Genomic DNA, 54926 nt, shown 5'->3' on the forward strand with positions numbered 1-54926 from the left:
GGACGATCCTCTTGCTCCTCTGCGGTTGCAGTGCAAGCGTCGCCATCATGTTGGGGCAGTGGACTGATGCTGTTCCGGGGTGTACTCAACGCGTGCAGAGACGCAGGGTGCGGTGGGCCGGTGTTGCGCAATCGGTTATGGCTGAACGCAGCGTGCTGCAGTTGCGGGATCCGCGTCTTTGGCCGAGGCGGTCAGCCGCGCCGACGGCTACAGCCCCAGCTTGCGCCGCCCCTGCCACATGCCCACGCCGTAGCCGATCGCAGGTAGCAGCAGTGCAGGGCGCAAGGGCAACAGCAGCAGCAGGGCGATCCCCACCAGCCAGGGCAGCAGCAGCAGGCTGCCGAAGGCCAGCTGGCTCAGCCGCGAACGGCGAGCCAGGCTGCCCGAGCGCTGAACCAGCCGAGGCACGCCCTTGCCCAGGCCAAAGCCCAGCAGTGCGGTGAGAACGGTGAGCAGGATCGCGCCCATGGCAGGGTGGCAGCCGTTGGGAGTCTGCCGCCCGGGCGTTCCCGGCGATGGGGACCGGCTGGCCACACCTTGCCAGGGGATCGGCAGCCCGAAGGTCCAAGTGAATGGCCGGAAAGGGTTGGGAGGAAGCCCTTGACGAGACTTGAACTCGTGACCTCTCCCTTACCAAGGGAGTGCTCTACCGCTGAGCTACAAGGGCATGTGGAAGGTGGGCCGGGTTGGATTTGAACCAACGTAGGCAGAGCCAGCGGATTTACAGTCCGCCCCCATTAACCACTCGGGCACCGACCCGCTCCACCCGAGAAACTTACCAGTCGACCTTCCCCATGCAGCTGCTCGTGCTTCACGGCCCCAACCTCAACCTGCTGGGGCGCCGTGAGCCTGGGCTTTACGGGGTCAGCACCCTGGAAACCATCAACGCGGCGCTGACGGCCCAGGCAGCGGCGCAGGGGGTGGACCTGGCCTGTTTTCAGAGCAACCACGAGGGTGCCCTCGTGGACCGCATCCACGAGGCAGCCGGCGTCTGCGACGGCATCGTCATTAACGCTGGTGCCTACACCCACACGTCGATCGCCATCCGTGACGCGCTGCTGGGGGTGGCGTTGCCCTTTGTGGAGGTGCACCTCAGCAACGTTCACGCCCGCGAGCCGTTCCGGCACCACTCCACCCTGGCCGACCGGGCGGTGGGCGTGATCTGTGGCTTCGGGCCCGCCAGCTACAGCCTCGGCCTCGACGGCCTGGTGGCCCACCTGCGCGCCCAGGAGCCGGCATGAGCACCACCGCTTCCCTGCCGCTGGCGGCCGGCGTGGCCGTGGCCGCGCCGGCCCGGGTGAGATGGCTGACGGCGCCCAGCAGCGACGCCTGGTTGGAGCAGGCCCTGGCCCACCCCGAGCTGCTGTTGATCGACCATGCCCACTGCGAACGCAAGGCGGCGGGCGTGGCGCTGCAGCTGATGTTCCGCTACCCCTCCGACGGGGAGCTGGCCGCGGTGCTCAGCCCCCTGGCCCGTGAGGAGCTCGAGCACTTCGAGCGCGTGCAGGCCCTGCTGGAGCGGCGAGGCCATGCCCTGCGCGCCCTGGCAGCCCCGCCCTACGGCGCCGCCCTGGCCGGCCAGGTGCGGCGGGGCGAGCCGCAGCGCATGCTCGACAGCTTCCTGGTGGCCGGCCTGATCGAGGCCCGCAGCCACGAACGCATGGCCCTGCTGGCTGCCCACAGCCCTGACCCGGAGCTGGCGGCCCTGTACGGCGATCTGCTGGCCAGCGAGGCGCGCCACTTCGGCCTCTACTGGGTGCTGGCCGAAGCGCGCTTCAGTCGCGAAGCCACGGTGGAGCGGCTGGAGCAGCTGGCGCTGGCGGAGGTTCAGGCCCTCACAGGAGTGTTGGCCGATCCAGGGCTGGTTCGGATGCACTCGGTGGGCGTGGCCTGACCCTGGCGGGCGGCAACGCCAGAGGCGTGGCTTTGCAGAGTTGCCAGGCCGCAGGCGTGGCCACGGCCGATTTGCCTGGTCTCAAACGGCGGTCAGCAGTTCGTCGAGCAGGGGGAACCGTTCGGCGATGGCCTCACCGGTGAAGGTGGCTACCCACCCCTCCGGGTTGTCGAAGAAGCGCAGGGCGGCGAAGTGGGGCTCGGGCCCCATGTCAAACCAGTGGGGCGTGCCGGCCGGCACAGAGATCAGGTCGTTGCGCTCACACACCACCTGCAGCACCTCATCACCGAGGTGAAGGCAGAACAGGCCGCGCCCTTCCACGAAGAAGCGCACCTCGTCCTCGCTGTGGGTGTGCTCCGAGAGGAACTTCTGCCGCAGCGCCACCCGATCCGGATGGTCGGGCGTGAGGCGGATCGCATCGACGGTGGGATAGGCGCCGCTGCTCTGCAGTCGGGCGATCTCCTCGGCGTAGAGCGCCAGCAGCGCGTCGGCAGTGGTGGCCTCGCCAGTGGCGGCCCGGGCCGGCCAGCGCTCGAAGCGGATGCCGCGGGCCTCCAGCTCCTGGCGGATCCGGTCGCCGTCGCTGGTGCGCAACGTGGGCGGGCAGGGGGTGGCGGTAGGGGCGGCGCTGCCATCGCCGGGCAGTTGGTGAATGGCCAGCAGAGTCATCGGGGTGCGGCATGGGCGATGGCTCCAGCCTATGGAAGCCCTGCGGGCCGGAGGTGCGGGTGTGTTGCGGCGCCGCCGCAAGGCCTGAGCACGCCACTGGCGCGTGGCCCATGGGCTGAGCCGCTGGCGCCACGGCGTGATGGGATGAACCCCACGGATCTGGTGGCAGCACCCAATGAGCGAGGCCCCCTCGGTGCCCCCAGGCTCCCCCGGTTTGTCCGGTTTTCCCGGCCTGCCAGGCCTTCAAGGCCTGCCCGACCCCACCGGCGCCGCTGCCTTGCCGGGGCTCACGCTGGTGGGTGTGGGTCCGGGCGATCCGGATCTGCTTACCGTGGCGGCGGTGCGGGCAATCGCCGCTGCCGACCTGGTGGCCTACCCGGTGGCCCAGGCGGGTGGGGAGGGAATGGCCGCGGCGATCGCGGCGCCGTGGCTGAATCCGGAGCAGGCCACCTTGCCGCTGGTGTTTCCGATGGTGGCGGAGCCTGAGCCGCGCCGTCAGGCCTGGCGGGCTGCGGCTGAGGCGCTGGCGGCCGCGGTGGCCGCTGGCCGCCGGGTGGTGCTGCTCTGCGAGGGGGATGTGTCGCTCTATGCCAGCGCCTCGTACGTGCTGCTGGCTCTGCGCGATGCCCACCCCGCCTGCCCAGTGCGGCTCATCCCCGGCATCCCCGCCGTTGCAGCGGCGGCGGCCGCAGGCCACTGGCCTCTGGCCCTGCAGGGGCAGGGGCTGCTGGTGCGCCCCACGCCCGATGCGCCCGGGGTGCTCGATACCCTGCTCGACGCCATCGCCCTGGAGCCCCCGCAGGCGCGCACCGGCCTGGCCCTGCTCAAGCTGGGCCACCGCTGGAGCTGGGTGCGGCCCCTGCTGGAACGGCGCGGGCTCCTTGGGGACGCCCTGTTCGCCCAGCGGGTGGGCTGGCCCGATCAGGTGGTGGTGCCGGCCGATGCGGTGCCCTCCGAGCAGCGGCCCTACTTTTCGCTTCTGCTGATCCGATCCGGCTGGCCGTCGGTACTTCCTTAGCGCCGGCGCCCCTCGGCTGTGACAGCCTTTGGCTGGCTTCCCCACCCCCCACCACCTGCTCCATGACCCCGATCGACTGGTTCTCGCTGCTGCATCCGGTGCTGGTCATCCTGTTTGTGTATCCCGTGGTGGGTGCCACGATCCGCCTCGGCCTGCTGGCCCGTGAGCGCCGGCTCAAGATCCACCCACAGCCGCCCACCGTGGGGGTGGAGCACGCCGACCATGGCCGCTGGCTCACAGCCGGCATCGTGGTGGCGGTGCTGATCGCCCTCCTCTATTCCTTCATCAGCAAGTTCGTGGTGCCGGAACCCCCCTTCACTGGCGGGGCCGGACGTCTGGCGCTGCTGCTGCTGGTGAGTGCCGGCACCTTCGCGAGTCTGCTGGGGCTCTGGCGGGCGAAGAAAGCGCCGCTGCGGGCCAGCTTCGCCCTGCTCACATGGGTGGGCCTGCTGGGCCTCGGCAGCCAGCCGGAGATCTGGCGCCTCAGCGACAACCCGCTCAGCCCTGCCTTCTGGAGCTCCCACTACTGGGCCGGCGTGCTGCTCACGGGCCTGATGCTGTTCTCGCTGGCCTCCAAGGCGGAGATCTTCCGCTCCCTGCGGATGCGTCGCTTGCACATCACCGCCAACGTGCTCGCCTCCGTGCTCTTTGCCGTGATGGCGATCACCGGCACCCGCGACCTGCTGGAAATCCCACTCAGCTGGCAGAAACCGGCGATCTATTCCTGCAACTTCGAGTTGCGCACCTGCCCAGCACCGGCCCAGTCAAGTGTTGACGCTCCTGCCCCGTCAGCCAACACAGCGACGGTGTCAGCCGCTGCCGCTTCCAGCAGTGCCCTGGCCTCCGCAGGGGTGGGCGCGCGCATCAGCTGATGGCGCAGTTGGGCGGCGCCGGCGAAGCCCTGGCAGGTCCAGCCCATGTGCTTGCGGGCGATCTGCAGGCCTTTCGCCCCTCGGTAGGCCACCAGCGCCTGCAGGTGCTCGGCCGCCAGGGCCAGCCGCTCGGCCGGCGAGGGGTCCGGTGGCACCGGCCGGCCGCTCAGGGCCGCGTCGATGCGGCCCACCAGCCAGGGGGCTCCCAGGGTGGCTCGCCCCACCATGACCCCATCGGCGCCGGTGATGGCCAGGCAGCGCAGGGCTTCTTCGGGGGAGGTCACGTCGCCGTTGGCGATCACGGGAATGCGCAGGGCCTGCTTCACCCGGGCGATGGCGGCCCAGTCGGCGCTGCCGGAGAAGCCCTGCTCCCGTGTGCGGCCGTGCAGGGTGAGCGCCTCGGCGCCGGCCTCCTGCAGACCGAGGGCGAAAGCCACCGGATCGGCGCTGCTGCCGCACCAGCCCAGCCGCGTCTTCACTGTGACCGGCACGCGCACCGCAGCCGCCACCGCCGCCACGATCTCCGCCGCCAGCGCGGGCTCGCGCAGCAGGCCGCTGCCGCCGCCTTTGCGCGCCACCTTGCGCACCGGGCAGCCCATGTTGATGTCGATCAGGAAAGCGCCCGCCGCCTCCGCCCGCCGGGCGGCCTCGGCCAGGGCCTGGGGACGGTGGTCGAACAGCTGCACCGCGATCGGCCCGCTCTCGCCGGCCAGAGCCTCGAACTTCTCACTGCCGTGGCCCCGCTCCAGGCAGGTGGCGTGCACCATCTCCGTATAGAGGAGGGCGTCGGGAGCCCAACGGCGCACGAAGCCCCGAAAGATCTGGTCGCTCACCCCCGCCAGGGGCGACTGGAACACCCGGCAGCGCAGCTGGCGCGGCTGGCCGCGGCCCTGAAGCTGAAGTGGAAGCGGTGGCAGGGTCATCAGAGGTTCATCTTCCCGCTGCCCAGCGCCGCGCTGACCCGCCGAACAACTGCCTCGTTGACCCGCCCAACGACCGCCTCGCTGACCTGCTGACCCGCCGCTTCGCCATGACCGCCGCCTCCCCCCATCCGCTCAGTCGGCAGTTGCTGCAGCTGATCCTCGACGACCGCACCAGCGACCGCTTCGTCTGCGAACTGGTCTGGCAGCGGCTGGGCTACGCACCCGCTGACGGGCTGGTGGATGGGCCTGCTGCTGAGGCGGAACCCACGGCAGAGGCCACCACCGCTGCCGTGGGCGCCTCCGGCGCCGCACAGGGGCCAGCGCCGTGGCGCGCCACCACCGCCACACCGGACGACTGGGCCCTGGCCTACCCGCTGGCGCCGCCGCTGATCGCGGAGCGTCCGGCCAGCGTGCGGCTCACCCGCTCGATTGCCGCCGCCCACAAGCAACTGCTCAAACACCAGCTGGGCTTCGCCGGCTACCGCATCGGCGAGCTGTTTCCCCGCCGCACCCGCCGCGCCACGGCGGTGAACTGGCTGCTGGCTCACCTGGCCGAGCGGGGCGAACCGCTGCCGGACACAGGGCCGCTGCCACCGCTGCTGCCGCAGCCGGCCGATCCGGTGGCGGGGCACCCTGGAGATCTGCCGGTGCAGTAGCCGGTGGACCGCCCCCGAGCCACGCAGGCCCCCCCCGTTCAAATCCCCATGGCCACCCCATCGAGCCGGTGATCCACGCCGGCCTCCAGGCTGGTGCAGTGGCCGGAGTCGTCGCGATGGAGGCGCACCATCTGGGCACCCCCCTTGAAACCCACGAAGCCATAGGAATCGCCGAGCTGATGGCCGCGGGCCACCAGCTCGTGGCCCACGTCTGGATTGAACTGCGGATCGATGTGAACCGCACCGCTCTGCATGACCAGCTTGAAGCGCGGGGCATCTACGGCCTGCTGGGGATTCATGCCCAGATCGAGGGCGTTCACCAGGATCTGGGTGAGCCCCTGGGGGTGGGCGTTGCCGCCGATCACCCCCATCACGAATTCAGGCAGCCCATCGCGCAGCACCATCGCCGGCAGGATCGAATGACGCGGCCGGTGGCCGGGTGCCAGGGCATTGGGATGGCCCGGCTGGCTGGAGAACTGGGCCGCCCGGTTGTTGAGCAGCACGCCCGTGTCGCCCGCCACCAGCCCGGAGCCGAACAGTCCGCTGATGCTGGTCATCAACGACACGGCATTGCCGTTGCCGTCCACGGCGCACACGTAGCTGGTGTCGCCCGAATGGCCGCCCTGGGGCCGGGTGGCCGGCCGGGCCAGGGCCGTGATGCGGCTGCGGGCGGCGGCCAGTCCGTCCGGGCTGAGCTGCTGCCGCACCAGTTCGAGCATCGATGGGGTGGGCTCCCCCACCCCATCGATCGCCAGCTCAAAGCCGAGGCGGATCGCTTCGATCTCATGGTGCAGACGCTCCGCCTCGCCCATCGCGGCGAGGGGCAGGCCGTCGAGGATGCCCAGAGCATGCAGAGCCACCACCCCCTGGGAATTGGGTGGCAGGCCCAGCACCTCCCGGCCGCGGTAGCCCACGCTCAGGGGCTCCACCCATGCGGAGCGGTGCTGCTGGGCGGCCACGTCGGCTGTGGTGGTGGGCACACCGCCCGCGCTGATCGTGGTGGCGATCGCCGCGGCCACGGGCCCTTCGTAGAAGCCCTGGCGGCCCTCCCGGGCCACGCGCTCCAGGGTGTCGGCCAGCTGCGGCAGGCGCATCAGCTGGCCCGGCTGCGGGGCGCTGCCATGGGGCAGAAACACCTCGCGAAGCTCTGATGAGGCGCTCTGCCCCAGCAGCGCGGCGCCAACGGCCCAGAACCCCGCGATCGATTCGCCCACCGGGTAGCCCTGGCGCGCATAGGCGATCACCGGTTCCCACAGCTGCTGCAGCGACTGGGTGCCGAACCGCTCCAGCAAGGTGCACCAGCCATCCACGGCGCCTGGAATGGTGACCGAGGCCGCGCCGTGCTCCGGCATCAAGGGGCGCGCTCCGATGCGCTCGAGGCTGGCGCCGCTCGGGGCCATGCCGCTGCCATTGAGACCCAGCACCCGCTGGTCCTGCGCCGACCACACCAGCACCATGGTGTCGCCGCCGAGGCCGCTCATCATCGGCTCGGCCAGCGCCAGCATCCCGGCCATGGCTACCGCGGCATCGGCGGCGTTGCCGCCCTGCTCCAGCACCCGCAGGCCCACGCGGGTCACCAGCGGCGAGCTGGAGGTGACCATCGCATGCCCGGCAAACACGGGCGAGCGGCGATGAAGAAAGGCAGGGTTGGCCATGGCAGCGCGCGGCTCTGGCGGTCAGGCCGCAGTCTGGTGTGGGTGGCGCCTCCGCCACAGCGGCTCAACGGTGTTGAAAGGTTCGAACGTGCAAGGTTCCCGCTTCCAGGGCTCGGAGTTGCGGGGTGACGCCGCCAACACTTCTCCAGGCCGGCCACAGCTGAGCCAGCCTGTAAGGTCGAAAAGAGATCGTTGATCGGGATATTACGTTTTGGCGCTACCAGTCGTCGCCGTCATCGGGCGCCCCAACGTGGGCAAATCCACTCTGGTGAACCGGCTGTGCCGCAGCCGGGAGGCAATCGTCCACGACGAGCCCGGTGTCACGCGTGACCGCACCTACCAGGAAGGGTTCTGGGGCGATCGGACCTTCAAGGTGGTCGACACCGGCGGCCTGGTGTTCGACGACGACAGTGAGTTTCTCCCGGAGATCCGCGAACAGGCCAACCTTGCTTTAGCTGAAGCGGTGGTGGCCGTGGTGATCGTCGATGGCCAGGCGGGGGTCACGGCGGCAGATGAATCGATCGCCGAATGGTTGCGCGGCCAGAACCGGCCGGTGCTGCTGGCGGTGAACAAGTGCGAGTCGCCCGATCAGGGCCTGGCGATGGCCGCCGACTTCTGGGGCCTGGGCCTGGGTGAGCCGTTTCCGATCTCGGCCATCCACGGTGCCGGCACCGGCGATCTGCTCGACAAGGTGATCGAATTCCTGCCTCCCGCTGACGCAGAGCAAACGGAGGAGCCGATCCAGCTGGCGATCATCGGCCGGCCGAATGTGGGCAAATCCAGCCTGCTCAATGCCATCTGCGGTGAGCCTCGGGCGATCGTCAGCCCGATCCGCGGCACCACCCGCGACACGATTGACACCACGATCGAGCGGGAGGGTCGTCTCTGGAAACTGCTCGACACCGCCGGCATCCGCCGCCGCCGCAGTGTCAGCTACGGGCCCGAATACTTCGGCATCACCCGCAGCTTCAAGGCGGTGGAACGCAGCGACGTCTGTGTGCTGGTGATCGACGCGCTTGATGGGGTGACCGAACAGGATCAACGCGTGGCGGGCCGCATCGAGGAAGACGGCCGCGCCTGCGTGATCGTGGTGAACAAGTGGGATGCGATCGAGAAGGATTCGCACACCATGACCGCGATGGAAAAGGATCTGCGGGCCAAGCTCTACTTCCTCGACTGGGCACCGATGCTGTTCACCTCCGCCCTCAGCGGCCAGCGGGTGGAGAGCATCTTCTCGCTGGCGCTGCTGGCGGTCGAGCAGCACCGGCGCCGCGTCACCACCTCGGTGGTGAATGAAGTGCTGCAGGAGGCCGTGAGCTGGCGCTCGCCGCCCACCAGCCGCGGTGGCCGCCAGGGCCGTATCTATTACGGCACCCAGGTGGCGGTGCGGCCGCCGAGTTTCACCCTGTTCGTGAACGATCCCAAGCTGTTCGGCGACACCTACCGCCGCTACGTGGAGCGGCAGATCCGGCAGGGTCTGGGCTTCGATGGCTCGCCGATCAAGCTGTTCTGGCGCGGCAAGCAACAGCGCGACGCCGAGAAGGAACAGGCGCGTCAGCAGGCTCGTTCCGCCACCCCGTGAAGCGGCTCCACTTCCTGCAGCACTGAATGGACTGGCTGAAGCAGCTCCCGATCGGCCAGTACGTCGATGGTGACAGCGGCTGGCTGCGCCGCGTCGATGCGCGCCTCAAGCTCGCCTGGACCCTGGCGTTCCTTATCACACCGATCCTGGCCGGCCCCGTTTGGCGGCTGGCGCTGGTGGGGGCGTTGCTGCTGATCACGGCGCTCTGCGGGCTGCCGTGGCGGCTGTGGCGCCGCAACCTGCCTCTCCTGCTCGCCCTCAGCCTGCTGGTGGGGCTGCTCTCTGCCTTGCTGCCGGCCGGTGGCGCGGGCACTGCTCAGCTCTCGCGCGATCCGGCTGAGCTGCGCCTGGCGCCGGCGCCGCCGGGGGCACCGCCGCTCGAACGCAGCGGTGAGCCCTGGGAGGTGCTGCGCTGGGGGCCCGTGCAGCTGGGGCCGCTGCCGCTGGGCCCACTGGTGATCAACCGCCGCTCGGCGGAACTCGGCCTCAACAGCGCCACCCTTCTGTTCACCCTCATCCACAGCGCCAACCTGCTGCTGCTCACCACGCCGCCGGAAGAGCTGGTATGGGCACTCAGCTGGGGCCTCACCCCTTTGGGCCGGTTGGGGCTGCCGGTGGAGCGGCTCGGCTTCATCCTGCTGCTGGCGTTGCGCTTCCTGCCCCTGGTGCAGGAGGAACTGCAGAACCTGCTGCGCTCGATCGCCACCCGGGCACTCAACCTGCGGCGACTGGGCTGGAAGGGAGTGCTGGGGCTGGGGTTGGCGGTGGCGGAACGGCTGCTGGCCAACGTGTTGCTGCGTGCCGAGCAGGGGGCCGATGCGCTGGTGGCCAGGGGCGGCCGCTGGGTGCCGCCGCAGCAGCTGCGGCTGGGGGTGCCCGTGGCCCGACGTCTGAATCTCATGGCCTGCCTGCTGCTGCTCCTGCTGCTTGGGCTGCGGTGGCAGTACGGTGCGCTGTGATTGGTAGCCGAACAAACCATCAGTGAGCGCTGAGTCGAGTACCGAGCGATATCTCAACCATCCCACCTTCGGGCTCCTTTACTGGGTGGCACCGGCCGGAGAGGGCCGCGATCTGTTCGCCACCCTTTACGCCCAGCGGATGTTCTTCCTGGTCACGGCGCAGCCGCGCGGCGCCCATTTCGAGGTGATTCCGCTGATGGATGCCCGCCACTACGCCGAGCAGAACCTGGCGCGGGCCCGGCGTGACCGCAGCGAAAAACTCGGCCACTGGCGCCAGCTGTTCGACCAGACCTTCATCTGAAATGGGCGCTGACGCTCCAGCGGCCCTGGCGGTGCGGTGGCAGGCCCTGCAGGAGCAGCTGCCGTCCGGTTCCCGCCTGCTGGCGGTGAGCAAGGGGCAGACGGCCGAGCGCATCCGCGACCTGGCCGCGCTCGGGCAGCGCAGCTTCGGCGAAAGCCGCCTGCAGGAGGCCGAGGCCAAGCAGCTGGAGCTGGCGGATCTTCCCCCCCTGGATTGGCACTTCATCGGTCGCCTGCAGGCCAACAAAGCCCGTGGGGTGCTGCGCCACTTCGGCACCATCCACTCGCTCGACAACCTGCCGCTGGCGCTTCGCCTGCAGCGCATCGCCGCCGAGGAGGGCCTGCAGCCGCGGGTGTTCCTGCAGGTGAAGCTGCTGCCCGATCCAACCAAGGCCGGGTTCGAGCCCGAGGAGCTCGACCAGCTCTGGCCCCAGCTGCAGGCGCTGGCGCCGTTGCAGGTGGTCGGCCTGATGACGATCGCGCCGCTTGGCTTGGATGCAGCCGGTAGCCGTGCCCTGTTCAGCTCCTGCGCCGCGCTGGCGGCCCGGCTGGGGTTGCCGGAGCTGTCCATGGGCATGAGCGGCGACTGGCGCGAGGCCGTGGCGGCCGGCAGCACCTGGGTGCGGCTCGGCTCGGTGTTGTTCGGCCCCCGCGGGGCCTGACCGGGGCCCCACGGGGACTTCTGGGCCGCCCCGGGCCTGCGCAACGCGCTTGCCCCGGCCAATCACGGCGGGGGCCTGAGGTCGCCTTCGCTGGGGGGCGGTGGGGGCGTTCGCCACCCGGCGGAAGCATGAATCCAGTGATTTCAAGGGTTGCGACCAGTTGCAACTGGGAGCGTGGGACGCTATTCAGGTACTGACCTCACGAAGGAACCAAAGGTGTCGTTGTTCTCCCGCCTCCGTGCCGTCGTCTCCGGTGACGACTATCTCGATGGCGAGTACGACGAACTCGACTACGACCCCGGTGACGACCAGGCCCAGACCGCCCAGTCGCGCGCCACGCAGGTCGGCAGCGGCAGTGCCCTGGCCCTGTCCTCCCCCTTCGGCTCCGACGACCTCTTCCCCGGCAGCAATGTGATCGGCATGCCGGGCCTGTCGGCAACGGCCGCGGAGGTGACCCTGATGGAGCCCCGCAGCTTCGATGAGATGCCCCGTGCCATCCAGGCCCTGCGTGACCGCAAGACCGTGATCCTCAACCTCACGATGATGGAGCCGGATCAGGCCCAGAGGGCCGTGGATTTCGTGGCAGGCGGCACTTTCGCCATCGACGGCCACCAGGAGCGGGTGGGCGAAAGCATCTTCCTGTTCGCGCCCAGCTGCGTCACGGTCACCACCGCCTCGATGGAGGAGCCCTCCTCTCCCACCATCGTTTCCACCCGCGACACCGGCTCCGATGCCGATGCGGCCCCCAGTCCGGCCTGGGGCCGCTCCGACTTCGCCGTCGGCGGCTGAGCACGTCTTCTGAGCACGTTTCCCGCCACCGCCACCGGTCCATGACCGAGCACGCCGGGGCCTCTGAGCCCCTCCTGTCGGGCCTCGGGATCATTGGCCTGGGGCAGATGGCCCAGGCCTTGCTGCTGCCGCTGCTGGAGCAGGGGGATGTTCGTCCTGCTGCCGTGCGGGCGGTGGTGGCCAGCCCTGCCTCCGCCGAGCGGCTCCAGCAGCAGTTGCAGGTGGCTGTCTGTGCCGCCGCCGATGGGCAGGCGGCTGCGGCCTGGCAGGCGCCGGTGGTGCTGCTGGCCGTCAAGCCGCAACAGCTCGCGGCGGCAGCCACGGCGGCTGCAGATGCGGCGGCTGCAGCTCGAGCGGAACACAGCCGATCAGGGGCGTCCGCCGCAGCATCGGCCACACCCCCAGCTTCTGGTTCAGCAGCCTCCGCCTCACCAGCAGCGCCCGCTGAGCACGGCGACGCCTCCGCAGCCTCCTCCTCAGAGGACAGCTCCACATCCCAAGGGCACCGCTACGAGTGCCCCCTGCTGATTTCCGTGCTGGCGGGGGTCAGCCTGGCTCGCCTGCAGGCGTCATTTCCCGGCTGGCGCGTGGTGCGGGCGGTGCCGAACACTCCCTGCCTGGTGCGGGCCGGGATCACTGGACTGGCCTGGGGAGAGCAGCTCAGCGATGGGCAACGTCACTGCGTGCGCCAGCTGTTCGGCCGGGTGGGGCAGGTGCTGGAGCTGCCGGAGCCTCAGCTCGATGGGCTGCTGGCGGTGGCCTCCTCCGGGCCGGCGCTGATGGCGGTGGTGATCGAAGCCCTCGCCGATGGCGGCGTGGCCGCCGGCCTGCCGCGGGCGCTGGCTCAGCAGCTGGCGCTCGCCATGACCGGCGGCACCGTGGCGCTGCTGCAGCAGAAGGGCCTGCATCCCGGCCAGCTCAAGGACATGGTGAGCAGCCCGGCCGGCACCACGATCACGGCCCTGCGTCAGCTGGAGCGGGGCGCCGTGCGTTCGGCTTTGATCGAGGCGGTGCTGGCGGCTGCTGAACGCAGCCGGGCGCTGGGCTGAAGCGGCGCCCGGTTCTCGGCTCCAGGCTCTCAGCTCCCGCCTCAGGTCGGGGTGTTGGGTTTGTCTGCGCCGATGCGTGGCTCGGTGCCGTCCATGATCCGGGCCAGGTTGCTGCGATGGCGCCACAGCACCAGCACGGTGGTGAGCAGGGCAAGGGCCAGATAGGCGGGCCGCAGCCCGATGCCGGCGCTCTGGAAGGATCCCAGCATCAGCAGCGGCAGGCCCACCGCCGCCACCACGCTGGAGAGCGACACGATGCGGGTGAGGGTGAGGGTGACGAGGAACAGCCCGAAGCTGGCCAGCCCCACCGCGGGCACCAGACCGAGCAGCACGCCCAGCCCGGTGGCCACGGCCTTGCCACCCCGCCAGCCCAGCCACACCGGCCAGATGTGGCCGGCAAGAGCCGCCAGCCCCGCCGCCACCACCCAGGCATCGCCAGCGGCGGAGACGCCGAGTGGCTCCACCACCGCCTTGGCCAGCAGCACGGCGGCCGTTCCCTTCAGCACATCCACCAGGAACACCACCAGCGCCGGGCCCTTCCCCACCTGGCGCAGCACGTTGGTGGCGCCGGTGGAGCCGGAGCCCAGCTGGCGCAGATCGACGCCGGCGCACCATCGCCCCGCCAGCCAGCCGCTGGGGATCGAGCCGAGCAGGTAGCCCGCCAGCAGCACGGACAGGATCAGCAGGGGATTCACAGCAGCTCCTCGTCGATGGCCAGTTCCGCTGGAGTGGCGGCGAAGGCGAGCCAGAGCGGGAACTGCAGCACCGGGACGTCGACCACCTGTTCGGCCGCATCGATCACGATGAACGGCAGCTCACCGCGCTCCTCGAGCCGGTCGGCGCGCTCGATCAGGGCATCAGGCCGCTCGAACAGCACCACGCCGCTGTTAGGCCCGAAATCTTCACGGCTGAGCCCGAGGCAATCCTGCAGGCCGCGGCGCCATTCCCCCAGCCGCTCCGGCTGGCCGGCCAGCACCAGGGTCTGGAAGCGCTCGCCGTAGAGCTCGCCGAGGATCGCCACCGCCGCCGCCACCGTGAGCGCATTGCGGCTGCGGCTGCCAGCGCTGGCGTGGGCGCCACGCCCGCCCTGATAGAGGAACCACTCCTCCAGCAGAGCCGCGGCAGGGGCTTCCAGGCTGCGGCGCAGCTTCCAGGGATCGGCGTAGAAATCGGGCTGGCCCTGGAAGCGCTCCAGCTGGCTGCGGATCAGGTCTTCGTCCTCGCTGAACAGCCCCGCCGCCGCCGGTGCGGCAGGGGCAGCCGCGGCGGCCACTTCCGCCGGCTGATCCAGTGGCGAGGGCTGCACCACCACCGGCTGCACCACCAGCTCCATCTGCTCGGCCTGGCCGGCCAGATCCTGCAGCGCCACCACCAGGTAGTCCTGGAAGCCCTTCAGGCGCCGGGCGATCGCATCGGCCTGACCATCAAAGCTGCTCACCAGGCTCTTCTGCAGCTGGTTGCGGCGGGTTTCCAGCTCCTGGATCTCCGCCTCCAGTGCCGCGCGCCGCTCCTGCAGCTCCTTGAGGGCGAGCGCCTGCCAGGGCTCGAATGGCTTGGCTACAGGGGCCGGGTCGGCCGCAGGCGAGGGCTCGGCCGCAGGCGGTTCAGGCACGCTCAGGGGCGGCGGGGATTGGTCCGGCGGCACGCTGGGATCGGTCATGGCGAGGTGCTGACGTGCAGCTCCAGTTGTTGGCGCAAGGTGGTGGCATCAAACAACACCGGCAGCAGGTGAATGCTGCGCTGTTCACGGAAATAGAACAGCACCGGCACCGGGTTCCAGAACACGGTCCAGGCGATCCATTCGTCGTAGGGGAAGCGGCGCAGCAGCGTCGACTGACGCCACACCAGCAGGGCATCGCCGCTGAACTGCAGGCGCAGCAGCACGGCCTGCAGCAGCAGGAACAGCCCGAACAGCACCACCACGCCGCTGAGCCACAGCGCCCCCGACCACAGCGGCAGCAGGGCCAGGCCGGCCAGCCCCAGCACCACAACCCCCAGCGGCACCCCGTAGCGGGGTGCGAGCACCGTTCCGGCGGCGGGATCGAGCGTGGCGGCGGGGGAGGTCATGGTGGCGGCGGCGAGAGGCGGAGGTTCCATGCTGGGCAGCCGGCGGCCTAAGCGCCGAACAGCAGCTGGGTCAGCAGCACATCCATCAGGCTGACCGTGACCAGAATCATCACCACGGCGCCGGTGGTGCTGGTGCCCACCTCCTTGGGGCCGCCGCGGGTGGTGAGGCCCCAGCCGCAGGCGATCACGGCGATCTGCAGGCCGAACACCACCGCCTTGACCAGCATCGAGGGCAGGTCGCTGGCGGTCATCCAGCTGCGCACGGAATTCCAGAACACGGTGGGCGGGATCGAGAAGAGAAAGGTGCTGCTCACCTGGCCCGACCAGACCCCCACCACGAAGAACACCAGGCACTGCACCGGGGCCATCACCACCATCGCCAGCACCCGGGGCACCACCAGGTACTCCACCGGATCGGTCCGCAGCATGGTGATGGCGTCGATCTGCTCGGTCACCTTCATGGTGCCGATCTGGGCGGCGTAAGAGGTGGCCACCTTCCCGGTAAGCAGGGTGGCGGTGAGCAGCGGTGCGATCTCGCGCGCCAGCCCCACCGAAAGGATGCCTCCCACGGCCACGCTGGCCCCCTGCTTGGTGAGCTCTGCCGCCACCTGGATGTTGAACACGGTGCCTGCCGCCAGCGCCGTGATGAACACGATCAGAAAGCTGCCGGGCCCTGCCTCCAGCAGATGCTCGAACAGGTCGTTGACGTTGATGCGCCCCCTGCCGATCGCCGCCACGGTCTGGCCGCCGATCAGGCAACTGCTGCCGAGGCGGTTGAGCCAGCGCGGTGACTTCATGGCTGGGCCTGAAGCAGGTGGGCGCCACGCTCAGGCCAGCGCCGCATCACGATCAGCCCCAGCACCACCAGCGTGGCGGGGATCAGCCCCATGCACAGGCGGATCGCGATCAGGGCCGTGTCGGGTTGGACGATGCCCCTGGCCGCCACGTAGCCACTCAGGCTCATCAGGTTGCCGAAGAAGAACAACGCCAGGCTGATGCAGATCTTCTGGGTGAACACCATCCAGGCGCTGTAGAGGCCGGCGGGCTTTTCAGGATCGGCGTCGATGGCATCCGGCAGCAGCGCCCAGGGGATCAGGTAGGCGGTGGAGGCGCCCAGACCCACCACCAGGATGGCCACCAGCAGCGCCACCAGCCGCAGCCCGTTCATCCAGGAGCCCACGGGCGAGAGGTCGGGATCGAGGGGGATCAGCAACATGGCGAGCAGGCAGCCGCCGATCCAGAGCGCCGTGCCCCGGTGCAGCGCCTGGATGCGGCCGTAGCGGTGGGAGAAGCGGTTCCAGATCTGCAGCCCCACGAGGGTGCTGATCTGAAAGGGCAGCAGGATCCAGTTGCTCCAGCTCTCCGGCAGCCGCATCACCACCGGCAGGTAGATGAGGGCGGCGGTCTGCATGATCTGCAGCGCGCACCAGAGCATCAGGTAGAGGCCGAGCACCTTGATGAAGCGACCGTTCTCGCGCACCCGGCGCAGCATGCGGCGGGTGGAGCCTTGCTGGCTGTTGGGCCGCTGGCAGTTGCGGGCCGCCGGGGCGATGCCCCAGGCGCAGACCAGGGTGAACACCGCGATGATGCTGCCCGACAGCACGCCCACCTTGAAGTAACTGCCGGGGTCCTGGTGGTTCTGGAGCAGCAGCCCTCCCAGCACGATGCCCACCAGCCCGGCGATGATCGAGCCGGTGAACCGCGCCGTGTTCAGGCGGGTGCGCAGGCCGGTGTCGGTGGTGAGCTCGGCCGCCAGGGCGGAGTAGGGCAGGTTGACGCAGGTGTAAAGGCTGTTGGCCACCACCGAGATGGCCAGGAAGATGCCGAACTTCACCCAGAGGCTTCCGGGCGGAAGCCACCACATCATCGCCATGGCGATCCCGAGCGGAATGGCGCTCCAGAGGATCCAGGGCAGGCGCGGGCCCCAGGGGCTGCGGGTCTTATCGCTGAGCCAGCCCACCACCGGATCGTTGATGGCATCCCAGAGGCGGGCCAGCATCAGCACCAGCCCCGCCATCCAGGCGGGCAGCCCGGCGGCGGCGGTATAGAAGATGAACAGGTAGAAGCCGATCAGCGACGCCGCCATGCCGGTGCCCGCATCGCCAAGGCCATAGGCCACCAACATGCGGCGCTGGAACCCCCTGGGTGCATCGATGGCGTCACTGACGCCGGTGGTGGAGCTCATGGCCGCAGGGTTGGCGGAAGGGACGACCGGATCAGGAACAACGGTCAACGGCCGGTGGCTTCACGCAGGCCATAATGCTTCAGCCGCAAAGGCAGTGGCACCGCGGGCCACACCAGCACGGCAACCGAGTGATACACCTGTATCCCTGCGGGCGTAGTTTAGTGGTAAAACCTCAGCCTTCCAAGCTGATGATGCGGGTTCGATTCCCGCCGCCCGCTTTCTTTTCACCAAGCTTCTTCGCTGTTCAGCAGGCTTCCTGGCTGCTCAGCAGAACGCCGGGCTGTTTTCCCCTTCCTCCGCCAGGCCCGGCGATGGGGAAAGGGACGGCGCGGGCAGGGCGGCCAGGGGCGGCGCGGAATTGTTGTCTTTGAAGGTGGCGGCGATGGTGGCGAAGCGATCGGCTACCTGGCGGAAGGCTTCCACGATCACAGGATCGAATTTTCGGCCGACCTGGCTTTCGATGAAGCGGGTGGCTTCCTCATGGGAGAAGGCCTGCTTGTAGAAGCGTTTGGAGATGAGGGCGTCATACACATCGGCCACGGCCATCAGACGGGCGGACAGGGGGATGGCTTCTCCTTGCAGCCCCTCGGGATAGCCGCTGCCGTCCCAGTTCTCGTGGTGGTAGTGGGCGATCTCGCGGGCAAAGCGCAGAAAGCTGCTGGGGGCATCCAGCAGACCTTCTGCTTGCGCAATGATGTGGGAACCCAGCTCCGAATGCTTCTTCATCACCATGAACTCTTCAGGGGTGAGCTTGCCTGGCTTCAGCAGGATGTGATCAGGAATGCCCACTTTGCCGATGTCATGAAGCGGCGTGGATTTATAGAGCAGCTCGATTGCCTCTGCGTCGAGCTGGCTGGCGTAAGGGGAGTGCCGGTGTAAGTGATCAGCCAGAAGCTTCATGTAGTTCTGGGTGCGGCGCAGGTGCATTCCGGTTTCGTTGTCGCGGGTTTCCGCCAGTGATGCCATCGCCAGGATCGTGACGTCCTGAACCTTCTGGACCTCGCGGGTCTGGCGCTCCACTTCCTCGCGCAGGTAACGGTTGTGATCAGAGAGGAGGTCGCTGGCGCGCTTCAGGGCCACATGGGTGGCCACTCTGGCCAGCACGATGTCGGGGGAGAAGGGCTTGGTGATGTAATCCACGCAGCCATCAAGAAAGCCTCGCTTCTGATCAACTTCCTGGTTCAGCGCTGTGAGGAAGATCACAGGAATGTTCTGAGTGGCGGGGTCGGCCTTGAGCCGTATGCACACCTCATGGCCATCAAGATCCGGCATCATGATGTCCAACAGAATCAGATCCGGCTGGGGCGTCTGCAGGGCCAACTCCAAGGCAAGTCCGCCACTGGTGGCCAGGCGCACTTTGTACAGCCCACGCAGCAGGCCGTTCATCACCTGCAGGTTTTCCGGCGTGTCATCCACCACCAGCACGGTGGGCTTGCTTTGCCCAAGGCTGTCGGCGAGATGGGTCATGGATCAGGCCTGCAGCAAGGGAGGAACGCGTAGCTGCACGGCCCTGCGCGCCTCTGAGAAATCAAAGCGCATCAGCTCAGCGGCCATGCGCTCAAAGCCCGCCGATCCCAGGGTCGTGATCAGGGCCTCGCGGTGCTGGCTGATGAAGTCCAGGGCTTCCCCATCAAAGGCGGCCAGCAGAGTATCGAGCTTCCCCAGCAGGTGCTGCTGCTCCAGGCTCAGCACTGCTGTTCCCGTCCCTTCCTGTGAGGGGGCGGTGCCCTCTGCCGACTCCATCGCGAAGGCCGCGCGGATGCACGCCATGGTGAGCTGCAGCTGAACCTCAAAGGTCTGCCTGGTGTGGCTGTGGCAGAGCTGCTGGTTGAGTTCGAGCTCCAGCCGCGTGGCGGCCTCCGCCAGGGAGGTGGCCCCCAGATTGGCGGACACCCCTCTGAGGGCGTGCACGATCAGTGCCGCCTCCTTCAGATTGTTGCTCTTAAGGGCGGCCTCCAGCCGCTGGGCCGCATCCGCCTGGGTGTGCACCAGGCTCTGCAGCAGCTGACAGTAAAGAGCGCGGTTGCCAGCCACCCGCCTGAGCGCTCCTGGCAGATCAAAGCCTTCCAGGGCCAGACTATTCAGCTCCGAATCTCCCTGCTCCGCACCATTCAGCTCCGAGCTATCCAGTCCCGGATGCTGCGGCGGTGATTCTTCATCGGTTGGCGCGGGCTGGGGGATGGCCGGCTGGGCAGAGGCTGGAGCTGGTTCGCCTGGGCCCTGACAGTGGCGGCCGCTCCAGTGGTGCAGCCGTTCGTAGAGGTGGTCCGGATCGATCGGTTTGGTGATGAGGTCCTGCATGCCGATGCGCATGCAACGGTCGCGCTCCGGCTGCATGGCGTGGGCGGTCATGGCGAGCACGGGCAGCTGCTGCCAGCGGGCATCGGCACGGAGGCGACGGGTGCATTCCCAGCCATCCATTTCGGGCATGTTCAGATCCATCAGCACCAGGTCGCAGGGGGGAAGCGGCTGCTGCTCCAGCCAGGCGAGAGCCTCCACGCCATTGCGGGCCGTGCTCACCTGCACGCCGGCGATGGTGAGCAACTCTGCGGCGATCTGCTGATTGATCGGATTGTCTTCCACCACCAGCATCTTCAGGCCCTGCAGGCCCCACGCCAGCTCCTGGCCCTGTGTGTAGGCGGCCGCCGCCGCCGATCCCGCGCTGTCGCCGCCGCCGAACATGGCAGTGAGATGGTCCATCAGCTCAGAGGAGCGGACCGGCTTGCACAGGATTCCATCCAGCAGCCCCGGAGGGGTGAGCTGGCAGGTGTCTTCGCCGCCGTAGGCCGTGATCAGCAAGATCCTCGGCTGCTGGATCACCGGGTTGGCGCGGATGTCTGCGGCCACCTGCAGGCCATCCAACTGATCGCCGAGTTGCCAATCCAGCAGGACCAGGCCATAGGGCTGCTGGTGGGCGGTGGCTTGGTGCACCATGGCCAGGGCTTCGGCGCCGCTGCCAGTGGCATCGCAGCACAGGGTGAGCGGGTGCAGCAGTTGTGTGATCACCTCGCGGGCTACGGGGTTGTCATCCACCACCAGCACGCGCACCTGGCTCAGGGCCTCCGGCAACGCCCGCGGGGTGGCGCAAGCACCGAGGTGAAAACGGCAGCGGGCAGTGAAACAGGACCCCTCACCAGGCACGCTGCTCACCGTGATGGAGCCGTCCATCAGCTCCAGCAACCGCTGGCAGATGCTCAGGCCCAGGCCGGTGCCGCCGTACCGGCGCGTGGTGGACGGCTCTGCCTGGGTGAAGGCCTGGAACAGGTTGCCCATCTGGGCTTCGGTCATGCCGATGCCGGTGTCCTGCACGCGGAACACCAGCTCCACCTCCACCTGCTGAGGTTGCTGCTCGCCGACGCTCACCTGCAGCTGGATCTGGCCCTGCTCGGTGAACTTGGCGGCATTGGAGAGCAGGTTGAGCAGCACCTGGGTGAGGCGCAGCGGATCGCCGTTGAGGCAGGTGGGCACGTCGTCGTCGACGCGGAAGAGGAGTTCAACGCCCTTGGCGAAGATCCTGTCGGCGATCAGGGTGGCCACATCGGAGAGCACCGCATCGAGCTGGAAATCGACGGCCTCAAGCGTGAGTTTGCCGGCCTCGATCTTGGAGAAATCAAGGATGTCGTTGATGATCCCCAGCAACCCCTGGCCTGCGTTGCTGATTTTCTGCAGGTAGTCGCGCTGGTGCGGGTTGAGCCCCGTTCGCAGCGCCAGATGCGACAAGCCGATGATCGCGTTCATGGGGGTGCGCAACTCATGGCTCATGCGTGAGAGGAACTCGCTCTTGGCCCTGTTCGCTTCCTCCGCCTCCTGGCGCGCCTGCTCCAGCTGGATTTTCTGGGCGCGCAGGCGGGTGATGTCTTCCCCGGAGCCCAGAAGGGCAATCGGTTGGCCGTCGGCGCCATCGAGCAGGCTCAGGTGCCAACGCATGAAGCGGGTGCCGCGTTGGTTGGTGCAGACGCGGTACTCCAACGCTCCCTCGGGGGGCAGCCTGGAGGCGGCCGCCTCGTTGAGCCAGCGGCGCAGCAACGGCTGATCCGCGGGATCCACCACATCGGTGAGCCAGTTGAGGCCGCTCCAGGAATCGGAGGCGATGCCGATCAGCTCACAGCCGCTGCTGTTGAGCAGGGTGACGCGGCCCTCGAAATCAAGCGCCAGCAGGGTGGTTTGCGCCGTCTGGATGTAAGCGTGCAGTTGCTCCTTGGTTTCGCGCAGGTTGCTGGTGCGCTCCTTGATGCGCAGGGCCAACGCATTGATGGTGCTGGCCAGGGAGGCGATCTCATCGTGGCCGCTCACCACCACTGGGGTGAGGCTGGCTTCATCGGCAGGATCGAACCCCTGAATCGCCTGGTGCAGCTTCTGGATCGGGCCCGCCAGGCGCCGGCCGAGCCCCACGCCGGCCATCGTCACCAGGATGGCAGTGGCCGCCAGCACCATCAGCAACTGCTGGGTGAGCAACTGGCTGTCGAGCCGTGGTTCTTCCTCGGGGATGGTGACGAGCACCGCCACATCACTCTGCGGGATCTGCCGCCAGGCACCGAGCTTCAATGTGCCGCTGCCGGTGCGCAGGTAGCCGGCCCCGCCGTTGCCCAGTTGGCGCTCCGAAAACGTCAGACCACCGCTCAAAGTCGGTCGGTAGTTCAGGGCCTCGGAGTCCTCGGTGGCCTGCCCCATCGGCACGGAGAGGAACTGCCACCCGTCGCCCCGGCGTTGTTCGATCACCAGATGCGCCTCAGCGCCGTGACTCAGTCGCTCATAACGCCTGTTGATCACCTCGCGGAAGGACGCCGCCTCCAACCGCCCCAGCAGCAGCAGATTCTGATTGGCGCGGTCCTTCAGCGGCACGGCCATCCAGGTGGCTGTTCCCTCCGTGCAGGGATCGTGCTTGAAGGGCAGCACCGTCAGGTGGCTCCAGGTGCCCATTCCTTCCACCACCTTGTTGAAGCCGCAGTCGCGCAGGAGCCGGTCCGCTGGGGATTCGCCGATCAGGGCGAGATCCACCGCTGCGCCGATGACCTGGCCTGAGCGGCGATCGATCAGCAACAGTTCATCAAAACCGAGCCGTGCAGACTGCTGTGCCAAATTCCGCTGGAGCGTTGCAGGCTGCCTATGGAGTTCCATGGCCAACTCATCAAGCTCGAGGCCCTTGCTGGTGAGCATGGCCTGCAACTGCTCCACCTTGCCGTTGGCCATCTGCTCGGTGGCATCCAGATGCTGGCTGAGGATGCGCTCCCGGTAGGCGTTGAGCGCTACCACCTGGGAGAACACCATCGGGGTGAGCCCCACACCCAGCAGCAGCACGGTGAGCCGGCTGGAGAGCGTAAGAGCGCTCAACCGCTCACGCCAGGTCTGGATGGTGGGCTCCGGGCGTGTCATTTCAGGGCGAGATCGAGCGGCTCCGTGCTCACCCTCGGCAGGGGCACGCGACCACGAATCAAACCCAGCTGCTTCTGCACGGCGAGGACGCCGGCGAGGTTGCGTTCAAGCTTGCCGCCAGGCAACAGCATGGGCCGCTGCTCCAACAGTGAGCGATAGAGCAGGCCTTTTTCCGTTTGCCTGAACATCTCCACGCTCACATTATCCCGACTGGCCATGATGTCCTTCGCTTCTGGATCGCGAGCCGCCAGGTCGTGGGCCTGCTGCCACACCCGCACCAGGCGCCCCAGCACGTGCAGGTTGGTGCGGTAGTACTGCGGATCCACCACCAGCACATCAAAAATCTCGCCGGGAATCTCCGCACTGGAGAAGGCCGTCACCGCCTCACCACTGGCCAGCACCGCATCGCTGAAGGGAGGAAAGAAGGCCGCCCCATCGATCTGCCCGTTCACCAGACGGCGCCCCATGTCGGCCAGGGGCACGGCCACGATGCGCACATCCGCCAGGCTCATGCCATGACGGGCCAACGCCCTGCTCAGCACAAACGGGCCGAGGGTGCTGGGGGTGACGGCCACGCGTTTGCCCCGCAGGGCAGGGATCGTGCCGACTGAGCGGCGCACCGCCACCTTGTCAGCGCCGTTGGATTCATCGAGGATCAGCACCACCACCGGGCAGCGTTTCGGCTGGCGGCTGCAGATGTCCACAGCTTCCACTGTGGTGAGCTGCGCGATGGGGAAGCGGCCCTCTTCAAAGGCCTTGACGATGTCCTGAGGGTCAGGGAAGCCCAGGGTGTTGAGTTCGAGCCCCGCTTTCTGATCCAGCTGCTTCACATGGGCAAGGTGGAAATACTCAAACCCGGGCCAACTGGCGATTGGAATCGTGACCAACTCGGGCTTCTGGCAGCCCATCACAACGAGCGCAAAGGCTGCCGGTGCCGCGAGCGCTCGACGCTGGAACATGAGTGCAGCCAGGGGATGAATTGAACCTATGCGGTCGCGGCCTCAGAGATTGTTCAACCGCCGTGCAAACGGTTCACGGCCGGCAGCCATTCGCCCAGCTCCCATAGGCTCAGCCGCAGTGTGCGCTTCCCCGATGGCTCCCGACTCCTTCCAGTATGAGCCGCTCGAGCGCTTCGGCGAGGGGCTCACCACCCGCCGGCCCTGGAACACAGCGGCCCTGGCCGGGGTGGAACTGCTCAATGGCCGCGTGGCCATGCTCGGCTTCGCGGCGGCCCTGATCGGTGAGGCGATCACCGGCCTGGGGCCCGCCGGCCAGTTGCTGGCGCTGCTGCGCTGGTATCTGCGCTGAGGCGCGTCAGCCGTCCTGGCGCACCCGCTTCACGGCCAAGCCCGCCTCGGTGGCGGTGACCCCAGCCAGCAGCACGAGACCCAGCAGCCCCACCAGCTGGTTCTGGGCTTCTGCGGCCGCTGCGGCGTCCTGCGCCAGTACGGCCCCGGCCACGAACCAGGCGGTGGCCAGCGCCGAGGTGATCCAGTAGGCCTTCCAGCGGCGCTGGTAGAGGTAGCCGGCGCCCAGCCCCGGCACCACGTTCAGCACCACCGCCACCCAGCCGGCGGAGGCGGCCAGGATCTGCTCGCGGGTGGGGGCCATGGGAGGGGAAGTGAATGAACCCACTCTGGCGCTTGTGGAGGGGAGTGGGGATGCGGAGGTGATGCGGAGGTGATGGGAGTGGTGCAGTCGGGCGGGGTTCGGCGAAAAGGATTCCCACACTTTCAGCCTGAAGGATCTCCTGGTGATGCGCACAAGCCCTGCTTTGCGACTTCGCTTTGGATCCTGCTGCTGTGATTTCCAGCTAATAGGGAAAAATGTCTGGTGATCCGTTGCTTTGCTTGAATCGGTTGGCTGGATTGGTGATGCTGGCCAGGGCTTTTGAAGAGCAGTGCAGAAAGCGCCTCGCTGGACCTGGGGCTCCTATTCATGGCAATAGGTACTCGCACGACTAACTCGACGGCTTTCCTTTCTTCGGTTTTGGCTCAGGTATCACCTTCCACCAGACCGATACGCCTACTTTGCGGCGCTCCAGCATGAAGCCAGGGCGAGGGCTATGGCTGGTGCTCCAGCTGGAAACAGTGCTGCGAGATAGGCCGAGCAGGTGAGCCAGTTCATCGCTGGTGATCCAGGCTCCCAGCTTGGCCGCTTCAGCTAAGCCACGGGCGACCGCCAGGGGATTCAACCTGGGCGCCGGCTGTATGGCTGCCACCAAGGCGGCTAGGGCCAGGATGCTTTCGCTGCCAGCTGTTGCTGGCGGCAACGTTAGGGCTTTACGCTGATCATTGGTGCCGGTTGATGGCATCACTGACAGGGCCTCAATGCTCACACTGGTGGTAGCTGCTGGCTGCGCTGAGGCCAAGAAATTGGAGAGGGTGCAGCCCTTCCTCTGCAAGTGCTGGTGCAGCTGATCGCCCAGGGGGATGAGATCACCGGGCCAGACCGTACGTGTGCTCGATTCCCTGATCAGATCCACCCCCAAGGCGGAAGCACGGGATTTGACGGCCTTTCGGCTAATCCCCCAGCGGCTGCAGCAGTCGTCGAGAGGGAGATCAATACTGGCTTCGCTTGTCACTGATGGCACCAGTTGACATTGTTGATCGCTCCATCATGCCGGTCCGCGGGAGGTTCGCCATCGACCGGGGATCTATTCGGCCCTTGCTGCAAAGGACGAGCAGCCAGCTGGACGTCACTGCATGGATTCGATCAGCAAGTAGGAGCAATCGTCCAACCAAGCGGCAGTTGCACAGGCAGAAGAGGAAAGCACTCGATGCGGAGCAGGCAACTGCCTGATTGACGAGAACGGGCATGAGGCGCCATCGCCCAGGCTTGATCTGGGCAGCCATTGTTTGGCACTGCTGCGATCAAGCTGACCTCGGCCAGCCGAAATGAATTCAGCCCGTCAACCGAGATGGGCGTTCGTTCCCGTTCAGCGGGGGACGGGACAGCCCTTGGGCCCTAACTCTTCGGCAAGATGCTGCTTGGCTGATTCCATGGCGGCACTGGGGATATCGGATCTTTGCTTGAAAATCTCGGTTAACCAATCAGTGGTGTCGTTGCGGGAGAGCAAGCCGATATCCAACAGCGCACATACCGTGATGCCGCTTCCGACAAGAAAGCCATACCAGTAACTTTGCTTGTCCCGAATGTCGGCGCGAACATGCAGTGGCAGCAACATGCTCGATGTCGCGACTAGGCTGATTGTTACTCGCTTTAGGTTTCTGGTCAGGTTGGCTGAGTCCAAGGCGACCTAAAATCATCTGCTCTTTGGCTGCCAGAGTAGGCGGCTGGATTCTGCAGTTGCCACCTGCCCCGCCAGCGACCAGGCTGTACCACTGAGGTGCCAAGATTTAGAACTTGTCTGTCGGATGTAGCGCCTCACACCACGCCTGCCATCCTTCTGTGGGTTGCAGCACAAAGGCGCAACTGTCCAGCCTTTTACCGATCTGATGGCAGCGCCGGCAGCGGGCGTTCCAGCCGGTTGGGGATGCCCTTCACGCCACCGGGCAGGGTTTTGCGGGAACGGGGGCCGCTCCAGGAGGCGAGGTAGATCCGCGCCTCGTCGCCCAGTTGGCGCAGGTCGGAGAAGTTGGCATTGATCACCTGGGCCCCCGAGCCTTCGCCCGTCTCCAGGTTCAGGGCCCATTGGCCGTCGGTGGGGGTGGCGCTGGCCGGCTGGCCGAAGAAGAAGCGGGTGCCCTCCACCTTTGCGCCGTCGAGATTGGCGCCGCACAGATTGGTGCCGGCCAGATTCGCCTCGCTCAGATCGCAGTTGCTCAGGTTGGTGCCGCGCAGGTCGGCGCCGTTGAAATCAATGCCGCGCAGGTCGGTGTCGGAAAGGTCCACGCCCCGCAGCACCTGGTGCAGGTTGATCACCGGCACCCCGCTGAGCCGGTCTTCCTCGTAGTTGCCCTCGCCATCGAGGATGGCCCGGCCGAGGCGGTGGTCGCGGCGCAGGGGCGTGAGCAGGCGGGCGTGGGAGAGGAAGCGCAGGATGCGGGCCTTGCCCTGGCTTTCGATGCTGCCAAGCACCGCCGCCAGCCGCCCCTCCGCCAGCATCCGCTCCAACGGCCAGTCCTCCAGGAGTCCGTCTTCATCGCTGATCAGCTCGGAGATGCCCTGGATGAAGCTGTCGATCGTCTGCCCCTGGGTGATCCGGTTCTGCTGGGTGGTGAGCCGTTGATCCACCTGGAACTGGCGCCAGGCGATCACCAGGGCCACGAACGCCACCAGGATCTGCCCGAAGGCGCCGATCACCCCCTCCCCGATGGCGCCGATCGCCTCCCAGTCACCGCTGCGGTAGACCCGCACCAACGGATCCCACCAGCCGAACAGCACCGACAGCACCACCAGCGCCAGCACCAGCGTCAGCAGCGCCACGGTCTGAACCGTGGCCTCGTCGTCGAGGCGGGCGCGCAGCTGGCTCCATAGAGGAGGCGCCAATCGCACCAGCGCCAACACCAGGCTCACCAGCGCCGCCGCCAGGGCCAGCCAGGAGAAGCCCAGCACCAGGGCCAGCAGGGTGATCCCCGCGGCGATCAGCAGCTGCAACGCCGGCAGATCTCTCACGCCCGCCCAGAAGGCATGGCTGTGGAAGGGCATCGCTGGGCGTTCATCAGCCGGCGGGGTCATCGGATCAGGCCGACTGGAAGTAGAAGCCGGCCGCCAGGATCAGGTAGGCCGCCAGCAGCAGCACGCCTTCCAGCCAGTCGGAGCGACCATCGATGGTTACCAGGTTGCTCACCACCACCGCCGTGATCACCGCCACCAACTCGTAGACATCAAAGCTCAGAGGCAGGGGGTGGCCCAGCAGGGGTCCGATCAGCACCAGCGCCGGCACCACCAGCAGCGCCACCAGCAGGGTGGAGCCCAGCGCCACCGACACCGACAGATCCATCTTGTTCTTGCGGGCCATCGAAACGGCCGTGAGGTATTCGGCCGTGCCCCCCAGCAGCGGCAGCAGCACCACCCCCGTGAACAGGGCGGAGAGGCCGAAGCCTTCGGTGACGGTTTCGATCACGCCCACGAACAGCTCAGATTCGTAGGCCAGGGCGACGGTGGCCGCCACCAGCACCGTCAGCCATACCCACGGATTCGGGGCATGGAGCTGGTCTTCGCCCAGCTCTGCCTCCGCCACCTCATAGAGGCCACGGTGCGTGCGCAGCGAGAACAGCAGGGTGAGGGCGTACACGCCCAGCAGCACCCAGGCCACGAAGGCCCCGAACGGTTCGGTGCTCTCCGCCTCCTGGCCGCCCGAGAGCACCGCCAGGCTTGGAATCAGGATTGCCAGCACCGCCAGGGTCATGGCGGAGCCGTTCACCCGGGCCACCACCGGCTTGAACTCCTGCTCCTGCCGTCCGATGCCCCCCACCAGCATCGAGAGGCCCAGCGCCAGCAGCAGGTTGGCCATCACCGTGCCGGTGATGCTGGCCTTGACGATGTCCACCAGGCCGGCCTTGAGCGCCACCAGGGCAATGATCAGCTCGGTGGCGTTGCCGAAGACGGCATTGAGCAGGGCCCCGATCGAGGGGCCGAACACCAGCGAGAGCTCTTCGGTGGCGGTGCTCAGCCAGATGGCCAGGGGCAGAATCGCCACCGCCGAGGTGACGAACACCGCCAGGTCACCCCAGTGCAGCGCTTCCGCCGCGATCGAGACCGGCACCATCGCCAGCAACCCGATCGAGGCAACCCGGCGGATGGTCATGGGGACAGCGCTCAAGCGGGCAGACAGAAGTTAGGTGGAGGTTGGTGCTGCCGCACTCCAGGCCTGGGTGCGCTCACCCAGGCACTGCGCAGCGATGCGCTTCCCGCCTGCGCCGGTTCAGGCCATGGCCACCAGGGGGCGAGCCTCCTGGTGGCGCTCCCCTGAGGCGGCAGCCGCCTTGCGCAGTTGCTCGCAGAGCCGATCAGGATCGGCGATGGCCTGGATGCCCCGGCCGGCGGTGGCCAGCAGCTGGGGGTTGGCGCAGAGGTTTTCGAGCATCTCGGCCAAGAAAATGTCCGGGTTCTGCACCAGCCCCGCCGCGATGCGCCCGCAGTGGCCGCCAATGCTCCAGCGGATCACACCTGCCGGATCGGTGACCAGCACCGCCGGGCGGTGCGCCAGCCGCTCCTTGATGCGCTCGGGATCACGGCTGAAGAAGAAGGCCTCCGCCTCCTGCGACGTGCAGCGGATCAAGGCGGCGGCCTCCGCCAGCGGCTGGAAGCGCCGCAGCACCTCCGCCGTGGGCCCCGCTTCAGGGGGCAGACCCCAGTGCTCCGCCTGCCAGTTCACATCCAGCGCTACCAGCACGCTGCTGGGTGCCGTGCGGTTGAGCACCATCTGCAGCACCTGGTGCTGGCTGGCGCCGAGCAGGGCGTCGCTGGTGATCAGCAGCCAGAACGATTCGTTGATCTCCGGCAGCATCGCTTCGGTGAGGCCGGCCGGCGTGTGGCCACCCGCGCCGGGAGCGTCCTGGTCGCGGGTGTCTTCGTTGTCAGCGTCTTCGTTGTGGGCCTGTGGGGTGTGGGCCGCTGCGGCTTTGGCGTCTGCGGTGGGGGCCTCCTCTGCGTCATGGAGTGCCTGGGAGAAGGCCACCACGTCGGTGTGAGCGTGAGGACGTTGGGGTGTGGTGAGGGTCAAGGCTGGGTGTGGGTGAAGGGAGGGGACTGTGGTCGTGGCGTGGGCGGCTGGCTGTGCGCCGGGGTCAGTCGTTCTTGCTGGCGAAGCGATGGAAGCGATCGGCCAGGTCGTGAAAGAAGGCATCGCTTTGCTGCAGCAGTGCGTCCCAGTTCTCCTGGCTGCTCTGCTGCAGTTGCTCCAGCTGGGCCGTGGCCTGGTTGCGGGCGTTGCTGAGATCGTCGAGGCGTTGCCGGGTGGTGCTGCGCACGGCGTCGGCCAGGCCGCTCAGGCCCTCCTGCAGCTGCTCGATCTGCGCCGACCAGGCCTCGATCTGCACGCGTTTCTTGTTCAGAACCGCTTCCTTGAGTTGAGCATTGGCCCGGTCCTGGTCGTTGCGGCTGTCGTTGCTCAACGGTGCGTTGTTCAGCAGGGCTTTGTTCACCGGTGCGTTGTTCATCGGTGCGTTGGTGGTCGTCATGGTGCATGTCTCCGTGATGGCAACATCGAACGCGCTGCTCCGCTGGCTGCACCCGAAGTGCTGCGGCTTGGCGGAATCGGAGGGGAGATCCTTTCCGCCGTTCAGTGACACCGGCCCCTGTGGGGCTCGGCGCATGAGGGGCGCAACAGGGCGGGGCCGTTGGTTCAGGTGCTCAGGCGATGGTTGTCAGACCATTCGGCGAGCACGGAACTGATGAAAGGGAACGAAGCCTTTGAAACGGCGGAAGCGCTTGGCGCGCTCGTTACCTTCAACCTATTCGTTGTGGCTGAGACGTCAACATCTCGCTGCTGCGCTGCCGCGCGCGTTTGCCATCGTGGTGCTGTTCAGCTGCACCCCACGCCTGCGAGCCCCGCCGATGCCCCTTCCCCGCCAACCGATCCTGCTGCTCGGCGGCTTTCTGATCAGCGCCGAGGCCTATGCGCCGATGGTGGCCCGGTTGCAGGAGCTGAGCGGTCAGCCCGTGCAGCTGGTGGCGGTGGGCAAGCCCGAATGGCTGCTCACCGTGTTCGCCTTCGCCTGGGCGCGCATTCTCGATCGGGTCGCCGCCGCCGCTGCGGAGCTGGCGCAGCAATCCCCCACCGGCAGGGTCACCCTGATCGGCCACAGCTCCGGCGGCATCATGCTGCGCCTCTTCCTCGATCACGCCCCCTTCCAGGGCCGCACCTACGACGGCAAGGCCCTGGCCGACACGCTCGTGATGCTGGGCAGTCCCCACACCGCCCTCAAGGCCACGGTGCTGCGTGAGCTGGTGCAGCAGCGCCTGCCCGGGTCGCCCTTCGCCGATCGGGTGCAGTACGTGTCGGTGGCGGGAGATCTGGATCTGGCCACCGCCAGCCCGCTGGCCCAGCGCCTGGCCCCCACGGCTTACCGCAACAGCACCGGTGATGCCGCCGATCGCGGCGACGGTCTGGTGCCGGTGGCCTCCGCCCTGCTGGCCGGCTCCACCCCGCTGGTGCTGGCGGGCGTGGCCCATGGCGGTGCCTTCGGGCCGTGCTGGTACGGCAGCCCGGAGGTGGTGGAGTGCTGGTGGGAGCTGGCTCAGCCCGCCGCCTCCAGCAGCTCCGCCAGCGGCACGAAGCTGTAGCCGCGCCGGCGCAGCGCGGGAACGATCCAGCGCAGGCTGGCCTGGGTGCGCGGGCTCAGCTCCGGTGTGTCGTGCAGCACCAGGATGCCGCCGGGGTGGACGTTGAGCCGCACGAAGGCCTGCACGAACCACAGCGGTGGTTGATAGGTGTCCCAGGGAAAGATCGAGCCCAGCACCAGCCGGTAGCCGCGTTCCGCCAGCCAGCCCAGCATCGCCGCGTGGAACCAACCCCGCCCCGGGCGGCACCAGCGCCAGCGCAGCGTCTGCGGCGCCGCAGCCCGCTCCACGCCGCTTCGGTGTCACCCAGCTGGCCCAGGAACGCCGCCTGATCGAGCCCGGCGGAGCGCACATCGCGCCAGAGGTGGTTGCCGATGGCATGCCCCTGCTCCAGGGCCCGACGGGAAAAGTGCGGGTCGTTGGGCAGATGGGAGCCGATCAGGAAAAAGGTGGCCGGCACCTCCAGCTCCCGCAGCAGCTCCAGCAGCGCCTGTGAGCCGGCGCCACTTGGCCCGTCATCGATCGTGAGCGCCAGCCGCCGCTGCCGGCCCCCGCCACAGAACACCACCGCCGGGTTGAGCGGCGCCAGCAGCGTGCGGATCACCAGCGACGGCAGCAGCACGATCAGGGCCAGAAGGATCAGGGCCAGCGCAATGAGAGCCAGGATCAACGGCCGCTCAACCAAACCCGGTTCCGCCCGAGCGTCGCTGACGTGGCCTGTCGGGCAGGGTCACCGGCCACAGCCACCAGCGGCCCTGGTCGCCGCCGGCCGCCAGGTGCAGGCCGTCGGGGCGCCAGGCCAGCGCCTGGAAGCCCTGGCCTTCCCCTTCCAGTGCCTGCAGCAGACGGCCGCGGCCATCCCAGAGGCCCACGCTGCCGTCAGCGGAGGCACTGGCCAGCAGGCGGCTGCCGGGCGCGAAGGCCAGGGCCGTGACGCGTTGCTGGTGCCACAGCAGCGGTTCGGGCTGCCAGCCCTGTTCGCTGCGGTCGCGCTGCTCCCACAGCACCACGTGGTCGGCGGCGGCCACCGCCAGCGCAGGTGCCAGCTTCCCGGGCTGATCGCTCCAGGCCAGTGCGCGCACCTTGGCCGGGAAGCCGCTGAACTGCCACGGCCGCCCCTCGCCTGCCTCGGGCCAGAGCAGCAGGGAGCGGTCCATCTGGCCGCAGGCCAGCAGCTCGCCCACCGGCGAGAAGGCCAGGGACAGCCCCACCGATTCGGTGGGGGCGCGCCGGGGAGCCGGTGTGGCCGGATCGAGCGGTTGCCACAGCGCCAGCTCGCCGTGGCAGCTGGCCGCCAGCCGCCTGCCGTCGGCACTCCAGGCCAGGCATTGGGCGGTGCCGGGCAGCTCGAGGCTGTCGGGGCGCCACTGGCGCAGCGCCCCATCCCAGAGCCGTACCCGGCGGCCGGCGGCCACTGCCAGCAGCAGCCCCCTGGGCTGCCACGCCGCCGCATCCAGCCAGCCGGCGCCGAGCGGCTGCGGCGCGAAGGCGATCGGCCGCACCCCGGAGCCGCCCAGCTCCCACAGCAACAGCTCGCCGGCCTGGCCCACCGCCATCAGGAACTGCCCGTCGGCGCTGAAGCCGATCGCATCGAGGCTGGTGTCGCTCAGGCCCTGCAGCAGCTCTTCGCAGCCGGCGCGGAAATCAAGCAGCAGCAGTTCGCCGCCGGCCGTGGCGATCGCCAGAAACTCGCCATCCGCCGACCAGCTCAGCGCCGTGATCGCCTGCTGCAGCTCCCCGCAGAGCCGCTCCCGCACCAGGGGCTGCGTTGAGGTCATGGCGCTTTGCCGCTCAGGCCACGCAGGCGGTGAAGCCCGCCCGCAGGCCCTCGGCATCGAGATCGCGGCCGATGATCACGAATTCGGTGCAGCGCCGCTCGCCTTCTTTCCAGGGGCGATCGAAATCGCCATCCAGCAGCATGTGCACCGCCTGGAACACATAGCGCTCATCCTTGCCTTCCAGCTGGATGATGCCCTTCATCCGGAACAGATCCGGCCCCCGCTCGGCCACCAGATCCGACAGCCAGGTGCCCAGCTTGTCGAGATCCATCGGCCGCTCCTCCACGAACGCCACCGAGCCCACAGCGTCGTCGTGCTCATGGGCATGCTCCTCGGCCAGGAAGCCGGGATCGAGGCTCAGGGCCCGCTCCAGCTCGAACGCCCCCACGCCGAGAAGCTGATCGATCGGGGCATCGGCGTTGCGGGTGGTGAGCAGCCGCGCCATCGGGTTGATCGCCCGCACCCGTTGCTCGATCGCCTGACGTTCGCCCTCCTCCACCAGATCCGCCTTGTTGAGCAGCAGCACATCAGCGAAGGCCAGCTGTTCCTGCACCTCCTCCGCCTCCCAGTGCTGCTGCACGTGCACCAGATCCACCAGGGTGATCACGGCATCCAGCCGCAGCTCATCCCGCAGGTCTTCATCCACGAAGAAGGTCTGGATGACAGGGGCGGGATCGGCCAGGCCGGTGGTTTCGATCACCAGGTGATCGAAGCGATCCCGCCGTTTCATCAGATTGCCGATGATGCGGATCAGATCGCCACGCACGGTGCAGCAGATGCACCCATTGTTCATCTCGAAGATCTCTTCGTCGGCATCGATCACGAGCTGATTGTCGATGCCTACCTCCCCGAATTCGTTCACGATCACCGCCACCTTGAGGCCGTGTTCGTGGGTGAGGATCCGGTTCAGCAGGGTGGTTTTGCCGGCACCGAGATAACCGGTGAGCACGGTCACCGGCAGGCGATCGGCGGCTGGAACGGCGCTGGTGAAGGCCATGGCGAGGGCGGGGGCGCGGCGGGTACCGCAGAGTCCCCATCGGAGTGAGAATCGTTGTCGTTCTAGCAGCGGTGCTGCCGGCTGGGTGGGGATGGCTGACCTGGTGATCGCCGGCGGCGAACCAGCGCCCTTGGCGCACCCGCCAGCCGCACAACTCAGAGCGCCTTCCCGTTCAGCAGGTGGGGCGCGAGCATCAGCATCAGGCTGCGGCTCTCCAGCGGCGCGCCGTCGTGCATCCAGCGGCTGGGCTCATGGGGAATGTCCTGACCGGCCGGCAGGGCCGTGTCGATCACCCGCAGCCAGCCTTCCGGCGCCGTGGGCAGCTCGAAGTGCATGGGCTTGCTGTAGGCGTTCATCCCGCACCAGAGCAGGGGGCCGTGGGCGTGGTCGTTCAGGCTCCAGGCCAGCGTGTGCGACCAGCTGGCCCAGTCGGGTTGCTGCAGTGCCACGCCGTGCCACTCCCGCCACAGGTGATCGCCGGGCACGCCGGCCCCCTGTGCCCCTTCGGCGTAGGGGGTTTCCGGATTCAGCAGGCTGAACAGATGGGTGCGCAGATGCACCAGCCGTTGCAGGAAGAGTCTGAGGCCGAGGTCTTCGCCATCGGGGCGCCAGTTCATCCAGCCGAGTGGATTGTTCTGGCACCAAGTGTTGTTGTTGCCCCCCTGGCTGCGGCGCACTTCATCGCCCATCAGCAGCATCGGCACGCCCGGGGCCAGCAGCAGGGTGGCGAGCAGGTTGCGCAGCTGGCGGTTGCGCAGATCGTTCACCCCGTGGTCGGTGGTGGGACCCTCCACGCCGTGGTTCCAGCTGTTGTTGTGGTTGTCGCCGTCGCGGTTGTCTTCGCCGTTGGCGAGGTTGTGCTTGCCGTTGTAACTGACCAGATCCGCCAGGGTGAAGCCGTCGTGGGCGGTGATGAAGGTGATGCTGCGCCCCACCGCCGGTGGACGGCCGCCGTAGAGATCGGGGCTGCCGGACAGGCGCTGGGCCATCGCCCAGCAGCAGCTCTCGTCGCCCTTCCAGAAACGGCGCACGTCGTCGCGGAAGCGTCCGTTCCAGGTGCCCATGCGCCGCGCCGGGAAATCGTGGAGGCGGTAGAGGCCGCCGCAATCCCACGGCTCGCTCACCATCTTCAGATCGCTCAACCGCGGATCCGCCTCCAGTTCCTCGAACAGGGGCGGCTGGTCGAGCGGCGCCAGGTTCTCGCCGCGTGACAGGGCGATGCCCAGGTCGAAGCGGAAGCCATCGATGCCGAGTTCCAGCGCCCAGCAGCGCAGCGCTTCCATCATCAGCTGCCGCACCAGCGGGCGGTTGGCCGCCACCGTGTTGCCGCAGCCGGTCACATCGAGGTAGTCACCTTCGGGGTTCTGGTGGTAGTAGAGGCGATCGGCGAAGCCGCGCCAGCTGAGCGTGGGGCCATCCTGGTTGCCTTCGCTGGTGTGGTTCAGCACCACATCGAGCACCACCTCCAGGCCGGCCTGGTGGCAGGCCATCACCAGCGCCCGCACCTGGTTGCGGGCCTGCAGCGGGTCGTCGCCCAGCAGGTAGCCGTGATGGGGGGCCATCCAGCTGATCGGGCTGTAGCCCCAGTAGTTGTGGCGGCCGGGCGGGGCATCCTGCGGGTCGAAGGCCATCACCGGCAGCAGCTCCAGGGTGGTGACCCCGAGGCTCTTGAGATAGGGGATGGTGTCGATCAGGCCCAGCAGGCTGCCGCGCCGCTCCGGTGCCACCGGGCTGCTCTCGCCCTGGCTGAAGCCGGCCACGTGCAGCTCATAAACAACGGTGCGCTGCCAGCTGTGGCGCGGGCGGGGCCCGGCGTTGAAGTCGAACAGGTCGCGTTCTGTGACCACCCCCTTCAGGCAGGAGGCGGTGTTGGGCGCGGTGCCGGTGGCGTCGGCGCGGCGGTACCGCGACCAGCCGCTGATCGCCCGCGCGCAGGGATCCAGCAGCACCTTGGAGGGGTTGAAGCCGTGTGCCCCCGGCTGCAGCGGCCCGTACACGCGATAGCCGTAGCAGCAGCCGATGCCCACCCCCACCACTTCCACGTGCCAGTGATCGCCGGAGCGATGGCGGGCATCGAGCGGAATGATGCGGAAGGGTTCGGGCGCGTCGCCGTCGGCGAAGAGCAGCAGCTCCACCCGGGTGGCCAGCGGTGCCACCACTGAGAAGTTCACTCCCCGCACAGTGACGGCGGCGCCGAGGGGCCAGGGGTGTCCCAGGTGGGTCGAGGACACGGGCTGTGAAGTGCTGCGGTTCAAGCTAGTCGTGTGTTGGCCCTCTGGTGCGGATGTCGGCGTTCTTGCCCGCGGCGTTGGAGGAGGGGCGGCCGCCGCAGCAGGTGCTGCCCGGGCTGTGGGTGTTTCCCCCCAACCGCGACACCCAGGGGGGCACCGCCTGGCTGCTGTCGTTGCCGCAGCGCCCGCCCGTGCTGATCGACTGCCCGGCGCTGACGGCGGCGAACCTGGCCGCGCTGGCGGGGCCGCCGGGTGTGATCGTGCTCACCGGCCGCGCCGGCCACGGCCGCTGCCGCCGCCTGCAGGAGGCGATCGGCTGGCCGGTGCTGGTGCAGGAGCAGGAGGCCTACCTGCTGCCGGGGCTGCTGGAGCTGCGGCCCTTCGGTGCCGCCCACGACCTGGCTGACGACCTGCGACTGCTGTGGACCCCGGGCCCCTCGCCCGGGGCCTGCGTGCTGCATGCCACCGGAGCCCACGACCTGCTGTTCTGCGGACGGCTGCTGGTGCCCCTCGCTCCCGGACGCCTGGGGCCGCTGCGCACCGCCCACACGTTCCACTGGCCGCGGCAGCAGCGCAGCCTGGAGCGCCTGCAGCACTGGTTGCCGGCGGGGTCGCCCCGCTGGATCGCCACCGGTGCCGGCCTGGGTGCCCTGCGCGGCGAGAAGTTGGTGCCCGGCACCGCTCAAGCGGCACAATGAGGGGTGATCAGGGGCGGAAAATCGGGAAAAACCTTGGCCAAGCAAGCGGTTTCGGTTGCCCAGGTCGCCCTTCCCCCATACGATTAGCCCGCCAGGTGATCCGGCCGAGCGTCCAGCCGTTGGTTGGTCTCCGTGGTCGGTTCGTTTTCACCGCATGGCGGGAACGGCTTCTTCCGCTCCGCCCCACTCCCGCCCCTCTCCAGATTTCTGCCCCCAGATTCCCGCCCAATGAACAAAGCTGACCTCGTCAACCTCGTTGCGGCTCGCACCGAGCTCACCAAGACCGAAGTGTCGAAGGTCGTCGACGCCGCCATCGAAACCATCATTGATTCGGTGGTCGAAGGCAAGAAGGTATCCATCCTCGGCTTCGGTTCCTTTGAAGCCCGTGAGCGTTCCGCCCGTCAGGGTCTGAACCCCAAGACCGGCGAGAAAATCGCCATCCCCGCCAAGCGCGTGCCCGCCTTCACGGCCGGCAAGCAGTTCAAGGATCAGGTTCAGGGCTGATTCCTCCCGCCTCCACCGGTCTGCCCTCACACCTTCAGGGGCTGATCGCAACGGGAGAGCAACAGCGAAGCCGCCACCACCGCGGGCGCTTCGCTCCGTCTCCCACGGGCCCCCTGCACCGCGGCAATCTGCGCACCGCCCTCGTGGCCTGGCTGGAAGCCCGGCTTCAGGGGGGTGAGCTCCTGCTCCGCATCGATGATCTCGACACCCCGCGCAACCGCGCCGGTGCCGAAGAGGCGATCCTGGCCGACCTCCGCTGGCTGGGCCTTCACTGGGATGGCCCGCCGGTGCGCCAGAGCGAGCGCACCGGCCTCTACGCCACGGTGCTCTCCGCTCTGCGCCGCCGGGGTCTGCTCTATCCCTGCCGCTGCAGCCGCCGCTTGCTGGCGGATGTGTCTGCGCCGCAGGGGGCGGTGTCGGTGTATCCGGGCTTCTGCCGCACGCGCGCCCACAGCTGGGGCGTGGAGAACGGCCGCCTGCCCAGCTGGCGCCTGCGTCTTCAGGACGCTCCGCTCTGTTGGCCGGAGGCGATCGCCGCTCCCGGCCGGCTGGAGGCGGCGCGCCAGGTGGGGGATGTGGTGCTGCGCCGCGCGGATGGCTTCCTGGCGTATCACCTGGCCACCGCCGTCGATGAGCTGGCGCTGGGCATCACCACGGTGGTGCGCGGCGAAGACCTCTGGGCCGCGACGGCGCCGCAGGTGGCCGTGATGCAGTGCCTGGGTGCCACGCCCCCGACCTACTGGCATGTGCCGCTGTGGCGCGACGACCGCGGCGAACGGCTGGCCAAGCGGTCGGGAGCGGAAGGGGTGGCGGGGCTGCGCGCGCAGGGGCTCGATGCGGCGGCGGTGATCGGCCTGCTGGCCGCCAGCCTGGGCCTGGTGCCGGCGGGAAGCCGCCTGAGTGCCGCGGAGTTGCTGCAGAACCTGAGCAACGCGGCGTTGAAACGGCGTTTATGCGGGAAGGCTTAAGGAAGTGGCGTCAATCCGGGGGGTCTGGCCGACCACACTGAAATCAACACCAAAACGGGGATTGATGGGCGAACCCACACAGGCGGGCCTGCCACAGGGGGTACTGCCGTCAGCGCGGCGAGAGACGGAGGCGCAGCGATGCCCGCGTTGCGGCGGCAGCGGCGTGCTGCGCCTCAGCGACCAGAAATTCCGCACCTGCCTGGATTGCCTCGGCCAGGGCCGACTGCCCCAGTTCAGCGTCGAGCCCTCGCTGGAGTACAGGCTGCGCCGTCAGGATGCCCGGGCGCTCAACGCCGACCCGCTGTCTTCTGGCGCCAGATGAAGAAAGCGGCAGTGGCCACCACAACGGCCAACGGCGCTGCGGTGAGCAGGAGCAGGATGACGGCGGTCCAATCGGTATACATCGCTGCAGGACGAACGTTGATCCATCATTCCAGTCGCCCTGCCACGCGGCGGTCGCAGGCCGTTGTGATGGCTGCTACCCGCCGCCTGGGCCGGACGGCGCTGCTGCTGGGTCTGGGCGCCGGGCTGCTCCTGCCCGCCGCGGTCCGGGCTGATGTGCGCTTCGACGACTGCGTGACCGGCAGCGACGGCAGCGTCACCTGCGACACCCGGCCGGAGGGCAACACCTTGATGGATGACGAAGCCGCCCGCTTCGGTCTGCTTGACGGCGGCGATCCGGGCTGGCCTGAGTTCGACCCGGCGGGCGACGGTGGCATGGGCGATGGCTTCGGCGACGGCTACTGGCCCTGAGCCGCAGCCGGTTTTCCGGGAAGGGCAGAACGCAAGGGTTGAAACCCAGCGCCGCCCCTAGGCCCGCGCCCCTTGCCTGGCACTCAGCAGATGCGCGGCAGCTGCTCGCCCTGGCCCAGAGTCAGCCGCCGCTGCACGCCATAGGCGTTCCGCAGCAGCACTGTCCCCCTGGCGATGGCGGGCAACAGGCGGTTGCCAGCCCCGGACTCGCTGTCTCCAGGCATCCCGGCGTCAGCCACCGCGCCGATGATCGCGGCCTCGGGCTGGAAGCCCTGCAGCACGGCCAGGGCCTGCGCCGCCTCAGCGGCGGGCAGGAACAGCACCAACCGCCCTTCGTTGGCCATCGCCAGCGGATCCAGGCCCAGCAGCTCGCAGGCGCTCGTCACCGCCGGCGCGATCGGCACCGCCTCCTCCTCGATCTGCAGGAGAAGGCCGGTGTCGCGGGCGATCTCAAACAGGGCGCTGGCCAGCCCACCGCGGGTGAGATCCCGCAGGGCGTGCACCTCCAGCCCCTGCCCCAGCAGCGCCTGCACTGATGGCAGCAGCGAGGCCAGGTCGCTGCAGAGGTCCGTGCGGAAGCCCAGTTCGTGGCGTGCCGCCAGGATCGCCACCCCATGGCGTCCCAGATCGCCGCTCACCAGGATGGCGTCGCCCGGCCGCACCGCCGGCGGGCCGATGGCCGGACCCGGCCCCAGGCTGCCCACACCGCTGGTGGTGATGTACAGGCCGTCGCCCTTGCCCCGTTCCACCACCTTGGTGTCGCCGGTCAGCACCGGCACACCGCAGGCGGCGGCGGCCGTGCGGATCGAGGCGACCACCTGCCGCAGCGTGCCCATCGCCAGGCCTTCTTCCAGGATCAGGGCCAGGCTGAGCGCCAGCGGCCGGGCCCCCACCATGGCCAGATCGTTCACGGTGCCGATCACCGCCAGCCGGCCGATGTCGCCGCCGGGGAAGATCAGCGGCCGCACCACGTAGGCATCGGTGCTGAAGGCCAGCGGACCCGGGTCGGCCTTGAACGTGGCCGCGTCATGCAACACCCCATCGCCCGGCCCGAAGGCCGGCACCAGCAGCTCGGCGATCAGCTGCTGGCTGAGGCTGCCGCCGCCGCCATGACCCAGCTGCACCCGCTCGATGGCCTCGCTGTCGCCGGGGCTGGCGCTGGCCATGGGTCAGGGCTCCGCCTTGTCGGACAGGCTGCTGGCCTCCGCCGCACGGACCAGGGGCCTGGCTGCTGCAGAGTTTTCCGCCCGATCGCCGTGGTGCCAGTAGGCGGCACACGCCCCTTCCGATGACACCATCGGCGCTCCGAGCGGTCGCTCCGGCGTGCAGGTCCGGCCGAAGGCCGGGCAGGCGGTGGGTCGGGCCAGGCCCTGCAGCACCTGGCCGCTGATGCAGGCCGCGGCAGCATCGGGCCCAGGCCGATGCTCGGTGGCCTGGCCGGGCAGCCGGGCGGCGTCGAGAGCGGCGTAGGGGGGGCGCAGCCGCAGGCCGCTGGCGGGAAACACGCCCAGGCCGCGCCACAACTGATCCACCGGCTCGAACACCCGGGCGATCAGGGCCCGGGCTGCCGCGTTGCCCTCTGGGCGGCAGGCACGGCCATAGGCGTTCTCCACCCGGCCCTCGCCCCGCTCCAGCTGACGCACGCAGCGCAGCAGCCCCTCCAGCAGATCCACCGGCTCGAAGCCCGTGACCACCACCGGAACGTGGAAGCGTGCGCTGAGCGGCTCCAGCTCCTCGCTGCCCATCACCGCACAGACATGGCCGGCGGCCAGGAAGCCCTGCACGCGGTTGTGCGGGGAGGCCAGCAGGGCCTCCATCGCCGGAGCGATCCGCACGTGGCCCACCAGCAGCGCCAGGTTGCTGCTGCCACAGCACCAGGCCTGATGGGCCAGCAGCGCCGTGGCCGGTGCGGTGGTTTCAAAGCCCACTGCGAAGAACACCACCTGCTGCCCTGGGGAATCGCGGGCGATCGCCAGCGCATCGAGGGGCGAGGTGACGACCCGGACGCAGGCCCCCGCCGCCCGCAGATCCAGCAGGCTGCGGCCATCGGAACCGGGTACCCGCAGCATGTCCCCGTAGGAGCAGAGGATCACCCCCGGGCGGGCTGCCAGCTCCAGGGCGCGATCGATCGTGGCCGCCGGGGTGACGCACACCGGGCAGCCGGGGCCGTGGATCAGCTCCAACCCCTCGGGCAGCAGCCGGTCGAGGCCATGGCGCAGCAGCGCGTGGGTCTGCCCGCCGCAGACCTCCATCAGAGTCCAGGGGCGGCTGATGGCCTGCTGCAACTGCCCCACCAGCTGCTGCACCGCCTCCGGCCGGCGGTAGGGGGCGAGTGGGTTCACCCGGCCCCGGGCGCCGGCAGGGCGGCCAGCTGGCGGTAGTGCTCCCAGCGGGCGTCCACCTGCTGCTGGGCCAGCAGCGCCAGGCGCTCTGCCTGCTCCGGATCGCTGTCGCTGAGGCTGCGAAAGCGGTTCTCGCGGGCCATTGCTTCAGCCACCGGCAGCGAGGGGGTGCGGCAATCGAGCACCAGGGGGTTTAGGCCCGCAGCGCTGCGGCGCGGGTCGTGGCGGTAGAGCAGCCAGCGGCCCGACTCCACGGCCTGCCGTTGCTGGCTCATGCCCTTGGCCATGTCGATGCCGTGGGCGATGCAGTGGGAGTAGGCCAGGATCAGCGAAGGCCCCGCAAACGCCTCGGCCTCCAGGAAGGCCCGCAGGGTGTGCTCGTCGCGGGCGCCCATCGCCACGCTGGCCACGTAGACGTTGCCATAGCTCATCGCCATCAGGCCCAGATCCTTCTTGGCGGTGCGCTTGCCGCCACTGGCGAACTTGGCGACGGCACCGATCGGGGTGGCCTTCGACATCTGCCCGCCGGTGTTGGAGTAGAGCTCGGTGTCGAGCACCAGCAGGTTCACGTCCTGGCCGCTGGCGAGCACCTGGTCGATACCGCCCGCGTCGATGTCGTAGGCCCAGCCGTCGCCGCCGATCATCCACACGCTGCGCTTGGTCAGATCGTCGGCCAGGGCGAGCAGCGCCTCGATCTCCGCCTGCCGCTCCGGCTCTTGCTGCCCTTGCACCTGTCCCTGCTCCAGCCGCCGGCGCAGCTCCACAACCCGCTGCCGCTGCTCGAAGATCCCCGCTTCCCCGCTCTGATCCGCCTGGATCAGCGCCTGCGCCAGCTCCGGCGGCACCGGCGCCTCGCTGCCCCCGTCGCCGGGTTCGGCCAGGCGACGCAGCAGGCGCACGGCGGTGGTGTGCCGCTGGTCGTAGGCCACGCGGAAGCCCAGCCCGAACTCGGCGTTGTCTTCGAACAGGGAGTTGGACCAGGCCGGCCCGCGGCCGTCGCCGTTGCAGCTCCAGGGGGTGGTGGGCAGGTTGCCGCCATAGATCGACGAGCAGCCGGTGGCGTTGGCCACCACCATCCGGTCGCCGAACAGCTGGGTGGCGAGCTTGATGTACGGCGTTTCGCCGCAGCCGGCGCAGGCGCCGGAAAATTCGAACAGCGGCTCCTGCAGCTGCTGCTGGCCGATGTGGCGCAGGTTCAGCTGGCTGCGCTCGGTGTCGGGCAGTTGCAGGAAGAACTCCCAGGCGCCGCGGGCCTGCTCGCGCAGCGGCCGCTGCGGCGCCATGTTGATGGCCTTGTGGCTGGGCGTGTCCCGCTCGCGTGCCGGGCAGACCTCTACGCAGAGGGCGCAGCCGGTGCAGTCCTCAACCGCCACCTGCAGGGTGAAGCGATTGGCGCTGCCGTGCGGTTCGCGGGCCGGTGCGCTCAGGAAGCCCTGCGGTGCCGCCGCCAGCGCGGCTGGCTCCACCACCTTGGCGCGGATCACGGCATGGGGGCACACCATCACGCATTTGCCGCACTGCACGCACAGCTGCTCCGCCCAGACCGGCACGCTGTCGGCGATGTTGCGCTTCTCCCAGCGGGCGGTGCCGCAGGGGTAGGTGCCATCGGCGGGCAGGGCACTCACCGGCAGCCGGTCGCCCTGACGGGCCAGCTGGGGCACGATCACGCTGCGCACGAAGGTGGGGGCGGCGGCGAAGCGATCGGCCTCCGGCTCTGGTGGGCCGGCTGGGTCCTCCGCTGGAATCGGCACCGGCAGCAGCCGTGCCAGGGCGGCATCGACGGCCTGCAGGTTGCGCTGCACCACCGGCTCTCCCTTGTGGCCGTAGCTGTGGCGGATCGCGACGCGGATCGCGTCCAGTGCCTGCTCCAGCGGCATCACCCCGGCGAGCGAGAAGAAGCAGGTCTGCATCACGGTGTTGATGCGCCCGCCCAGCTCGAAGTCGCGCGCGATCGCGGCGGCATGGATGGCGAACACGCGCAGCTGCCTGGCGCGGATCTGGGCGCGCACCGCCGCCGGCAGCAGCTCCCAGATCTGCCCGGCCTCCCAGGGGCTGTTCAGCAGCAGGGTGGCGCCGGGGCGCGCCGTGCTCAGCAGGTCGAAGCGGCTGAGGAAATCCCACTGGTGGCAAGCCACCAGATCGGCCCGCCCCACCAGGTGGGTGGCGTGGATCGGCCGTGGGCCGAAGCGCAGATGCGACTCCGTGACCGAACCGGATTTCTTCGAGTCGTAGACGAAGTAGCCCTGGGCGTGCAGGTCCGTGCCTGCGCCGATGATCTTGATCGTGTTCTTGCTGGCGCCCACGCTGCCGTCGGCGCCGAGCCCGTAGATCACGGCCTGGAATTCCCCCTCCGTTTCGGCGCGGAAGCTGGTGTCCACCGGCAGGGAGCGGTGGGTGAGGTCGTCCTCGATGCCGACGCTGAAGGAATGGGGCGCCGCGTGGCCGCGCAGGGCCTCCAGCACCGCCTTCACCATCGCCGGGTTGAACTCCTTGGAGGCCAGGCCGTAGCGCCCGCCCACCACCCGGGGCTGCGGTCTGGCGTCGGTGGCGGCCGTCCGCCCCCAGCAGCGCCGCACCGCATCGCTCACGTCGAGGTAGAGCGGGTCGCCGCCGGCGCCCGGTTCCTTGCAGCGATCCAGCACGGCGATCGCGCGCACGCTGGCCGGCAGCGCCGCCACCAGCCGCTCGGCGCTGAACGGCCGGTAGAGCCGCACCTTCAGCACCCCCACCCGCTCGCCGCTGGCGATGAGGGCATCGACCGTGAGCTGGGCCGTCTCGCAGCCTGAGCCCATCAGCACCAGCACCCGCTCCGCCAGCGGATCGCCGTGATACTCGAACAGCCGGTAGGCGCGCCCGGTGAGCGCGGCGAAGCGGTCCATCGCCTGCTGCACCAGCGCCGGGGCGGCGTCGTGAAAGGGATTGGCCGCTTCACGGGCCTGAAAGGCCACGTCCGGGTTGTGGCTGGTGCCGCGGATCACGGGATGGTCGGGGCTCAGCCCCCGGGCGCGGTGGGCGGCGATCAGCCCCGCCGGAATCAGGGCGGCGAGGGTCGCGTCAGACAGCGGCGCCACCGTGTGCAGCTCGTGGGAGGTGCGAAAGCCGTCGAAGAAATGCAGGAAGGGCAGGCGGGCGTTCAGGCTGGCCAGGGTGGCGATGGCGGCGAAGTCGCCGGCCTCCTGCACCGACGCCGAGCAGAGCAGGGCGCAGCCGCTGCCGCGGGTGGCCATCACGTCGCTGTGGTCCCCGAAGATCGAGAGCGCCTGGCCCGCCAGGGCCCGGGCGGCCACGTGCACCACCGTGCTGGTGAGTTCACCGGCGATCTTGTAGAGGTTGGGCAGCATCAGCAGCAGCCCCTGGGACGCCGTGAAGGTGGTGGCGAGCGCTCCGGCCTGCAGGGCGCCATGCAGCACCCCGGCGGCGCCCCCCTCGCTCTGCATCTCCACCACGGTGGGCACGCTGCCCCAGAGGTTGGGGCGGCCGGCCGCGGCCCAGCCATCGGCCCATTCCCCCATCGGCGTGGCCGGGGTGATCGGGTAGATCGCCATCACCTCATTCAGCCGGTAGGCCACGCGCGCCACCGCTTCATTGCCATCGACGGTGATGCGGCCATCGGCGCGGGAGGGGCTCATGACTCCACCACCACGCTGAGCGCGAAACCCACGTGCACCAGCAGCAGATCGCCGGGGCGGGCCTCCGGCACGCAGGCCAGGCTCACCTCCCGTTGCACGCCGGAGAACTCCACCACCCCCACCCGCCAGAGCGCGTCGTCGTTGTCTTCGCCGTCGCCGCCAGCGTCCGGCGCGAGGTCGGCCGGGCGGCGGTGCTCGATCCGGATCAGCTCACCCGGCACAGCCAGACACATCACGCTCCTCCGCCGCCAGCGGCGGCCTCCGCAGGGCCTGCCTCTCCTCTATAGGGCGAGAAGCGGCGCCTGAACCCCCGGCTCTGTGCCTTCCTCACATGCCGACCAGGCCAGCGCCAGCAGCTGGCCGAGGGCCAGGCCGCCGTCGTTGCAGGGCACCCGCTGGGGCCACACCGCTTCAACGCCGGCCGCCGCCAGCGCCGTCACGGTCAGTTCCAACAGCAGGCGGTTCTGGAAGCAGCCGCCGCTCAGCAGCAGGCGGTGCAGCTGCAACCGCTGCGCCAGCTCCACCAGCAGGGCCGCCAGGGCGCGGTGAAAGGCCAGCGCGATCGACGGCACGGGGCGGCCGCGGGCCAGATCGTCGAGCACGGAAGTCAGCAGGGGGTGCCAATCGAGCAGCCACGGTGCGGCCACGCCGCTGGCAGCGGCAGCAGGTGCTGCGGCGCAGATGGGGAGGCGATAGGCCGGCCAGCCCTGCGGCTCCGGCGCGTCCAGCGCGGCCTGGGCCGCCGCCTGCAGCCGCAGTGCCCCCTGCCCTTCGAAGCTGCAGCGCTGCACCAGACCGAGCAGCGAGGCGAGGGCGTCGAACAGGCGGCCCATGCTCGTGCAGAGCGGCGCCTTCAGGCCTGTCTCCATGAGGCGCTCCAGCAGTTGCTGCTCCCCGTCGCCGAAGGCGGCCCGGGTGGCCGGCGGGGTGTGGGCCTGGCTGTCCGCCCCGAAGGCGGCGACCAGCAGCCCGAGCGCGGCGCGGCGCGGTTCCCGTAGGGCCCGTTCGCCGCCGGGCAGGGGGAAGGGCCGCAGCCGCGCCAGGTGCGTGAAGCCGAGCGCGGCGCCCGCCCGCGGGGGCTCCAGCCGCAGGCACTCGCCGCCCCAGAGCAGACCGTCGGGGCCGAAGCCGGCGCCATCCCAGGCCACCCCTGTGGCCGGCAGCTGTAGACCGTGCTCCGCCAGGCAGGCCAGCAGGTGGGCGTGATGGTGCTGCACGGCGAGCACCGGCAGACCGCCCCAGGCCTCCGCCAGCTCGCGGCCGAGGCGGTGCGCGCTGTAGCCGGGGTGCAGGTCGACGGCGAGCCGCGACGGGCGCAGCTGCTGGCGCTCCAGCCAGCTGAGCAGGCTGCCGGTCAGCCGCCGTTCGCCGGCCAGCGTGCCGAGATCGCCGAGATGGGGCCCCAGCAGTGCGCGCCTGCCCTGGCTAATGGCGATGGCACTTTTCACCTGGCCGCCCATGGCCAGCAGCACGTCGGCCTGTCGGGGCATTGCGGCCGGCGGGGGCGCCGGATCCGGCAGGGTGATGGCGGTGGGCGCGGTGCCACGTGCCTGGCGCAGCACCATCACTGCTCCGGCCACCACCTGGGCCACGCCGTCGTCGACGGGGTTGGCGATCGGCCGGTTGTGGCTCAGCAGACCATCGGCGAGGTCCGTGAGCAGGTCCAGCCCATCGGCCTCGCTGAAGCCCAGCGGTTCGCCTGAGCGGTTGCCGCTGGTGGCCACGAGCGGCTCCCCCACCGCCTCCAGCAGCAGGGCGTGCAGGGGCGAGGCCGGCAGCATCACCCCCAGCCAGGGGGTGTGAGGGGCCACACCGTCGGCGAGGGGGGCGGCGCGCCGCCGCAGCAGCACGATCGGTGCCGCCGGCCCCACCAGCAGCCGTGCCTCCGCCGCCGACACCTGGCAGTGACGCCGCACCCAGGCCAGGTGGGGAACCAGCACGGCAAAGGGTTGCTCTGGGCGCCCCTTGCGGCGCCGCAGCACAGCGACGGCCGCCGCTGAAGCAGCCCGCACCAGCAGCTGAAAGCCCCCCACCCCCTGCAGGGCCACCACCTGGTCGCGCTGCAACGCCGCCGCCGCTGCCGCCAGCGCGGCGGCGCCAGGCCCGCCGTCGCTGCCAATCCCGCCGGCGTCCCGCTGCCGCCAGCGCAGCTGCGGTCCGCAGGCGGGGCAGCCGATCGTCTGGGCGTGAAAGCGGCGGTCGCCCGGATCGTGGAATTCGCGGTGGCAGGCGGCGCAGAGTTCAAATCCGGCCAGGGTGGTGTGGGCCCGCTCGAACGGCAGGGCGCGCAGCAGGCTGTAGCGCGGCCCGCAATGGGCGCAGCTGTTGAAGGCATACCCATAGCGGCGGTTGCGTGGATCACGCAGTTCGGCGCGGCAGGCGCCGCAGGGGGCCAGATCGGCCGGAACCAGGCCCGTGAGCGCGCTGGTGGGGTCGGGGCCACAAGCGGAATCCGGGTGCGGCCCGCTGGCGGGGGCTGCCGGCAGGATCCTGAACACGTCCGGCTCTTCCCCCAGCATCTCGCGCTGCTCCTCTCTCGGCGCCCCCGCAGGCGCAGCCAGGGGCGCCAACCAGCGACGCGCCAGGCGGTCGATGCGGCTGTGCGGCGGGCGGCGGGTCTCCAGCGCCTGCAGGAAGGCTTCCAGCGCGGCGGCGTTTCCCTCCACTTCGATCAACACCCCGCCTGGGGTGTTGGTGACCCAGCCGGCCAGTTGCTGCTGCGACGCCAGCCGATGCACGAACGGCCGGAAGCCCACGCCTTGCACGACCCCCTCAATGTCGAGCCTCAGGCGCCGCCGGGGGGCGCCGCTCATGCGCAGGCCGGGACTGCACCCTGGCGCTGGTGCTCCAGCCAGTGCAGCAGCGCCTCGAGGCCGGCACCGGTGCGAGCCGAGAGTTCGAAGAGGCGGGCGTGGGGCGCCACCGCTGCCAGGTGGGCCAGAGCGGCGGCGCGATCGAAGCCCACGGCCGCGGCGAGATCGGTTTTGTTGATCACCACCGCATCGGCGGAGTGGAACAGGGCCGGGTATTTGAGCGGCTTGTCTTCCCCTTCGGTCACCGAGAGCACGGCGATCCGCAGCTGCTCGCCCAGATCGAAGGCGGTGGGGCACACCAGGTTGCCCACGTTCTCGATCACCAGCAGCTCCATGTCGCCGGTGTCGAGCTGATCAAAGGCTCCCGCCACCAGCGACGCTTCCAGGTGGCACAGGTCGCCTGTCTGGATCTGCACGGCGCGGGCGCCGGCGGCCTGCAGGCGGCGGGCGTCATTGTCGGTGGCGAGATCGCCCACGATCACCCCCACCGGGCCGTGCCGCCACTGGCGCGCGACAGCTTCGAGCAGGGCGGTTTTGCCGGCGCCGGGGGCCGAGAGCACATTCACCACCAGCAGGCCGGCGGCCGCGAAGCGCTCGCGGTTGCGCGCGGCGTTGCTGTCGTTGCGCTCCAGCAGGTTGTGGCGCAGCAGCAGGGTTCGCGGCGCGGGGGCTGCCGCCACGCTGGCCATCGGCTGGCCGCAGGAGCAGTGGGAGCACATGGCGCAGCCGGCGGCGATGGTTCCAGTCTGGGGAGAGGGCAGGAGCCATGCCCACCGGCGTAGCCCTTCCTCACCGTGGACCGGCGCCGGTCAGCGGTTCGGGCCGGCGGCCCTCAGGCTTTCCTCCAGCTTGATCGCCGGCAGAAACAGCGCATACTCCCACCCTTCTCCAGCCGGCCGATCTTTTTTGGCGATCACGTCCTGGCGCGGCGGGCCTTTGCCTTCAGCGCCTGAATAGCGCTCCACGGCATGAAAGACCACCACTCTGGCATAGGCATAACCAAGCAGGTAGAGCGTCAAGGTTCCAACCAGAACGGCCGGGAGTTTGCTGAACTGAGCCATGGGGGCTGGGCGAACACATGAAAAAGCGAGGCCTGGCACCTACGCGTGCTGGCCTCGCTGATGCAGCGAACCTGCCGGTGACGCATCTCCCCAGAATTGAGTGAAACCAGGGATTCAGCAACCCTGGGGAGACATAGGAATCAGGGGGCAAGAACCCCCGTGAATCCCATGGGCGCTTGAGTGAGCAGGAATCCTGTGCCGAATCTGGAGGCTTGAAGGGCAAAGCCTCGCCGATCGCGCCGCTGAACTGGCACAGGATGAACTGACACGGATTCCACGGCAGCCAGCCGCATCATTCCTGAATCAGAACTTGTGATCGCGCAGGGCTTCCACCGGGTAGATGTAGGTGATGATCGAGTAGTCCGCGTAATACTTTGCTGCGATGTCGCTTGTGATCTTGTCGGCCAGTTCGCGGGTGCCGGTGAGCACCTCGATTTTCACGTTGGAGAGGGTGTGCGACACGCTTGGCTCTCCCGTGGAGCGAACATTGCGGCTTCCTTCACCACCGGCTGCATTGACGGTATAACCGGTGGCGCCTGACGCCTTGATGAGCTTGGTGAGTTTCTTGGAGAGGACTTCCTCTGCAACGATCACCAGCTTCCAGACCTGTTGACTCATGGGTATGACCTCAAAGAATAGTAGTGAGAAATTGGATCAATGGGTTGCGAATTTACTTGCCGAGCAGCACCTCTGCAATCCCGATGAACAGAGGGATGCAGATGGCGATCGCCACTGGCGTGCCGATGGCTGTGGAAGCACCGATGTAGGCCGAGGGGTTTGCTGAAGGGATGCCGGCACGAAGGGTGGGTGGGCCCGAGATATCCGAGCTGGAGGCGGCGATCACCGCCAGCACAACCGCACCACCGATGCTGAAGCCGGTGAACTTGTGGATGAGCAGACCGACGCCGAAGGCCAGGAAGCCATGCACGATGGGGGAAATGAAGGCGTAGATGGCGAACCACTGGGCCACCTTGCGCAGCTCATTCATACGCTGAGCAGCTTCCATCCCCATGATGATCATCAGCACCGCCAGGAAGCCGCGGAACAGGGGGTCGAAGAAGCTCTCATAGACGGGCTCGGGCTTGGTGAGGATGCCGAGGGCCACGCCCAGAAGAAGAGATGTAACGGCAGAACTCTGGAGGCTGTCCTTGATGATCGGCCAGACCTGCACTTTCTCGACGGTGTTGCCGGTCTTCTTGGAGAGGTAGACACTGGCCACCACGATGGCCGTCACCAGCGCCGGAATGTCCATGAAGGGATACAGGGCCGCCGTCCAGGCCTCATAGGGGATCTTGGCGGAATCCAGCTGCGGCAGCACGGCCGCCAGCGTGGAGCCGCTCACCGCACCGAACAGACCGCCGGTGGCCACGGCGTCAGGCACGCTGATGCCGGGCAGTTTCCCGAGGGTGTATCGAGCGATGAACACGATCACGATGCCTAGCCCCACGGCCGCGAGCGCCGGGAGAAAAATCTCCGTGGGGTTGGAGTTCCGAATGGCGATGCCGCCCGTCAGGCCGATCTTCATCAGCAGGAAGAAGCTGATGAACTTGTAGATCGAATCCGGAATGGCCAGCTGGCTGCCAAGTGCGGCAACGATGATCCCGCCGATCAGGAATCCGAGGGTCGGGGACTGAACCTGCTCCAGGAAGAGCGGAATGAAGTCAGAGAGGAATGTCACGTGGCGCTTTTCGTGATCTCAGAGAATTTGTCCGGCGGACTGTAGCAATTGGCACAGGGGATTGGGTCTTTGCCGAAAACCACGGTAATCACTGGGTTCTTGGCCCTCTGCCGCCATCTGATGGCCGGGTGGCTTGGCCCATTCGAGCCTGGGTTCTTGATGGCCTGGACGCCTGCTTGGCTTGATGGCCTGAGCAGCTTGCCCGTGGTGGGGATCGCGCCCGATTCCTGAAAGCGGGGCGGGGAAAGTCCGCGACCGACGAAGGAGATTCTGCGAGAGGAAGAAATGCATCATCCCGCTGCATTTCTTGGCCAGAGCTCTTCTGAGCCGGCGAGGTTCTCAGGCTTGCAAGGGGCTCGGGCGCTGAGGATTTGAGTCGTTGCGCTTTCTGGGCTCTTCCTTGATGGATGCTGCAGAGTCAGTGCGCAGGCTGAGCAATCGTTGGCACTGATCAGCTTTTGCTGCTGACACTCGGCCCTGCCTATGGCCTGCTTATGTCGCTGCTCGGGAGATGTCGCTATGCCGCTGAGCTGAAGGCGCCTCCGCCGGAAGATGCCTGGGATGCTGCGCTCCCGGCAGAGCCCACTGCGCCCCCAGAGCCTGAGCCCCCGTACAACCTCCCAGCCTCAATCCCCAATCCCCAATACCGAAACCCGTATACCGGAGTCGCAAGTCCTGAGTCCTGAGCCCGCGCCATTGCCGGCACCATCACCCGCCTTAACCTCCACCAGCTGATGAGCAAGTCAGTGGCCGCTTTCCTCGATCTTGAGCGGCCCTGGTTGTCGGTGCGGCTGGTGGCCTGGCTGATCCTCGCCAGCGGCGAGCTGCCGCGGGAGTCGGCGCTGAGCGTGCGGGCGTTCGCCCTGCCGGTGCGGGAGGGGGAGATTCCTCACGGCCCCGTCAGTGCGATGAAACCTCACGACACGTCCAGTCCGATCAGCTCCAGCTCCCGGCCTGCGGACAGCTCCAGCTCCAGGCTGGCCCCCTCAGCGATACCACCGGCCATCACCACCTCAAAGGCGAAACGCAGCGCGTCGGGATCCACCCCGGCCCGTTGCCCCACCCGCAGGCGCAGCCCATGAATCCGCGCGGCCCCTTCAGCCGCGGCGGCCGCCAGGGCGATCCGGTGCACCTCCTCCATCAGCGCCAGTTCATGCATCGCCGCACCAGCGCCGCACCGCCGCCAGGGCCTCGGGCAGCAGGGCGGCGGTGGCCTGCGTGAGGTGGCTGCCCAGCCCGCAGCGGTGCGCGCGCACCAGCAGTTGCCAGGCCGGGGGGGTGCGGCCATAGAGCTGGCCGGCCAGCTGCAGCAGCGCGCCGGGGCTGGCGTGATGACTGAAGGGCGGGCCCCCGGCCGCCGTTGCTGCGGCATCAGCCGCCAAGCGCTCCAGCTGCCAGCCCGGCGGCGGACAGGCCGGCGCCAGAGCGGCATCCACGAACAGCACCCGGCGGGCCTCGGCCAGCAGCAGTGCCAGCTCCGGCGTGAGCTGCCGGGTGGCCAGCACGGTGAGCTGCCGCTGGTGCCAGCCCTGCACCGCAGCGGCGATGGCCAGGCCCACGCCGTCGTCCTGCCGCAGATCATTGCCCCAGCCGATCAGCAGATCGCGCCGCTGTGGTGCCGGCCCGCCCGGGGCGGCGATCACGACCGCCACCGCTCCCGCAGCAGTTCCCCGCCGGGGCCGAGCAGTTGCACGTGCAGCGGCATTTCGCCGGCGGCATGGGTGGAGCACGACAGGCAGGGATCGAAGCAGCGGATGCCCGCCTCCACCCGGTTGAGCAGGGCCTCGGCGATCTCCGGCAGGGCGGTTTCAGCCCCGCCTTCCGCACCGGCGCTGGGGCCTGCCTGGATGTGGTGGCGCGCGATCTGGGTGATCGTGCGGTTCATCGCCCGGTTGTTCTGCCCGGTGGCGATGACCAGGTTCACCGCCTCGATCAGCCCGTCGCCATCCACCCGGTAGTGGTGGAACAACGTGCCGCGCGGCGCCTCGCTCACCCCCACCGCCTCGAAGGCGTTGAGGTGGGCGCGAGCGCGCACATGGGAGTCGCCGAGGGCCGGATCATCGAGCAGGGCTTCGATCGCCTCCAGCGCCGCGAGGATCTCGATGAGCCGGGCCAGGTGGTAATGGAAGGAGCTGGTCACCACCCGCCCGCCGCGCTGGCGCAGCTCCAGCAGTTCGCTGTCGGCGCCGGTGGTGCCGATGTGATCGCACACGTTCAGCCGCGCCAGCGGCCCCACCCGGTAGCTGCCCGCTTCCGGCCCCAGCGGCTTGTAGTAGGGGAATTTCAGGTAGGTCCACGGTTCCACCGCCTCGGCCAGCAACGCGTCGAACGGCCCGGCACCCAGGCCATCGGCCGGCAGATCACCGCCCAGCGGCGTGCCGTCGCCATCGATCAGGCGCAGGCGGCCGCCGTAGTGCTCCCACGCGCCGCCTTCCCCCACCAACGCCATAAAAAGAGAAGGAAAGTCCCCGAACACAGCGGCCTCCGCCGCCAGCGGCCCATCCAGCAGGTGTTTGAACAGCGCCAGGGCCGCGCGGGTGGTGGCGAAAGCCTCAGGCAGCCCCGCACGGATCGCGTCGCGGTCGGCGGCGGCGAGGGGGGTGCGCACCCCACCGGCCACCGCCCAGGCCGGATGGATCTTCCGCCCGCCCAGCCGTTCGATCACCGTCTGGCCAAACTGACGCAGCCGGATGCCGCCGCGGGCCAGCTCAGGATCGGCGGCGATCAGGCCGAACACGTTGCGCCGCGCCGGATCGCAGTCCCAGCCGAGCAGGAAATCCGGGCTGCTCAGGTGAAAGAACGACAGCGCATGCGACTGGATGATCTGGGCCAGGTTCATCAAGCGCCGCAACCGCTCGGCCGCCGGCGGGATCGTCACCGCCAGCAGCTGGTCGCCCGCCTTTGCGGAGGCCAGCAGGTGGCTCACCGGACAGATGCCGCAGATCCGCGCCGTGAGCGCCGGCATCTCCGTGAACGGCCGCCCGGCGCAGAAGGCCTCGAAGCCGCGGAATTCGGTCACATGGAAGCGGGCGGCCGCCACGCTGCCGCTGGCATCGAGGTGGATCGTGATCTTGGCGTGGCCTTCGATGCGGGTGACCGGATCGATCAGGATCGTGCGTGGTGTCCCGGCCGGTGGGGTGGGGCTCTGGTCCATGGGTCAGCCGAAGCGGATCAGCTCCGCCCCCTCCATCACTGGCGTCTCGCCCCGCAGCAGCGCCTCCAGCACGGCGCGGATGCGCGCGGCTGGTGGCGGGCAGCCGGGCAGATACACGTCCACCGGCACCACCGCCTGCACCGGCAGCACCTGCTCCAGCAGCTCCGGCACGATCCCGGGTGCCTGCGGCAGGCAGCCGCTGCTGTCTGACAGCTGCAGATAGGCCCGCTCCAGCACGGTGTCAGCGCCGGGATGGGAATTGCGCAGGCCGGGCACGTTGCTGGTGATGGCGCAGTCGCCGAACGCCACCAGCACGCGCGTGTGCTGCCGCACCTGCCGGATCAGCGCCAGGTTGTCGCTGGTGCCCACACCCCCCTCCACCAGGGCCACATCCACGTGCTCCGGGTAGGTCTTCACGTCGGAGGCGATCGGTGAGAACACCACCTCCACCAGCGCGGCCAGCTCGATCAGCCATTCGTCCAGATCGAGAAACGACATGTGGCAGCCCGAGCAGCCCGTCAACCACACGGTGGCGAGACGCAGTTTCATGGCGCCGTCCCCGCACGATGGGCCCGCAGGATCACGGCCAGCCGCCAGGCCTCCTCGTGTTTCTCCTCGGCGCCGTCGCCCTTGTGGAACAGGGCGCCGGTGGGGCAGGCCATCACGCATTTGCCGCAGTCGGTGCAGGCGTCCACCGCGCCCCAGGGCTGATTCAGCCCGGCGACGATCCGGCAGTGCTCACCCCGCCAGCCCACGTCCCACACATGGGCCCCCTCCACCTCATCGCACACACGCACGCAGCGGGTGCAGAGGATGCAGCGGTTGTGGTCGAGCCCGAAGCGGTGGTGGGAGAGGTCCACCGAGCGCTGGGGGTGGCGGTAGGGCAGACGCGTGTGGTCCATGCCCACCGCCACGGCCAGGTCCTGCAGTTCGCAGTGGCCGTTGGCCACGCACACGGCACACACGTGGTTGCCCTCGGTGAACAGCAGCTCGATCAAGGTGCGCCGGTGATCGCGCAGGCGTGGCGTGGCGCTGTGCACCACCTGCCCTTCCGCCACGGCGGTGACGCAGGCGGGCTGCAGCCTGTCGCTGCCGGCGATCTCCACCAGGCAGAGGCGGCAGGCCGCCACCGGGCTCAGGCCCTCCAGGTGGCAGAGGGTGGGGATGGTGATCCCCGCCTGCTGCGCCGCCTGCAGCACGGTGGTGCCGGCGGCGGCGGCCACCGCCTGGCCGTCGATCGTGAGCGTGCAGACGCTCATGGGGCCCCTCCTGTGGCGGTGGGCGCCGCTGTCGGATCGGGCCGCAGGCGCGCCTCGTAGTCGCTGCGAAAGAAGCGCAGCGTGCTGAGCACCGGCTTGGGGGCGCTCTGGCCCAGCCCGCACAGGCTGGTGTCCCGCACCATGTGGCACAGCGCTTCCAGCTGGCTCAGGTCGGCGGCTGTGGCCTCGCCGGCCAGGTGCTTCTGCAGCAGCCCATG

At 68.9% G+C, this 54926-nt stretch carries 55 protein-coding genes, 3 tRNA genes and 2 pseudogenes (1 of these 60 only partly in view); 19 read left to right on the forward strand and 41 right to left on the reverse strand.

The window, feature by feature from the left end; genetic code table 11:
- Positions 1-207 precede the first annotated feature (207 nt).
- The 3 genes from CJZ80_RS00235 to CJZ80_RS00245 all read right to left on the reverse strand — a co-directional run bounded on the left by CJZ80_RS00235 (position 208) and on the right by CJZ80_RS00245 (position 759).
- Positions 208-468 (reverse strand): hypothetical protein, encoded by a 261-nt coding sequence (locus tag CJZ80_RS00235; RefSeq protein ID WP_094510017.1) that lies wholly within the window; start codon positions 466-468, stop codon positions 208-210.
- 127 nt (positions 469-595) lie between these two features.
- Positions 596-667: transfer RNA gene (locus tag CJZ80_RS00240), tRNA-Thr, on the reverse strand.
- Between the two features lie 10 nt (positions 668-677).
- Positions 678-759, reverse strand: a tRNA-Tyr gene (locus tag CJZ80_RS00245).
- Between the two features lie 35 nt (positions 760-794).
- On the opposite strand from CJZ80_RS00245, the gene aroQ reads away from it, so the two are divergent.
- Together aroQ and CJZ80_RS00255 are read left to right on the forward strand one after the other, a co-directional pair.
- Positions 795-1241 (forward strand): type II 3-dehydroquinate dehydratase, encoded by a 447-nt coding sequence (aroQ, locus tag CJZ80_RS00250; protein WP_094510019.1) that lies wholly within the window; start codon positions 795-797, stop codon positions 1239-1241.
- Positions 1238-1894, forward strand: coding sequence for a tRNA-(ms[2]io[6]A)-hydroxylase (locus CJZ80_RS00255; RefSeq protein ID WP_094510021.1), 657 nt, complete (start codon positions 1238-1240; stop codon positions 1892-1894). The genes aroQ and CJZ80_RS00255 overlap by 4 nt, the downstream gene beginning before the upstream one ends.
- An 81-nt stretch (positions 1895-1975) precedes the next feature.
- Here the strand turns inward: CJZ80_RS00255 and CJZ80_RS00260 are convergent, their stop codons facing one another.
- Positions 1976-2563: an acireductone dioxygenase gene (locus CJZ80_RS00260; RefSeq protein WP_094510023.1), complete on the reverse strand. Its 588-nt coding sequence runs from the start codon at positions 2561-2563 to the stop codon at positions 1976-1978.
- Positions 2564-2858: 295 nt separating this feature from the next.
- Between CJZ80_RS00260 and CJZ80_RS00265 the strand changes: the two genes are divergently transcribed.
- Positions 2859-3581: a precorrin-2 C(20)-methyltransferase gene (locus CJZ80_RS00265; protein ID WP_233132730.1), complete on the forward strand. Its 723-nt coding sequence runs from the start codon at positions 2859-2861 to the stop codon at positions 3579-3581.
- A gap of 62 nt (positions 3582-3643) precedes the next feature.
- Positions 3644-4261 (forward strand): annotated as a pseudogene (locus CJZ80_RS00270) (DUF4079 domain-containing protein); the annotation flags it as partial.
- 38 nt (positions 4262-4299) lie between these two features.
- Here CJZ80_RS00270 and dusB read toward each other — a convergent pair.
- Positions 4300-5376 (reverse strand): tRNA dihydrouridine synthase DusB, encoded by a 1077-nt coding sequence (dusB, locus tag CJZ80_RS00275; protein ID WP_094510027.1) that lies wholly within the window; start codon positions 5374-5376, stop codon positions 4300-4302.
- Positions 5377-5483: 107 nt separating this feature from the next.
- Here dusB and CJZ80_RS00280 point away from each other — a divergent pair, with 107 nt between their 5' ends.
- Positions 5484-6032 carry a DUF1823 family protein gene (locus tag CJZ80_RS00280; RefSeq protein WP_094510029.1) on the forward strand — a complete coding sequence of 183 codons (549 nt, stop codon included), beginning with the start codon at positions 5484-5486 and terminating at the stop codon, positions 6030-6032.
- Positions 6033-6070: 38 nt separating this feature from the next.
- Here the strand turns inward: CJZ80_RS00280 and CJZ80_RS00285 are convergent, their stop codons facing one another.
- A complete protein-coding gene (locus CJZ80_RS00285) occupies positions 6071-7687 on the reverse strand; it encodes a gamma-glutamyltransferase family protein (protein ID WP_094510031.1) in 1617 nt (538 codons plus the stop codon).
- Positions 7688-7898: 211 nt separating this feature from the next.
- On the opposite strand from CJZ80_RS00285, the gene der reads away from it, so the two are divergent.
- The 6 genes from der to CJZ80_RS00315 all read left to right on the forward strand — a co-directional run bounded on the left by der (position 7899) and on the right by CJZ80_RS00315 (position 13028).
- A complete protein-coding gene (gene der / locus CJZ80_RS00290) occupies positions 7899-9269 on the forward strand; it encodes a ribosome biogenesis GTPase Der (protein ID WP_094510033.1) in 1371 nt (456 codons plus the stop codon).
- Positions 9270-9295: 26 nt separating this feature from the next.
- Complete coding sequence (locus CJZ80_RS00295) at positions 9296-10228, forward strand: energy-coupling factor transporter transmembrane protein EcfT (RefSeq protein WP_094510035.1); 933 nt, start codon at positions 9296-9298, stop codon at positions 10226-10228.
- Positions 10229-10250: 22 nt separating this feature from the next.
- Positions 10251-10529, forward strand: coding sequence for a PipX family protein (locus CJZ80_RS00300; RefSeq protein WP_094510037.1), 279 nt, complete (start codon positions 10251-10253; stop codon positions 10527-10529).
- Position 10530: 1 nt separating this feature from the next.
- The gene (locus CJZ80_RS00305; RefSeq protein ID WP_094510039.1) at positions 10531-11190 is read left to right on the forward strand and encodes a YggS family pyridoxal phosphate-dependent enzyme; all 660 of its coding nucleotides are present in this window, start codon (positions 10531-10533) and stop codon (positions 11188-11190) included.
- A gap of 216 nt (positions 11191-11406) precedes the next feature.
- The gene (locus tag CJZ80_RS00310; protein WP_094510042.1) at positions 11407-11979 is read left to right on the forward strand and encodes a cell division protein SepF; all 573 of its coding nucleotides are present in this window, start codon (positions 11407-11409) and stop codon (positions 11977-11979) included.
- Between the two features lie 41 nt (positions 11980-12020).
- Positions 12021-13028 (forward strand): pyrroline-5-carboxylate reductase, encoded by a 1008-nt coding sequence (locus CJZ80_RS00315; protein ID WP_094510044.1) that lies wholly within the window; start codon positions 12021-12023, stop codon positions 13026-13028.
- A gap of 41 nt (positions 13029-13069) precedes the next feature.
- Here the strand turns inward: CJZ80_RS00315 and plsY are convergent, their stop codons facing one another.
- From plsY to CJZ80_RS00340, 5 genes are read right to left on the reverse strand one after another with little or no spacing between them, the layout of a single operon-like run.
- Complete coding sequence (gene plsY / locus CJZ80_RS00320) at positions 13070-13723, reverse strand: glycerol-3-phosphate 1-O-acyltransferase PlsY (protein ID WP_233132672.1); 654 nt, start codon at positions 13721-13723, stop codon at positions 13070-13072.
- The gene (locus tag CJZ80_RS00325) at positions 13720-14688 is read right to left on the reverse strand and encodes a DUF3086 domain-containing protein (protein ID WP_094510047.1); all 969 of its coding nucleotides are present in this window, start codon (positions 14686-14688) and stop codon (positions 13720-13722) included. The genes plsY and CJZ80_RS00325 overlap by 4 nt, the downstream gene beginning before the upstream one ends.
- Positions 14685-15095: a DUF3119 family protein gene (locus CJZ80_RS00330; protein WP_094510049.1), complete on the reverse strand. Its 411-nt coding sequence runs from the start codon at positions 15093-15095 to the stop codon at positions 14685-14687. Before CJZ80_RS00330 ends, CJZ80_RS00325 begins: the two co-directional genes overlap by 4 nt.
- A gap of 47 nt (positions 15096-15142) precedes the next feature.
- Positions 15143-15892: an ABC transporter permease gene (locus tag CJZ80_RS00335; RefSeq protein WP_094510051.1), complete on the reverse strand. Its 750-nt coding sequence runs from the start codon at positions 15890-15892 to the stop codon at positions 15143-15145.
- Positions 15889-17280 (reverse strand): MFS transporter, encoded by a 1392-nt coding sequence (locus tag CJZ80_RS00340; protein WP_094510053.1) that lies wholly within the window; start codon positions 17278-17280, stop codon positions 15889-15891. The genes CJZ80_RS00335 and CJZ80_RS00340 overlap by 4 nt, the downstream gene beginning before the upstream one ends.
- A 147-nt stretch (positions 17281-17427) precedes the next feature.
- Between CJZ80_RS00340 and CJZ80_RS00345 the strand changes: the two genes are divergently transcribed.
- A tRNA-Gly gene (locus tag CJZ80_RS00345) sits at positions 17428-17498 on the forward strand.
- Between the two features lie 46 nt (positions 17499-17544).
- Here the strand turns inward: CJZ80_RS00345 and CJZ80_RS00350 are convergent.
- The 3 genes from CJZ80_RS00350 to CJZ80_RS00360 are packed head-to-tail and all read right to left on the reverse strand — an operon-like array spanning position 17545 to position 23612.
- Positions 17545-18747, reverse strand: coding sequence for an HD-GYP domain-containing protein (locus CJZ80_RS00350; protein WP_094510055.1), 1203 nt, complete (start codon positions 18745-18747; stop codon positions 17545-17547).
- 3 nt (positions 18748-18750) lie between these two features.
- Complete coding sequence (locus tag CJZ80_RS00355; protein ID WP_094510057.1) at positions 18751-22653, reverse strand: response regulator; 3903 nt, start codon at positions 22651-22653, stop codon at positions 18751-18753.
- Positions 22650-23612, reverse strand: a complete 963-nt coding sequence (locus CJZ80_RS00360; RefSeq protein ID WP_233132673.1) for an ABC transporter substrate-binding protein — start codon at positions 23610-23612, stop codon at positions 22650-22652. The genes CJZ80_RS00355 and CJZ80_RS00360 overlap by 4 nt, the downstream gene beginning before the upstream one ends.
- Before the next feature lie 133 nt (positions 23613-23745).
- Between CJZ80_RS00360 and CJZ80_RS00365 the strand changes: the two genes are divergently transcribed.
- On the forward strand, positions 23746-23961 hold the full coding sequence (locus tag CJZ80_RS00365; protein ID WP_094510060.1) for a chlorophyll a/b-binding protein: 216 nt from the start codon (positions 23746-23748) through the stop codon (positions 23959-23961).
- Positions 23962-23967: 6 nt separating this feature from the next.
- Here CJZ80_RS00365 and CJZ80_RS00370 read toward each other — a convergent pair whose 3' ends face one another.
- The 7 genes from CJZ80_RS00370 to CJZ80_RS00395 all read right to left on the reverse strand — a co-directional run bounded on the left by CJZ80_RS00370 (position 23968) and on the right by CJZ80_RS00395 (position 29741).
- Complete coding sequence (locus CJZ80_RS00370; protein WP_094510062.1) at positions 23968-24264, reverse strand: hypothetical protein; 297 nt, start codon at positions 24262-24264, stop codon at positions 23968-23970.
- Positions 24265-24613: 349 nt separating this feature from the next.
- Positions 24614-25237, reverse strand: coding sequence for a hypothetical protein (locus CJZ80_RS14795; RefSeq protein WP_144036857.1), 624 nt, complete (start codon positions 25235-25237; stop codon positions 24614-24616).
- A 354-nt stretch (positions 25238-25591) separates the two neighbouring features.
- Positions 25592-25840: a hypothetical protein gene (locus tag CJZ80_RS00375; RefSeq protein WP_094510064.1), complete on the reverse strand. Its 249-nt coding sequence runs from the start codon at positions 25838-25840 to the stop codon at positions 25592-25594.
- Positions 25841-26100: 260 nt separating this feature from the next.
- Positions 26101-27294, reverse strand: a complete 1194-nt coding sequence (locus tag CJZ80_RS00380) for a pentapeptide repeat-containing protein (protein ID WP_094510067.1) — start codon at positions 27292-27294, stop codon at positions 26101-26103.
- Positions 27295-27298: 4 nt separating this feature from the next.
- Complete coding sequence (gene cax / locus CJZ80_RS00385; RefSeq protein WP_094510069.1) at positions 27299-28366, reverse strand: calcium/proton exchanger; 1068 nt, start codon at positions 28364-28366, stop codon at positions 27299-27301.
- Between the two features lie 117 nt (positions 28367-28483).
- Positions 28484-29284, reverse strand: a complete 801-nt coding sequence (locus CJZ80_RS00390; protein WP_144036858.1) for a fructokinase — start codon at positions 29282-29284, stop codon at positions 28484-28486.
- Between the two features lie 64 nt (positions 29285-29348).
- Positions 29349-29741, reverse strand: coding sequence for a hypothetical protein (locus tag CJZ80_RS00395; RefSeq protein WP_233132674.1), 393 nt, complete (start codon positions 29739-29741; stop codon positions 29349-29351).
- Between the two features lie 376 nt (positions 29742-30117).
- Between CJZ80_RS00395 and CJZ80_RS00400 the strand changes: the two genes are divergently transcribed.
- Positions 30118-30846, forward strand: a complete 729-nt coding sequence (locus CJZ80_RS00400) for a triacylglycerol lipase (RefSeq protein WP_094510415.1) — start codon at positions 30118-30120, stop codon at positions 30844-30846.
- Here the strand turns inward: CJZ80_RS00400 and CJZ80_RS15525 are convergent.
- From CJZ80_RS15525 to CJZ80_RS00420, 5 genes and pseudogenes are all read right to left on the reverse strand, one after another.
- A complete protein-coding gene (locus tag CJZ80_RS15525; RefSeq protein ID WP_233132741.1) occupies positions 30801-31133 on the reverse strand; it encodes a hypothetical protein in 333 nt (110 codons plus the stop codon). The genes CJZ80_RS00400 and CJZ80_RS15525 overlap by 46 nt on opposite strands.
- A 77-nt stretch (positions 31134-31210) precedes the next feature.
- A pseudogene (locus CJZ80_RS15850) lies at positions 31211-31465 on the reverse strand (polysaccharide deacetylase family protein); the annotation flags it as partial.
- A gap of 55 nt (positions 31466-31520) precedes the next feature.
- Positions 31521-32621: a WD40 repeat domain-containing protein gene (locus CJZ80_RS00410; protein ID WP_158217388.1), complete on the reverse strand. Its 1101-nt coding sequence runs from the start codon at positions 32619-32621 to the stop codon at positions 31521-31523.
- A gap of 13 nt (positions 32622-32634) precedes the next feature.
- Positions 32635-33618, reverse strand: coding sequence for a GTP-binding protein (locus CJZ80_RS00415; protein WP_094510076.1), 984 nt, complete (start codon positions 33616-33618; stop codon positions 32635-32637).
- A gap of 155 nt (positions 33619-33773) precedes the next feature.
- Positions 33774-35849, reverse strand: coding sequence for a glycogen-debranching protein (locus CJZ80_RS00420; RefSeq protein ID WP_094510079.1), 2076 nt, complete (start codon positions 35847-35849; stop codon positions 33774-33776).
- Positions 35850-35902: 53 nt separating this feature from the next.
- Between CJZ80_RS00420 and CJZ80_RS00425 the strand changes: the two genes are divergently transcribed.
- The 5 genes from CJZ80_RS00425 to CJZ80_RS00440 all read left to right on the forward strand — a co-directional run bounded on the left by CJZ80_RS00425 (position 35903) and on the right by CJZ80_RS00440 (position 38772).
- Positions 35903-36547: an MBL fold metallo-hydrolase gene (locus CJZ80_RS00425; protein ID WP_094510081.1), complete on the forward strand. Its 645-nt coding sequence runs from the start codon at positions 35903-35905 to the stop codon at positions 36545-36547.
- A 228-nt stretch (positions 36548-36775) separates the two neighbouring features.
- Positions 36776-37051: an HU family DNA-binding protein gene (locus CJZ80_RS00430; RefSeq protein WP_094510083.1), complete on the forward strand. Its 276-nt coding sequence runs from the start codon at positions 36776-36778 to the stop codon at positions 37049-37051.
- Positions 37051-38019, forward strand: a complete 969-nt coding sequence (gene gluQRS, locus CJZ80_RS00435; protein ID WP_094510086.1) for a tRNA glutamyl-Q(34) synthetase GluQRS — start codon at positions 37051-37053, stop codon at positions 38017-38019. The genes CJZ80_RS00430 and gluQRS overlap by 1 nt, the downstream gene beginning before the upstream one ends.
- A 64-nt stretch (positions 38020-38083) precedes the next feature.
- Complete coding sequence (locus CJZ80_RS14800) at positions 38084-38341, forward strand: hypothetical protein (RefSeq protein WP_144036859.1); 258 nt, start codon at positions 38084-38086, stop codon at positions 38339-38341.
- Positions 38342-38490: 149 nt separating this feature from the next.
- The gene (locus CJZ80_RS00440; protein ID WP_094510088.1) at positions 38491-38772 is read left to right on the forward strand and encodes a hypothetical protein; all 282 of its coding nucleotides are present in this window, start codon (positions 38491-38493) and stop codon (positions 38770-38772) included.
- A gap of 83 nt (positions 38773-38855) precedes the next feature.
- Here the strand turns inward: CJZ80_RS00440 and hypE are convergent, their stop codons facing one another.
- The 15 genes from hypE to CJZ80_RS00520 form a co-directional block, all read right to left on the reverse strand.
- Positions 38856-39938 (reverse strand): hydrogenase expression/formation protein HypE, encoded by a 1083-nt coding sequence (gene hypE / locus CJZ80_RS00445; protein WP_094510090.1) that lies wholly within the window; start codon positions 39936-39938, stop codon positions 38856-38858.
- A 3-nt stretch (positions 39939-39941) separates the two neighbouring features.
- Positions 39942-41114, reverse strand: coding sequence for a hydrogenase formation protein HypD (gene hypD, locus CJZ80_RS00450; RefSeq protein WP_094510092.1), 1173 nt, complete (start codon positions 41112-41114; stop codon positions 39942-39944).
- Complete coding sequence (gene nifJ / locus CJZ80_RS00455) at positions 41111-44743, reverse strand: pyruvate:ferredoxin (flavodoxin) oxidoreductase (protein WP_094510094.1); 3633 nt, start codon at positions 44741-44743, stop codon at positions 41111-41113. The genes hypD and nifJ overlap by 4 nt, the downstream gene beginning before the upstream one ends.
- Positions 44740-44976, reverse strand: a complete 237-nt coding sequence (locus CJZ80_RS00460; RefSeq protein ID WP_094510097.1) for a HypC/HybG/HupF family hydrogenase formation chaperone — start codon at positions 44974-44976, stop codon at positions 44740-44742. The genes nifJ and CJZ80_RS00460 overlap by 4 nt, the downstream gene beginning before the upstream one ends.
- Before the next feature lie 48 nt (positions 44977-45024).
- Positions 45025-47556 carry a carbamoyltransferase HypF gene (hypF, locus tag CJZ80_RS00465; protein WP_094510100.1) on the reverse strand — a complete coding sequence of 844 codons (2532 nt, stop codon included), beginning with the start codon at positions 47554-47556 and terminating at the stop codon, positions 45025-45027.
- On the reverse strand, positions 47553-48275 hold the full coding sequence (gene hypB / locus CJZ80_RS00470; RefSeq protein WP_094510102.1) for a hydrogenase nickel incorporation protein HypB: 723 nt from the start codon (positions 48273-48275) through the stop codon (positions 47553-47555). The genes hypF and hypB overlap by 4 nt, the downstream gene beginning before the upstream one ends.
- A gap of 90 nt (positions 48276-48365) precedes the next feature.
- Positions 48366-48575: a hypothetical protein gene (locus CJZ80_RS00475; RefSeq protein ID WP_233132675.1), complete on the reverse strand. Its 210-nt coding sequence runs from the start codon at positions 48573-48575 to the stop codon at positions 48366-48368.
- 345 nt (positions 48576-48920) lie between these two features.
- Positions 48921-49235, reverse strand: a complete 315-nt coding sequence (locus CJZ80_RS00480) for a hypothetical protein (RefSeq protein WP_094510110.1) — start codon at positions 49233-49235, stop codon at positions 48921-48923.
- A 52-nt stretch (positions 49236-49287) separates the two neighbouring features.
- The gene (locus tag CJZ80_RS00485; RefSeq protein ID WP_094510114.1) at positions 49288-50295 is read right to left on the reverse strand and encodes a sodium-dependent bicarbonate transport family permease; all 1008 of its coding nucleotides are present in this window, start codon (positions 50293-50295) and stop codon (positions 49288-49290) included.
- 916 nt (positions 50296-51211) lie between these two features.
- A complete protein-coding gene (locus CJZ80_RS00495) occupies positions 51212-51454 on the reverse strand; it encodes a hydrogenase maturation nickel metallochaperone HypA (RefSeq protein WP_094510120.1) in 243 nt (80 codons plus the stop codon).
- On the reverse strand, positions 51447-51938 hold the full coding sequence (locus tag CJZ80_RS00500; RefSeq protein WP_158217389.1) for a hydrogenase maturation protease: 492 nt from the start codon (positions 51936-51938) through the stop codon (positions 51447-51449). The genes CJZ80_RS00495 and CJZ80_RS00500 overlap by 8 nt, the downstream gene beginning before the upstream one ends.
- Complete coding sequence (locus CJZ80_RS00505; RefSeq protein ID WP_094510126.1) at positions 51935-53449, reverse strand: Ni/Fe hydrogenase subunit alpha; 1515 nt, start codon at positions 53447-53449, stop codon at positions 51935-51937. Before CJZ80_RS00505 ends, CJZ80_RS00500 begins: the two co-directional genes overlap by 4 nt.
- Before the next feature lie 3 nt (positions 53450-53452).
- Positions 53453-53998 (reverse strand): oxidoreductase, encoded by a 546-nt coding sequence (locus CJZ80_RS00510; RefSeq protein ID WP_094510129.1) that lies wholly within the window; start codon positions 53996-53998, stop codon positions 53453-53455.
- Positions 53995-54708, reverse strand: a complete 714-nt coding sequence (hoxU, locus tag CJZ80_RS00515) for a bidirectional hydrogenase complex protein HoxU (protein WP_094510131.1) — start codon at positions 54706-54708, stop codon at positions 53995-53997. The genes CJZ80_RS00510 and hoxU overlap by 4 nt, the downstream gene beginning before the upstream one ends.
- Positions 54705-54926: the 3' end of a NuoF family protein gene (locus tag CJZ80_RS00520; RefSeq protein ID WP_094510135.1), read on the reverse strand. It continues 1428 nt past the right edge of the window; only the last 222 of its 1650 coding nucleotides appear in the window; the start codon falls outside the window, past its right edge — the gene reads right to left on this strand; it ends in the stop codon at positions 54705-54707. Before CJZ80_RS00520 ends, hoxU begins: the two co-directional genes overlap by 4 nt.

Origin of the sequence: Synechococcus sp. MW101C3 (assembly GCF_002252635.1) — a bacterium.
GTDB lineage: Bacteria > Cyanobacteriota > Cyanobacteriia > PCC-6307 > Cyanobiaceae > MW101C3.

What these genes read in the sequence shown, in the direction of transcription:
- CJZ80_RS00235 (WP_094510017.1), bottom strand. Translation starts at nt 468, where the DNA reads ATGGGCGCGATCCTGCTCACCGTTCTCACCGCACTGCTGGGCTTTGGC.
- aroQ (WP_094510019.1), top strand. Translation starts at nt 795, where the DNA reads ATGCAGCTGCTCGTGCTTCACGGCCCCAACCTCAACCTGCTGGGGCGC.
- CJZ80_RS00255 (WP_094510021.1), top strand. Translation starts at nt 1,238, where the DNA reads ATGAGCACCACCGCTTCCCTGCCGCTGGCGGCCGGCGTGGCCGTGGCC.
- CJZ80_RS00260 (WP_094510023.1), bottom strand. Translation starts at nt 2,563, where the DNA reads ATGACTCTGCTGGCCATTCACCAACTGCCCGGCGATGGCAGCGCCGCC.
- dusB (WP_094510027.1), bottom strand. Translation starts at nt 5,376, where the DNA reads ATGACCCTGCCACCGCTTCCACTTCAGCTTCAGGGCCGCGGCCAGCCG.
- CJZ80_RS00280 (WP_094510029.1), top strand. Translation starts at nt 5,484, where the DNA reads ATGACCGCCGCCTCCCCCCATCCGCTCAGTCGGCAGTTGCTGCAGCTG.
- CJZ80_RS00285 (WP_094510031.1), bottom strand. Translation starts at nt 7,687, where the DNA reads ATGGCCAACCCTGCCTTTCTTCATCGCCGCTCGCCCGTGTTTGCCGGG.
- CJZ80_RS00295 (WP_094510035.1), top strand. Translation starts at nt 9,296, where the DNA reads ATGGACTGGCTGAAGCAGCTCCCGATCGGCCAGTACGTCGATGGTGAC.
- CJZ80_RS00305 (WP_094510039.1), top strand. Translation starts at nt 10,531, where the DNA reads ATGGGCGCTGACGCTCCAGCGGCCCTGGCGGTGCGGTGGCAGGCCCTG.
- CJZ80_RS00315 (WP_094510044.1), top strand. Translation starts at nt 12,021, where the DNA reads ATGACCGAGCACGCCGGGGCCTCTGAGCCCCTCCTGTCGGGCCTCGGG.
- CJZ80_RS00325 (WP_094510047.1), bottom strand. Translation starts at nt 14,688, where the DNA reads ATGACCGATCCCAGCGTGCCGCCGGACCAATCCCCGCCGCCCCTGAGC.
- CJZ80_RS00330 (WP_094510049.1), bottom strand. Translation starts at nt 15,095, where the DNA reads ATGACCTCCCCCGCCGCCACGCTCGATCCCGCCGCCGGAACGGTGCTC.
- CJZ80_RS00335 (WP_094510051.1), bottom strand. Translation starts at nt 15,892, where the DNA reads ATGAAGTCACCGCGCTGGCTCAACCGCCTCGGCAGCAGTTGCCTGATC.
- CJZ80_RS00340 (WP_094510053.1), bottom strand. Translation starts at nt 17,280, where the DNA reads ATGAGCTCCACCACCGGCGTCAGTGACGCCATCGATGCACCCAGGGGG.
- CJZ80_RS00350 (WP_094510055.1), bottom strand. Translation starts at nt 18,747, where the DNA reads ATGACCCATCTCGCCGACAGCCTTGGGCAAAGCAAGCCCACCGTGCTG.
- CJZ80_RS00355 (WP_094510057.1), bottom strand. Translation starts at nt 22,653, where the DNA reads ATGACACGCCCGGAGCCCACCATCCAGACCTGGCGTGAGCGGTTGAGC.
- CJZ80_RS00360 (WP_233132673.1), bottom strand. Translation starts at nt 23,612, where the DNA reads ATGTTCCAGCGTCGAGCGCTCGCGGCACCGGCAGCCTTTGCGCTCGTT.
- CJZ80_RS00365 (WP_094510060.1), top strand. Translation starts at nt 23,746, where the DNA reads ATGGCTCCCGACTCCTTCCAGTATGAGCCGCTCGAGCGCTTCGGCGAG.
- CJZ80_RS00370 (WP_094510062.1), bottom strand. Translation starts at nt 24,264, where the DNA reads ATGGCCCCCACCCGCGAGCAGATCCTGGCCGCCTCCGCCGGCTGGGTG.
- CJZ80_RS00375 (WP_094510064.1), bottom strand. Translation starts at nt 25,840, where the DNA reads ATGTTGCTGCCACTGCATGTTCGCGCCGACATTCGGGACAAGCAAAGT.
- CJZ80_RS00380 (WP_094510067.1), bottom strand. Translation starts at nt 27,294, where the DNA reads ATGACCCCGCCGGCTGATGAACGCCCAGCGATGCCCTTCCACAGCCAT.
- cax (WP_094510069.1), bottom strand. Translation starts at nt 28,366, where the DNA reads ATGACCATCCGCCGGGTTGCCTCGATCGGGTTGCTGGCGATGGTGCCG.
- CJZ80_RS00395 (WP_233132674.1), bottom strand. Translation starts at nt 29,741, where the DNA reads ATGACGACCACCAACGCACCGATGAACAACGCACCGGTGAACAAAGCC.
- CJZ80_RS00400 (WP_094510415.1), top strand. Translation starts at nt 30,118, where the DNA reads ATGCCCCTTCCCCGCCAACCGATCCTGCTGCTCGGCGGCTTTCTGATC.
- CJZ80_RS00410 (WP_158217388.1), bottom strand. Translation starts at nt 32,621, where the DNA reads ATGACCTCAACGCAGCCCCTGGTGCGGGAGCGGCTCTGCGGGGAGCTG.
- CJZ80_RS00415 (WP_094510076.1), bottom strand. Translation starts at nt 33,618, where the DNA reads ATGGCCTTCACCAGCGCCGTTCCAGCCGCCGATCGCCTGCCGGTGACC.
- CJZ80_RS00425 (WP_094510081.1), top strand. Translation starts at nt 35,903, where the DNA reads ATGTCGGCGTTCTTGCCCGCGGCGTTGGAGGAGGGGCGGCCGCCGCAG.
- CJZ80_RS00430 (WP_094510083.1), top strand. Translation starts at nt 36,776, where the DNA reads ATGAACAAAGCTGACCTCGTCAACCTCGTTGCGGCTCGCACCGAGCTC.
- CJZ80_RS14800 (WP_144036859.1), top strand. Translation starts at nt 38,084, where the DNA reads ATGGGCGAACCCACACAGGCGGGCCTGCCACAGGGGGTACTGCCGTCA.
- CJZ80_RS00440 (WP_094510088.1), top strand. Translation starts at nt 38,491, where the DNA reads ATGGCTGCTACCCGCCGCCTGGGCCGGACGGCGCTGCTGCTGGGTCTG.
- hypE (WP_094510090.1), bottom strand. Translation starts at nt 39,938, where the DNA reads ATGGCCAGCGCCAGCCCCGGCGACAGCGAGGCCATCGAGCGGGTGCAG.
- nifJ (WP_094510094.1), bottom strand. Translation starts at nt 44,743, where the DNA reads ATGAGCCCCTCCCGCGCCGATGGCCGCATCACCGTCGATGGCAATGAA.
- CJZ80_RS00460 (WP_094510097.1), bottom strand. Translation starts at nt 44,976, where the DNA reads ATGTGTCTGGCTGTGCCGGGTGAGCTGATCCGGATCGAGCACCGCCGC.
- hypF (WP_094510100.1), bottom strand. Translation starts at nt 47,556, where the DNA reads ATGAGCGGCGCCCCCCGGCGGCGCCTGAGGCTCGACATTGAGGGGGTC.
- hypB (WP_094510102.1), bottom strand. Translation starts at nt 48,275, where the DNA reads ATGTGCTCCCACTGCTCCTGCGGCCAGCCGATGGCCAGCGTGGCGGCA.
- CJZ80_RS00480 (WP_094510110.1), bottom strand. Translation starts at nt 49,235, where the DNA reads ATGAGTCAACAGGTCTGGAAGCTGGTGATCGTTGCAGAGGAAGTCCTC.
- CJZ80_RS00495 (WP_094510120.1), bottom strand. Translation starts at nt 51,454, where the DNA reads ATGCATGAACTGGCGCTGATGGAGGAGGTGCACCGGATCGCCCTGGCG.
- CJZ80_RS00505 (WP_094510126.1), bottom strand. Translation starts at nt 53,449, where the DNA reads ATGGACCAGAGCCCCACCCCACCGGCCGGGACACCACGCACGATCCTG.
- CJZ80_RS00510 (WP_094510129.1), bottom strand. Translation starts at nt 53,998, where the DNA reads ATGAAACTGCGTCTCGCCACCGTGTGGTTGACGGGCTGCTCGGGCTGC.
- hoxU (WP_094510131.1), bottom strand. Translation starts at nt 54,708, where the DNA reads ATGAGCGTCTGCACGCTCACGATCGACGGCCAGGCGGTGGCCGCCGCC.